The organism is Lutimonas halocynthiae, from assembly GCF_030409835.1.
In the GTDB taxonomy this organism is placed as follows: domain Bacteria; phylum Bacteroidota; class Bacteroidia; order Flavobacteriales; family Flavobacteriaceae; genus Lutimonas; species Lutimonas halocynthiae.
The window spans coordinates 230,686-288,356 of record NZ_JAUFQO010000002.1; the positions used below are offsets into that span (position 1 = coordinate 230,686).

Consider the following 57,671-nt stretch of genomic DNA (forward strand, 5'->3'; position numbering starts at 1 on the left):
ACCTGGTATCCATTCCCCTTCATTTCCAGTAGGTGAGCCATCTCCAAGTGCTTGATTCCAAATCATTTGCCTTAGTAATCCATCACCACCAATTGCGCTTGCAAAAGTTCTAATAAAATTATTCTGGTTTGCATTTGCACTTTCGTTAGGAGGATTCTGCATAAATGCAACCGCATTAGATTGCCCTTGAATGATATAAACATCTCCAGCTACTACTTCATTTCCAGTTCCTTCAGGTAGCGGTATTGCCGTTCTTACATTGCCGACTTTCCCATATACCTTGAAGGAATAATTTGTAAGCTCAGCCTTGATATAGATTTTAATACTAAATGAAGCCGTGTTGCCCCCGTCATAATCCAGAGCTTGAACTTCTGAACTAATTTGATTTACATCATCATTCTTAAAAATTGCGACCTCTATTGCATCGTAATTGGAACTTGAGCCTGATTTATCAACAAATCCTCCAATTACCACCTCTCCAAGATTAGTAGTCAAATCTCTGGCTACTAATTCTTTATCTAATGGAATTGTCTCGATAGATACTTGACCTACCATAATAAATGGCAAGAACAAAATGAATAATGCAAGAATTGTTTTTATTCTTGAGGGTGTCAATTTTATCATAACAATTGATTTTCTAAAACAAATCTGTCAATAAAAAAACTGATTTTTCTTGACTAGTAATGTTGAAAATTAATTTAGCATATTATAAATTTACCAAAAAAAATCGAATAGAGAATCACTCAATTTTGATGTATTCATCCATATTATGTTTAATTTATTCTCTCTATTTTAATTTTTTTTCTTCATCTTGATACAATCCTTAATGGTGGTTCTGCTAATCAAGCTTTTACCCACGATAATTCGGAAGTGGACATCTACTACCTAAATCTATTTTCAATGTAAAAAGTGCCGAATGATAGGGCCTTAAATTGCAAAATCTGTATGATGCTTCAACTCCTGAAATCCAAGAATTGATGCGGGAGAATGTTGACGGATATTTTGATTAGACAAACTTTTTTTTAGCCGCAATTTAATTCCTCGACAGCCTCATCACGTTCAGTCTCTAATCGTTGAATTTCTATTTCCAACATTTGAGTAAGAACTCTAGACTTATCCTCATTTTCATCTATAATTTTTTTATTTTCTTTGAACCAATCTAAAAATTGACTAGCAAGTTCCTCTGTTTTAATGCCTCCTGCCGAAAATAGCTTAACAATGCCTTCTGCCAATTCTAAATCTAAAAGCCTTGTTGCATCCCTCCATTCTTGACTTTCTGTATCTGAAGTGTTCATGAGTTCATCAATTTTGACCCCCATTTCTTCCTCCCATAAGAATAGCTTTTCCTCTAATGCTTCTGCATCTCCTCCCTCTGATTCAAAGCTAACTTTTAGTTGATCTAGTTGTACAGAATAATTCTCCCAAAAATTTATAGTTTCCATTATTAGCGGCTCTGATTCTAAATACTCCAATTCACGAGCCTCTTCTATCATATTGTTATATTCATTTATGATACTAGCCGTATTTGTAGCACATTCCAAAGCTTCTTCGCTAAATTCAATATCACCTATTCCAATTCCTCCTCCTGCGCCATGCCTTCCGTCAATCCCTTCCCCACCGCAGCCAGAGAATAAAAGTAATATAACCAGCGACCTTAGTAATATTTTCAGCATAATAGTTGATTGATTAGCATAAGTAATAATAAAATATATTTATTCCAAATTACATACCAAAAATACCCTCATCATGGTATATGCTAATGTGCGGAAGTAATGGTTCTGCTAATCTCCCTTTTACCCACGATAATTCCGAAGTGAAAATCTACTACCTAAATCTATTTTAAAGCCAAGAAGTAGCGAATAGTGCTGCTGAGAATGGGAAGGCCTATATGAAGCTTCTACTCCAGAATTAAGCAAATTGGTGTATTATTATTTTTGGTTGTGGTGGAATGAAAAACCATTAACTTAAACTACTATATTTCCAGGAAAAAGATATAAAAGCCATTTGTATCAAGCCTTCACAGGTCTTGAGTTTTAATTAAAATATAATAGTATATTCGTTCGTTAAATAAATTTCAAAGCCTAATCTATACTTAAAATGAACTCACCGGTACAACTCAATGAGCGAATCGGCTCTCTAGATTTTATTCGTGGAATTGCAATACTTGGAATTCTTGCAATGAACATTGCTCATTTCAGCTATCCATTTTTTGGTGCATTCAATCCCTATGTGTATGGGTTTGATTCTGAAACAGACTCTCTTGTACGTTTTCTAACTTATGTCTTTTTCGATCAAAAAATGATGGGACTTTTCACTATACTTTTTGGTGCTGGTTTTTACCTTTTTATAGATCGCTTAGACAAGAAGCAACTGGGTTTGAAAGTTATAGATATCTATACCAAGCGTCTATTATGGCTATTTATCTTTGGAGTAATACATGCTTATTTTATATGGCCTGGAGATGTGTTATACCATTATGCTATTTTAGCCTTTTTCCTATTTCCATTCCGAACATGGAAAGTTAAAAATTTAATTTATCTGGTAGTATTCCTTTTAATTATACAGTTGTCAAATAGTTTAATTATTCATAATCGAACAGTAAACCAATATAAAGAATACCGTACCTCCTTGGCCATTCAGGGTGATGAGAGAGTGGCTAAAGATAGTACCATTATTAAAGCATGGGAGAAAAGAGTAATACTGAAAACCAAAGAAGATTATGAAAAAGAGACAGCATTAAGAAAAGGAAATTATATCGATAACTTTAAGGCAAACACAAGCTTTCAGGAAGTACATAAGGGGAAATTGTTTTACTCTTCTATCCTCTTTCGAAACTTAATGATGATGATCATTGGTCTCATTTTTATTAAAACCGGAGTCTTTTCAAATTATAAAATTTGGAGGTATTATTGGCCATTTACCATAGTCGCCATGCTGCTTGGGATTGGCTTATGTGCTACTTATTCCTATTATGACACTTATTTATATACTATGCCTGTAAGACCACTAGCGGGAGTATTGAGTTTACGAGTAGGGCCCATGGTTCTATCCATAGGATATCTACTCTTGTTTAACGGCTTGTTTCAAAAATTCTTTGCTCGTCTAAAGTTCAGACCATTTAGCAGCGTTGGTAAAATGGCATTTACCAATTATATCATGCAGTCTGTTATTTGCGTGATTGTATTCTTCGGATTTGGTTTTAATCATTTTGATCAATACAACCGTACCGAGTTATGGATTATTGTTATAGCAATTTGGGTATTCCAAATCATACTGAGCTTACTATGGCTTAAAAATCATAAATATGGCCCACTTGAGTGGTTATGGAGGCGATTGACCTATGGCAAACAAGTTTAATTTTAAATAAAGCACATGATTTTTAAAACAATGAAATCCAAAATAATAACATTAATTTAACTAAAAATAGTTAAGATAATTACTACTCAGAATTTCCAATTCTTCCATAACTTTAGCTCATGGTAAAGAGACGATTGATTTGTACTGTGAATATGAGGAGCTAAACGATACATATATTAATGGTCTGTCTTTGCAAGAACTATGCGACTACGATAATAATCACCCAGAACTTCAAGAAGAAATACGTGCTAACAATTGGGAGTGGCGGAATGGATAACTAATCACATCCTAATGACCAAGCAGAAGTATCATCCTTTGAACAATCTGACACATTGTTGTCAAGTTGAGATTCATTTACTTATATACAAGTCATTCTCTTAAATTCCATATTTATGAATAATTTTTGCAGGATCAATGCCAATAGGGCTTTTAGAACTCTCTCTTGAAACAATTATGGCATAATCCCACCAATTATTGGTTGCCTTATCAAGATCACTAAAACGATAATACCTGTCATTACCTTTTAATGAATTAACATTATAATTAGCACCAATGCTATAAGAATCATATACTTCAAAGAATAACTCATTATCAACTAACTTGTAGCCTTTTAAAATTATAAAATGACCCCATCCTAGATTTTGAGTGTCATAAAACTTATCAATATGCCATAGCCGATTACTTTGATAACGGATATAATACATATCTAAATTCAGTATTATGATATTTCCTTTTTCAAGCTCATTAATTAGTGAATCAGAACTATCTAACGCTATGATAGAATTATTTACAGAATATTTATTCAAGTAATTAGTAATGTCTTCATTCCACCACCAGCCTCCAGAAGATCTATAAGTATTTCTCGCATCTTCAGGACTTTCTGAAAATTGTTTATTATACCATTTTATAGCCATCGTTACCGTCGTTGGGCCGCAATTAAATAGACTATGTTTGCCCGTCCCCAATTGATCCATATACCAATCATAATCTACATTATTACTAATTCCTTTCTTTAGTTCCCGACCTAAGCCCCAACTTCTTATTTCCGTTAATATTGGCAATTGTATATCTTTATGAGCAGTAACATAGGTTTGCCCATCATATACAGTATGACTTATACCAATTGTTTTAGATTCATTTAAGGCAGGAAGTTTAAAATTCGCATCTTTCTTTTTCGAATCGTTAATGGAAATTATTTCAGATTCAGATTTCCAGTCATACGATAGAATGGCATTATCAGGATTTTTTCTTGAACTTATAAGGTAATAAGAATCTATCCTATCACTAATTTCAAAGTCTGCAATGGGTGGATGGTTTATTATTTCATTATCTTCTGAGCAAGAAAATGTTAAATATAAAACCACATACAACAAAAAAGTATTTCGATACACAGGCGGAATTATTATAAGAATAATAATAACATAAATATAGTATTAATACCCTTGGCAGAAGAATGGTTTAGGACGAAAAGTATTATATAGTTTCCGAAAGCACTTAAATACTTGCCGAAAGCTACAAGAAGAAATACGTGCCAATGTGAAAGAGTGGACACTAAAATTCCATCGCAGGATAAATGATCTAAAGCCAACTGCCCGTCTACTTTTATTTTTAAAATCGCACTTTGGGCCGAATATCTCAGTACCGACACCTCATTAAATGCCTTATATACTTCTTTTTTTCTCTAGGTGTTTGTCGCATCCATTGTAATGGGGCACAAAAATATATCCTGTGAGTTTTTAATTCTTTCTAATAAATTTTCTTCTTTGAACTCATTTAATAAGAAACCGATAGTGCCCCTATTCATAATATAGAAAAACCGAATTAAAATTTTAATTCGGTTTTTTACAAGGAGAAAATTTTTATGATTTTCGCCGAGAATAACTTTCAATTTCGCATGAACCCGACTCATGAATGTTTCCGATCACATCGTAAGTTTTAGAATCATTAGAATTTATGATGTTGATAGTGATGGCACCAGATACTCGACGTGTCTGTCTGTTGATTTCCAGACGCCCTTCTAAATTAATTGACTCCGAATGTACGGTGGTCAACATACCTCCAAATCTCTGAACGATAAAGTCATTATTTTCGGTAGAGCTAAACGAACAGCTGTAAACAAAAATGGTGTTATCAGTTGAAACTTCTAGGTTTCCATATTTTCCTAGAACTCCATTTATGGTAGAGTTATCTTTGATTAAATACGTGACGTCGCCAACTTCAGGGCAGGAAGTAATACTGGTGCCATCAGATTGCGAAATATTCAATTCGAACATTTGTGAACCAATAACATCTGGTGTGGTAACAAAGTCATTTTGTATGGTAATAAAGTCATCATCATTATCATTAGAACAACTGAAGATCAAAATTAAGAACGAAAGTAGGATTGCTTTTTTCATGGTGAGGGAATTAAAAAATTGGTTAAAATTTAATGTTTTGTTGAATTGCACTTAACCAGTTTAGGCTCTTTAACGCCTCTCCTTTTAATTAATGTTAACTGAAATGAATCTCGAAAACTTATTTTGTTTGCTCAATATGAATAGCGATTTCATTTTGAATTATAAGTTCTTCATCAGATGGGATACAACCAAAAAAATGCAATAAATGGTGGGTAGTAATAATTTAAGTTTCCATAATAAAGGGATTTAACCTTTAAGTTATTTAACTATATGTTTTATCCCAAACGAGTTAGGACGAATACTACAAATTATTGTCCAAGTGTAGAGGAATATTTACCGAACTAAGTTCAACGAAACTGATCTAATGCGATAAACTTCAGAAATAAGGAAATTGCTGTATTATTATTTTTGGGAGTGGTGGAATGAAAACCCCCTACCGATTAAGTAAGGGATTATTTTTATTTTTTTGTAAACACTGTAATTGTTCCATCCTCACCTGTTAAAGTAAGTTTATTACCAGAAACAACATAACTATTAATTCCAGAAATAACGTACTTATCATTATCAGATTCCTCGTCAAATGTTATTGTCAATGTACCCATTAGAACGTGATATTTAAAACGATTCGTAATATAACCGACTTTCTCACTAATCATATTTATACCATTCCTATCTATACTGCCAGTTTGGTTTGTTTTGAAAATTGTTGTGGTTTCCCATTTTAAACTAGGGTCCGGTGGTATTTTATTTAGTCCAGAACTTGTCGATGATTGTTGTACCCATGTGCCTGCTACACTTCCAAATTCATCCTCGACACAAGATACAGAAAGCATGACAGCCATAACCATAATTAAAATATACTTCATTTTTCTCATAATATCATTTAAAATAGCTTTCAAAAATAGCTTCTATAGATTGTATTTAATTACGGTTTCTAGTAATCTGATAAAATTTTCCCCAAAGATATATTAAGCAAAATCTTAAACCATGAGAATTATCAACCTATTGGTTTTTACCCTGTTGAGGGTATGGGGTTAGGTAGCCTGAGCCACATTAAAGTGGGCTTATTTTGAGAAGTATTTGTTAAAAAGGTGGTGGGGGATTAGAGTCGTCTGGAGTAATTTCACATAATTTCAAACTATCAACATTCACTTTTGATTTTACCCACTTGCTTGTCCAGTAGTAATATCCATGAGCATTTCCTGTATAACCCTTCTGAATTAGTGTGTCATTTCGAATATGGAGAAAAATCTGATCTTGATCGGGGCCGTTGATATTTTTTTGTTGGATTTCAAGATAGTCCTCGGTATTTGAACCGATACTTATTTCGAAAAAATCACCAAACAACATTATTGAATAACAGTTGTGACTTGGAACAACTGAACCCCATCGGGAAAAAATTTTATTTGGGGCCCTTAGTATTCTCATAAAAACCTTTCTTTCTGGAGGTGAAACATCTATTCTTTCCCAAACACTCATGTCATATTTTTGAAGAAACATTATTGGCTCACCATCTTCCTCCGTTGGTTCGCTATCTTCTTCACTTGGCTCACTATTTTCTTCACTTGATTCGTTGTCTACTTCCAATTCAAATAAAGTGCAGGAAGTTAAATTTAGACTGAATACAAGTAAAATGAATAATGCCTTTTTCATAGTGCAAATTAAATCGAAATCAAATGTAAATATGTTTTAGAAAACTATGATACGGATAACCACAATTCAATAAAAAATACCCTGATGAAGGTACGTGTTAATGTATAGGACCGGCGGTTCCACTAATCGCCCTTTTAACGACAATAATTCTAAAGTGGACATCTACTACCTAAATCTATTTTAAATGCAAAAAGTGTCGAATGGCAGCAGCTTAATTTAAAAAATGAGAATGATGCTTCAACTTGAGAAGTAAGGAAATGGATGCGGGAGAATGTTCATTTATGGGAATGCCCCCTACGAACTAAGCTAGGGCTAAATGAAATGATCACTTAAAGATATGCGAAATATCCGAGTAACTGTTTTCATTTGGGTTGTTTAGTATCTTCAAAACTTCTCTTGTTCGCACTAATCCATAATGCGCTCCATCTTTGTTACTATGCATCATTCCACTATTCACTTTTACTAAGTTATAATATGTTCTCAAGAATTTTACTTCGTCAAATTTTTCTTTCTGCTTGCTATAGAAAAGGCTTGTCTTATCTTCCATAAACAAAAAATTAAATTCAACACTCCATAATGACTCTGAAAACTCTTGATTGTCTAGAAGTCTTGATGAATTTCTTTCCCTAATAGCATAAAAATCCATCAACATCACCAAATGATCTTCTTGAAACAAATCAATATCCCCTGTTGACAACAATTAATTAAAAGTTGAATTATGCAATTCCTCCATTGGATAAGTAGGATACCACTCCATGGATGTTACTATTTCTATGATTGAGTCTATTGTTGCATTTGGCTTATCAATTTGCCTTTCAGTTTTTCTCCAGGCTCTAATACCTTTTTCGCAAGAAGCAATATAATTGTTCAGATTTATAGTATCTCTTGCTAAATCATGATTGAGTCTCTGAATATATACCTCCTTTTTTAAATCATTTTTCCTTTGCTCATTCCAATAGTTGATCTGAATCGCAATCAGTATTCCCAGAACTACTAAAACAACCTCCCCAATAGCATATTTAAAATACTTGAATGATTTGTTGCTAGTAATAAGGTCATGACGGATTTTGCGGAAGAAATGAAGCATCTGTATAAAAGTTAAATTACAAGACTATCACTTTAGATAATTAATTCCATTGACAATGGTCAGTACTTCTATTGATTATGGTCAACTTGAGTCACATGAAATTCCCTTCAGAAATAAGGAAACCGCTGTATTATTATTTTCGGGAGTGGTGGAATGAAAAACCCCATTCGATTATGAACAGGTGTCAAACTCAAGGCACACGTAAACATTAATTCATATCTTTAGTGATATTAACCAGAACAAATGAAAAATCTCCTTCTACTTGCTTTTATACTTTTAGTTAGTACAGTTCAAGCCCAATGGACTAAAGCAGATTTTGAGAAGATTTTTAAAGAATATGATTATAAGAAGAGTCCCTATTTTGAAGAGTATCATTTTCATTTAAAGGGTGATGTTCCTGAGGATTATAAATATAATTGGTGGGAAACTAACAAGCGACCAGAATTAAGAGATAAAAGCATACTCATTTACATTGAAGATACACAAATTATGATTTTGTATGAGGATATAATCGACTTAGAATACTTTATCTCTGATTTTCAACGCATCAAAGGTGAAGTATATAATAGAGGTCTTTGGCAACTAAATCTAAAAATAAGAGTTCGGAAAAGAAATCCATAAAAAACTCCCCACTAATAGCAAGGATTTCCCTTACCAAAAAGTCAATATCAGTTTCTACCTTTGACCTATGGTAGAAATGCAAGGACTTACGATACAAGAATTAGCCGATCTATATCACGCTTAACCTTCAGAAATAAGGAAATGGATGCGGGAGAATGTTGGGAGTGGTTTTATTAGGATTAACTTTTTTAACTGCAGTTTAAAGCTTCAACAGCCTGATCACGTTCTATCTCTAATCGTTGAATTTCTATATCCAACATTTGAGAAAGAGCTATCAACTTATCCTCATTTTCGTCTAAAATTTTTTTATTTTCTTTGAACCAGTCTAAAAATTGACTGGCAAGTTCTTTTGTTTCAATGCCTCCTTCCGAAAATAGTTTAACAATGCCTTCTACCAATTCTAAATCTAAAAGCCTTGTTGCATCTCTCCATTCTTGACTTTCTATATCTGAAGCGTTCACGAGTTCATCAATTTTGACCATCATCTCTTCATTCCATAAGAATAGCTTTTCCTCTAATACTTCTATATCTCCGCCTTCTGATTCAAAGGAAACTTTTAGTTGATCTAGTTTCACAGAATAATTCTCCCAAATATTAAAAGCTTCCATTAGCGGGTCTTCTTCTAAATATGACAATTCACGAGCCTCTTCTATCATATTGTTGTATTCATTTATGATACTATCCGTATTTGTAGCACATTCTAAAACTTCTTCGCTAATTTCAATATCAGAAAAGTCAATACCATAGCCTAGTTCAATATAGCCTAAATCGTCAAAAATTGGGCCGTCATCACCACAACCAGACAATAATAATGTAATAGCTAACAATCCTAGTAATTTCTTAATCATAACAGTTGTTTAATTTATGCGTAGATACATGAATTAAATATTTATTCAAAATTTCAAGGCAAATATACCCTCTACACGGTATAGAACTTCAAGAAGAAATAAGTGCTAATGTCCGGGAGTGGTGGTTCTAATAATCACACTTTTACCCCCGATAAATCTGAAGTGGACACCTACTGCCTAAATCTATTTTAAAGCCAAAAAGTGGCGCATGGCAGCACCTTAAATTGAGAAAATCGAATGATGCTTCACATTCAGAAATACGCAAATTTCTGTATCATTATTTTTGGGAGTGGTGAAATGAGCAGTAATGATACTTCAGTTCCCATAAGGCCACTATTTTTTTAAAATCTTATCTATTGCCACTGCTAAATCGAAATCTTTCTTCGTTAGTCCATCCGCGTCATGAGTATTGAGCGCAATATTCACTTTGTTATATACATTTTTCCAATTTGGATGATGGCCCGACTTTTCAGCGACCAAGGCCACAGCTGTCATAAAAGAAAAGGCCTCAATAAAATTTTTAAAGAGAATTTCACGATGGATAAATTTTCCTTTTAATAGCCAGGCCTGGTCAATGAGGCCCATACTGCTTTGAATTTCTTCTTCGTTTAATTTGGTCATGGTCTTTATGTTTTATGCATTTTTTTAGAATGCTTATTTAGAGCAAGTTAAATTAATAAAAAGGAATATATAACAAATAGATCACTATTAATATCCTGGTCTGTCTTTTAGAGTGAAACAATAGTGCAGAAGTAAGGAAATGGATGCATGAGCTTGTTCATTTGTGGGAATGAAAAATCCAGATGATAGATCAAGTCTATTCAATTCCATTTTGAAAAGGAAAACCACATATTTCGCTAGAGCGAAATCTCCATTTTTATTTGGAGGAATTTAGACGAGTTATTTAGATTGAATTTAAATACATGTACTATTGATAAATACCCATTATCGCTATTTGGTATTTTCAGTTTTATTAGTTATTTCGAGATCCAAAAACACGCTATTTTGTCTATGAAAAAAATCAAACTAAAAAAGTAATTAATGGCTGGAATGTATAATAAATTTAACCGGAATAAAATCATCACCTAAACGTTTTAAACAATTAATAAAGAGTATTATTTTTTTATTTATAGGGATTTATACTTTATGAAGAAGTGATATATATCAGGGAAAGTTTAATTCACAAACTATAGTTTAGTAAAAATAAAAATTGCATTATATGAAAAGAATATCACTGATAATCTTCATTTGGGTTGCCTTATATCAAAACATTTATTCGCAAAACGACTTCCGAAAAGGTTATATAATAACCAATGAAAAAGACACCATAAATGGGCTTGTTGACTACAGAGAAGGTAACACAAAATATAAAACTTGTTATTTCAAGTTAGATGAAAATGAGGATTTAACTAATTATGATTCGAATCAAATACTGGGTTACAGATATATAGATGACAAGGTTTTTGTATCTAAAGAAGTAACAAAAGAAAATAATGCAAAAGGAAACGGTTTCTTTGAAATTTTGACCAGAGGTAATGTTTTGCTTTATAGGTACTTTGGCACATTCTATATTCAGAAAGAAGATGAAAAGCTTCATGAATTAACAAATGAGCCTGTAAAATATTATATTGATGGGAAAGAATATATAAAAAATTCCAATAGACATATTGCAGTTTTATCTTATCTATTATCAGACTGTCCGAGTATTAAAGATAAAATTAGCAAAGTTAAGTATAGCGAAAGACAACTGACAGAACTAATTGAAGCTTACAATAAATGTAGCGGTCAAGCGAGCATTTCATTTAAAGAGGGAAAACCTTGGTTTAAAACTCACTTTGGATTATCTATCGGATATAATTTCTCTAAACTAAATTTTTCTTCGGACCTTAACAACACAGAATATTTAACGAGCGGTTTTGACTATGCTAATTCAATTATGCCGGGTTTATATTTTGATTTTTTATCGCCTCGAATTCATGAAAGGATAGCTGTTCATGTCGGATTAGCATATCTATCTTCAACTTACACATCCAATAGTAAAATAGAATCATATACTAATGAAAGGAATTATATAACAATGGACTTAGAACAACTTAAAATACCGTTAGGTTTTAAGTATGTATTCTCCGAAAAAAATATTACGCCATATATAAATTTAGGTATTTCAAGTACTATCATTTTAGAATCTTCCTTTAGTTGGATTCAAGAACTAGAAAATAATAATGTTGTACAAACTTATGATAGGGAGTCTATTTTTATTGACGATAATCAACTTGGCTTTTGGGGTGGAATTGGTATTAAGAAATCGATTAAGAATAAGTTAAGTGGATTTATTGAAATGCGTTACGAAAGAACGTCTGGTGTTTCAATTAATATCGCTGATTCATCTTTGCACGATAATATAACAAATTTTCAAATTTTAATAGGTTTAAGTTATTAATATGGTCTTTCAAAAATTACTAAAAATCGCATCAATTATAATAATCTTGTTAATCTCTGTAAAGTGTATTGATGATGAAATAATTCAAACAGAATATCCAAGAGTACAAACCTTAGAAGCAAATAGGATAACAGAATCGGGGGCAGTACTTAATGCTGAAATAATTTATCAGGGAAATCAAGAAATAATTGAATATGGTTTTGTTTGGGATCAAGAAGAGAACCCAACAATTGAATCTTCTGAAAAAAGGATTATCGCTGACAAAATAACAACTGGAGGATTTTCAGCTCAAGTTGAAACCACATTGAAAGAGAATAAAATTTATTATGTCAGAGCATATGCAAAAAACAATGAATACTTGGTTTATGGAATAAATACTGCGTTCTTTAGTTTAGGAAGTGAAGCTGCAAATATTGAAGATTTTTACCCAAAAACAGGTAACTGGGGAGATACAATTATTTTAAAAGGAAGACATTTTAGTTATTTATCTAATAATAATCATGTACTATTTAAAGATATTTCTTCAAAAGTTATAAGTAGTTCAGATACCACTATAACCTGCATTGTTCCAGATGGAATTAATGATGAAAATGTTTCTATTTATTTAAATGTTGCAAATCAGCAGGCTGTAGCTAAAAATAAATTTGAACTAACTGTACCTGAAATTCAATCATTTTACCCAATGAAAGCAACTTTTGGGGATACCATTGAGTTTATTGGTAAAAATTTTAGTGCAGTAAATGAGAAGAACATTATAAGTTTTAATGAACATCAGGCCGAAGTAATATCATCTTCAAAAACGAAACTATCAGTCATTGTACCAACATCTGTAAATACCCATCAAAGTAAAGTAAGACTAACTCTAAATTTAAAATCAAGTTCAGCCGAAGAATTGTTTGAGGTACTTGCACCGAAAATATTTAAGGTATCTCCTGAGTCAGGGTCATCCAACACATTAATAAAGATAACAGGTGATAATTTTAATCCAGATAAGATTGGTGATACAATCAGTTTCGAAAAAAATTATGGAGAAGTGGTTGAGGCGAGTAAAAAAGAGATGACTGTAAGAATTCCATTTGGAACCTATACAAATAGATTTATTAAAGTTGGCGTAACAGTTGCCGGTCAAACGACATATGATTCATCTTTGTTTACCTTAGAAGAACCATGGATAAAAAGAGAGAATGTCCAATCTGATGTTGTAAACAGATACAGAGCAACCTCTTTCTCATTATTAAATAATGCTTATGTTGGTTTGGGTTCTCATTCTCGGAATAATTTAAGTAATCTTTCTAATGATTTTTATAAATATGATCCAATCCAGAATTCATGGCTTAAAATTTCAGATTTTCCGGGAACCGGATTGTCGCTAGCCACTAGTTTTACAATTGGTAATTATGCATATGTCGGAACAGGCAGGAGTTCGTCAGGAAATACGAATGAATTTTGGAGATATGACCCGGCATCTGATTCTTGGAAACAAATTGAAAGCTTTCCCTATGCAGTTTCTGCTGCAAAAGGATTTTCAATTGATGGAAGGGGATATGTATTCATAGAGAATTATAGTGATAATTTATGGAGCTATGACCCATCAATTGATAAATGGACTAAAATGCCAGGATTGGATTTCGATATAGGGGGAGGTGATTATACTATTAATAAAGGATTTGTAGTTGAAGGTAAAATTTACATTGCCATGAGCAGAAACCAATCCTATACCCATTTATTCGAATTTGATACAGAAACCCAACAATGGACCAAGAAATCTGGCTTAGATTATTCTGGGGCGTATGGGAATTATATGGGAGCTGGATTTTCTATTGATAATGTTGGTTATATTATGGGTGAAAAAAGTGTTTACGAATACAATTATCTATCAGATTCTTGGAAAGAATTGAGTGATTTCCCTATAGTAGATTATTATTATTATTACCCTACGTCGTTTGTATTAGATGGAAAAGCCTATTATGGTACTGGCAGTTACGAGCCTAGTGCCTATGAACCAAGTTTTTGGGAATATGACCCAAATTATGAATAAGGTGATTAACAATAGTTTGATTATAAAGATTTAGAATATATCAAATGAAATAGTTAGTTTTCAACTTGATTATTTCATGATCTTTAGAACTCAAAATTCCGAGTAAAAGCTGCAATTTTGAATTTACTGTTTTGACATTCAGAATTCGATATTTGGGAAAGGATTACTTGACAGTGATCCATAGAACTCAAAATTCCGAGTAAAAGCTGCAATTTTCAATTGCTTAAGCTTTTTCCATTTCATTTCTTTTTCGAATAAAATTCGAAACGTTCTGAAATGAAAAAAGCTTAGCACAATGTGCTAAGCTTTTACTCTTGTGACCTCGACTGGATTGCCTTAGGCCTTCCAGACAAAGCTCCGCTTTGAAAATCAAAAAGTCGCAAAATCAAAAAAGCAAGCTTTATGATTTAGCTTGCTTTTTGATTTATTCGTGACCTCGACTGGATTCAAACCAGTAACCTCTTGAGCCGTAATCAAGTGCGCTATTCAGTTGCGCCACGAGGCCTTATTGATTAGGGCTGCAAATATATTTCTTTTTTGCAGAATAGAAAATATATATATAAAAAATTAAATACCCATTTGTTCCTTAAAAGATTCGAGGATTGGGAGGGCTTTTTCTTTGTCTTCTTCGAAGATAAAAAGTTCAACTTGCGAGGGGGAACCCCCGTAAAAACCTGACCTCATACCTGATTGGAAGTTGTTTTTAATCATTGAAGGAATTTCTTGTTCATCCAAGTCAATTTGAAGTCGTTGAATTTCAATTAGTGAACCCGTAAAAAATCTGGTGTGTTTTGATTGATCATCCATAGTCATACGTTTTCTTAAAGATACGAAAAAATCTAGTCAAGACTGTTTTTCGTTACAAAATATCGCCAGCCAATCAATGCCATTTGCCATTTTTTAGCCTTGCTCATATCTACTTCTTGCTTACCCATACTTGGTAAAAGAATTTTGTTCGTCTTGGCGAGTAATTTAAATACTTGTTTCTTCATATTGCAAAAATAAAAAATCACCTTGATTAAGGCGATTTTTTATTCTTTTGTTTTGTGTGTGTTTATTTTTTGGTCTTGATCACCACAACGCCATCCTTAGCTTTTTCACCATATTTTTCAACAGCCATTTCACCTTTGTACACATTGATTGTTTCAATGGTCTTAGGGTCGATATCTTCTAAGCTCCCGTTTTCCATTTCTTTTCCATCCACAATCATAAGTGGCTGCTCTCCGTCATCACTGATAAACATCATTTTGTTTTCACTCTTATGAACATCTCCGGATGTCTCCACTATAATGTCTACATCTTCACTGTCCTTGTGAATCTTTTTGACAATAACCGTTTTTTCTCCATCTTGCATTTCGTCAACTTCAATGATTTGAACCGTTCTTACTTTGGTGGAATCACCAGATTCAGAAACCCAAACATTCTTAGAATGAGGTCCGTGTATTTCCTCCGTTACTTTTTGGCCATTTACAATTTTGACATGTGTTTCGTCACCATTGTTAGATACCCAAACATAATTCCCATCAGATTTTTTTGAACCATTAGCGCTCTTTACAACAAAAACATTCTCTTCACCATCTTTATGCGCGGATTTAACAAACACATTGTGTTCTTCCATCCCTTCCAGATTTCCTACAGCTAAGGCACCTTTATCATCAAACTTGATGCTAATTGGTTTGATAGGAGCAGAGCCCATTTGCTCGAGTTGGGTTTTGTTATTTTGCTTGTTTGATACTGATATTTGAATAGCAACGATTTCTTTGTTGTCATTGTATTTCAGTTTCTTGTAACCAAGGGTGATTCCCTTTTTTAGTAGATTAGATTTTAAGGCCTCAAGATCGCTTTTTTGGAAATCTTTAGTGATAACCTCTACTTCTAGTTCTGTACGCCATTCAACTTTTTCTTCTGTTTTTTGTTGGGCAATCACTTTGGTGTTAAAAGTAAATACAAAAGCGATGAGTACAGGTATGATAAAAATAAACTTAAAGTACATCATGTTGTTGGATTTGTCTTTGTGTAACATTTTGATTCTTTTTTTAATTAATGAGTTATAAAAATTACTTGTTAATGCGAGTGAATAGTTCGGAGTAACCGTCTTCAGTAATAAATACTGGTAAGACTCCTTGTTATTGTGAATACTATGCGCTTTCTCGTCTGCTATAAATTCCAGGTTTTTCTGAACTTCTTTGTGATACATCCAGGAAAGCGGATTGACCCAGTTAAAAATGATGAGTAATTGCCCTAACAGGATGTCAAAGCTGTGAAATTGAGAAGCGTGAACTTTTTCATGCGCTATGATCTGATCTAGTTCAGCATCACTAAATCCATCTTTGGGATAAATAATATAGTTAAAGAATGAAAAAGGGCTGGTAGATGCATCGGCTTCTATAAACACGTAACCATTGCGTTTCGTTTTTTGATATTTTAAGATAAAACGTAACAATGAACCTAGCTGCAATAAAAATCTAATTCCAAAAAATAAGACGCCCAATGCGTAAACACCTAAAATTAATGTTTCTAAGTCTAAACCTGGTGAATTTTCAACAGCAGCAACTTCAACGCTTGAAGCAGTCATTTGACTGACCCAAACATTTTCTAAATAAACATATTCCGGTATTATTATTAAAGGGAGTATAAGTGCTGTAATGATGCCTATCAGGAAATATCCTCGAATCATATTAAAGAAGGTTTCCTTTTCAAGAAATAACTTGTAAAAAATAAAGAACAAGCCGAGAATAGCTGAGAACTTGATAAAATATTCCATATTCTTATGATTGCTTTTTTTGATTTTTTTCTATGATAGAGATAATCTCCTTCAATTCACTTACACTGATCTTATCTTCTTTGGCAAAGAAAGACACTACATTTTTATAAGAATCCTCAAAATAATGCTGTATCGTTTTATGCATAAAGGTCTTTTTATATTCCTCCTTGCTTACAACGGGGTAGTATTGGTGGGTCTTACCAAAGGCATTATGACTTATAAAACCTTTCTCTTCCATATTTCTAATAACCGTTGAGATGGTGTTATAATGAGGTTTAGGTTCAGGCAGCTCGGCAACTACTTCCTTTACAAAAGCTTGTTTAAGTTTCCATAAAACCCTCATGATCTCTTCTTCTTTGTTGGTAAGTTTCTCCATATAAAAAATATTGATGTGTCAAATATAAACTAATATTATAGTTGTATAACTAAAAAAATAGTTATTTAACAAAAAATTAATAAAGTCTTGTAAGTACCTTCTGGCAGGGCGATGTGATGATAATGATGTTTGAATGCTCCTTGCCTGGTTAAGTGTGAAATAAAGTAGTATTCATACGCTTACTTTTTTACTACTCTCAAATCTATGACCTATATTAGCGAAAATTTTGTTCTGAATGAATTATCTATTCATACTTGCTGGATTCACCCTTTTAATTATGGGTGGTAACTGGCTGTTAAAGGCAGCTGTTTCTTTGTCTCTTAGATTGAAAATTCCAAAAATAGTCATCGGTATGACAGTGGTTTCTTTTGCCACATCAATGCCAGAGTTGATCGTTAGCTTGAAAGCAGCTATGCATGGGCATGCAGACATAGCGCTAGGTAATGTCATTGGTTCAAATATTGCTAATTTAGGTTTTGTCTTAGCCATCGTTATTATGGTTAGTACGATTAAAGTAGAAAAAAGTTTTTATATAACAGATTGGCCAGTAATGATGTTGTCATCTGTATTGCTATATGTATTTCTGGCTTTTGACGGACAAATACAAAGGTGGGAAGGCTTTGTTATGTTCATAACACTAGTTCTCATTCTGATCTATTTATTCAAATATCAAAAAGTAGCAGTTATTGACGAAATGCCAGAGGACGATGTTGAATACCCTCTTTATAAATCGCTGTTTTTTTTAGTATTAGGAGGCGTTGGACTATGGGCAGGGTCTGGACTACTTATTAAAGGATCCGTAAACCTGGCTACTGAATTTGGTGTGAGCGAAAGGATTATTGGGATAACCATCATTTCTATCGGGACAAGTATTCCTGAACTGGCAGCATCTTTAGTAGCGATTATGCGAAAGGAAAAGGCCATTTCTTTGGGAAACCTATTAGGGTCAAATATGTTTAATATTTTAGCGGTTCTTGGCATTACTTCTATGGTTACGCCGATTTCAGCCAACGATCAAGGCTTGATAGATTTTGATCTCATTTGGATGCTTGTACTGTCTCTAAGTATCTTTCCCCTGGTCTTTACACCTGGAAGGATGAGATTATCCTGGGGAGAAGGATTAATTCTCTTGGGTTCATATGTTATATTTATCAGTATGGTGGTCTAAAAAAAAATGCCCTCTTAAAAAGAAGGCATTTCATATAAATCAATAAATTTTTATCAATTATAATTTAGCAGATTTAACCGTTTGGATAATTCTACCGGCAATCTTATAAGGATCACCATTTGAAGCTGGTCTACGGTCTTCTAACCAACCTTTCCAACCGTTCTCAACAGTAATAATAGGAATACGAATTGAAGCTCCTCTATCAGATACACCATAACTGAAGTCAGAAACATGAGCTGTTTCGTGCAATCCAGTTAATCTTTCATCATTAAATGCTCCATATACGCCAATGTGCTCAGAAGTTACAGGCCTGAAAGCTTCACAAATTTTCTCATAAATTTCTTTAGAACCACATGTTCTTAAAGTAGTGTTAGAGAAGTTTGCATGCATACCAGAACCGTTCCAGTCACCTTTTACTGGTTTAGGGTGCAATTCAATATAGTAACCGTAACTTTCAGTTAGTCTGTTTAATAAGTAACGCGCAATCCAGATCTCATCTCCGGCTTTTTTAGCTCCTTGTGCAAAAAGTTGAAATTCCCATTGTCCAGGTGCAACTTCTTGATTGATTCCTTCGAAGTTAAGTCCTGCAGCGATACAAAGATCAGCATGTTCCTCAACAAATTCTCTACCCCAAGTATATCTACCACCAACTGAGCAGTAATATTTTCCTTGTGGGCCAGGGAATCCACCTCTTGGGAATCCAAGTGGAAGATCAGTTTCAATATCCATTAAGAAATACTCTTGTTCGAATCCAAACCAGAAATCATTATCATCATCGTCAATCTTTGCTCTTGCATTTGAAGGATGTGGTTTACCATCTGCCGTCAAAACTTCTGACATGATTAACCATCCATTATCTCTAACAGGATCAGGATAAATAGCAACAGGTTTTAGTAAGCAATCTGAAGATCCACCTACAGCCTGTTCAGTAGACGATCCATCAAAAGACCATACTTTACAATCCTCTAATTTACCGCTAAAATCTTCTTCGACTTTAGTCTTACTTCTCAACTCCTGAGTAGGTTGGTGTCCGTCTAACCAAATGTACTCTAATTTCGCTTTGCTCATAAATTTCTAGATTAAATAATTTGATGACAAATATAAATATAAATGCACTACATCAAAAATATTGGGGGTAAATATGTATTCATCAGTATAATTTTTATGAATACCCAATTTTTTGAGGGGTACATTTAAAAAATCAGTATTTTTACCCCTTGAAAATTTAATTATTAGTGTATGTCAACATTCAGATCAAGAGCTTTACAGGAGACTTTAAATAGAAAACTTATTCCAATAGTGGAATCAAAGAACCGATCTGAGTATTTTGCCAGTAATGTTTTTAATGGAGAAAGCATGCAGCAGTACCTTACCAAAGAAGCGTTTGAAAGTGTCATGAATTCTGTAAAACACGGCTCAAACATCGATAGGAAGATTGCTGATCAGGTAGCAAATTCTATGAAGAATTGGGCCTTGTCTAAAGGCGTTACGCATTATACACATTGGTTTCAACCTTTAACCGGTGGAACAGCTGAAAAGCACGATGCCTTTTTCGAACTTGGACAAGATGGGAAGGCCTTAGAAAGGTTTGGTGGAAATGAATTGGTTCAACAAGAACCTGATGCATCAAGTTTTCCTAGTGGCGGTATTAGAAATACATTTGAGGCAAGAGGTTATACAGCCTGGGATCCTACCTCTCCGGCTTTTATTTATGGTACCACTTTATGTATACCAACCATCTTTGTTGCTTATACCGGAGAAGCCTTAGACAATAAAACACCTTTATTAAGGGCGCTAAATGCCATAGATAAACAGGCCACTGCAGTTGCCAGGTACTTTGACAAGAATGTATCAAAGGTGAATGCCTTTCTCGGCTGGGAGCAAGAGTATTTTTTGATTGACAAGGCCTTGGTTTTATCAAGACCTGATCTGGTTTTGACCGGGAGAACCCTCTTGGGCCAGACCTCTGCCAAAGGACAGCAATTAGATGACCATTACTTTGGGAGCATCCCGCAAAGGGTAATGAGTTTTATGATAGAACTGGAAACCGAATGTATCAAACTTGGGATTCCTGTAAAAACAAGGCATAATGAAGTGGCTCCAAATCAGTTTGAATTGGCTCCGATTCATGAAGAGGCAAATTTAGCAGTAGATCATAATGCTTTGTTGATGGATATCATTGGCAAAATTGCATCTAAGCATCAACTGAAGGCCTTGTTGCATGAAAAACCATTTAAAGGAATAAACGGTTCCGGAAAACATAATAATTGGTCGTTGAGCACAGATAACGGAGTGAATCTGCTCAGTCCGGGTAAAACGCCAATGAGAAACTTACAGTTTCTTACTTTCTTTATCAACACGATAAAGGCTATTTATAAATATGAGGAGTTGATGAGGGCAGAGGTTGCTTCTGCTAGTAATGATCATAGGTTAGGGTCTAATGAGGCGCCTCCAGCAATCATGTCTGTGTTTATTGGTGAACAGTTAAGCTCAGTATTAAGTGATTTGGAAAATGTTACGGATGGTAAACTTTCTCCTGAGGAAAAAACTGATTTGAAGTTGAATGTGATCGGAAAAATTCCAGAAATCCTTTTGGATAATACAGACAGAAACAGAACTTCTCCCTTTGCATTTACTGGAAATAAGTTTGAATTCAGAGCTGTTGGATCAATGGCGAATTGCGCTAATTCAATGACATTATTAAATACCATTGTCGCAAAACAACTTAAAGACTTTAAAGATGAGGTTGATGCCTTGATCGATAATAAATCCTTTAAAAAGGATGAGGCCATTTTTAATGTGCTAAGAGAGTATATCAAAGAGTCAAAGGACGTTTTGTTTGAAGGGAATGGTTATGGAAAGGAATGGGAGAAAGAAGCTGCCAAAAGGGGTTTAAGTAATAATAAGACTACGCCAGAAGCGATTAAGGTCAAAGTGAGTAAGAAAGCTATGGATCTATATAGTGAGATGGATGTTATGAATGAAACTGAAATCAAGGCACGATATGAGATCGAATTGGATGCTTATTCCTTAAGAGTTCAAATTGAAGGCAGGGTATTAGGTGATATCGCTATGAACCATGTAATTCCAACGGCAGTGAATTATCAAAACATTTTGATCAAAAATGTAAGAGGGCTCAAGGAGGTGTTTGGAAAAGAATTTGAAAGTGTAGCCAAGGAGCAAATGGATTTGATTAAAAGAATTTCAGAACACATTTCAGGTATTACCAGCAAGACCAATGCTATGGTCGATGAAAGAAAAAAAGCCAATAAAACTGATGACGAAGAGAAAAAAGCTGCATTGTATTGTAAAAAGGTAAAACCATTTTTTGAAGAAATCAGATACCATTGTGATAAATTGGAGTTAATGATAGATGATGAATTGTGGCCATTGGTAAAGTATCGTGAAATGCTTTTCACAAGATAGGCGTATTTTCAAACTTCTTTTTTTTGACTTTTTGACACGTAATACAAAGGTGGTATAATTATTGTAACTCCCGTTACACATAAATAGAGGAATTTTAAGACATTTGCAGAACATAAAATAAAGAAGAAAAGCACATGGGAATATTTAATTTATTTGGAGGTAGTACAAGTGTTGCATCAATAGAGCAGTATTTGGAAAATGGAGCAGTAGTGATTGATGTAAGAACTATTGAAGAATTTGAAGAAGGGCATGTTCAAGGGTCAAAGAATATTCCTTTGAATATAATAGGAAGTCGTATAGACGAGATTAAAAACTTAAACAAACCGGTTATTACTTGTTGCAGGAGCGGTGCCAGAAGTGGATCTGCGGCTACAATTTTAAAACAACACGGTGTAGATGCAATCAACGGTGGCCCATGGGGTAGCGTTGTGAATTGCATTAAATAAGTAGTTTTAATTAAAAATAGTTAAGGAAGGAAGTGTGATCACTTCCTTTTTTTATGGAATTTAATTTGAGGATGCCTTAAATGAAGCTGATCTATTTTTTCTTCAAGAGTGATGAGGAATTTTTTATGACCCTCAGAAGCCGAATCAAAGGGGCGGTGTGCCAATGACCTTTGAATTTCATCAATTTCTGCCATCAATTTTCTGGATGATTCACTAATCCATGAATTTCCAAAAAGGTCCCAGATATAATCAACTGCCGTTTCATTGGGATGGATCATGTCACTATTATAAAACCGATAATCGCGCAGGTCATCCATCATAATTTCATAAGCTGGAAAATAAAAAACGCTAGGTTCTCTCTGTAATGCATGAATAGCGGCAAGAAGTAAGGCCTTACTTAAGGAATTTTCGATAAAACCATCTTTGAGATGTCTCACCGGGCTAAGTGTAAAAATAAAGTTTACATCTTTGTTGACCGATCTAACATCCTTTATGATTCCTTTTAAACTGGCCAGAATTTCTTCAGATGTCAATAAACTCTTGGTGAATTTTTTTTGAGAAATCTTATGACAATTCCCTACTGTTTGACCGTTTTCATTATATGTATAGACCCATGCGGTTCCTAAAGTAATAATAACATGAGATGCTTTTTTTAAAGCGGTGTGTGCCTCTTCAATTTGCTGATTGATGGCAATCAAGGTCTTTTCAGGGCTTGAATGATTAAATTTACTGTGATGATTCAGACTGAGCCAGGAGTCGTTATGCTTCAAAAGTGAATCTTGCGCATAATAATTTTCAGCAATACAATCTTGAACTGCTTTTTTTATGGCAAGTGGATGAAAGAGAATGCCATACGGATTGCTAAAGCTGTCAAATTTGAAATGGTCAAATTTCGATTCCATGTGTTCAGAAAAACAAGAACCCAGTAATACAACTTTTGATTTGTGATCAATTTGCTGTGAAGCTGGTCTGCATTTTATTTCTGTTCTGAACTTCATTTTTTTTCTTAATGAATTTGAAACTTCTGTATTTTGATTATAGCACTCAACCCCTAACAACTGTCCCTTTCAGGATCAATGCTAATAAATTAAACAGGCAAATAAAAGTGTTATGGCTCTAACTAAAGACATGTTAATTTTCTAAAAGTTTTTCAGCAGCTTCAATAGCTGGTTTTAAACCTCCTGGGTTTTTACCTCCGGCAGTAGCAAAAAATGCCTGACCACCACCACCTCCTTGGATATGCTTACCCAGTTCACGTATGATAGTCCCGGCATTCAAGCCTTTCGCTTCAACTAGGTTTTTTGAAATATAAATGGTTAGCAATGCTTTGCCATTAAGATTAGAGCCACCTATAAAAAATAAGTCATCAAGTTCATCTGCAATTTCAAAGGCAATACTTTTCATTGAACCAGCATCAGTATCAAGAAGTGCCCCAATAAAGTTTACACCGTTTATTTCCTTTTTATTTTTTATTAAATCGTCTTTAAAAGAAGCAGCTTTTAACTTGTTTAGTTGCTCAATTTCTTTTTTAAGCTTTATGTTTTCTTCCTGTAGAGTAACTACTGACTTTAATATATCTGTCGTGTTTTTTAGGGCAGATTTAACTTTCCCAAAAACTTCATCCTGATCAAAATAATAATCCCTGACCGTGTCTTTGGTAATGGCCTCAATTCTTCTGATTCCCGATGCTATAGCGCTTTCAGTCATGATTTTAAAGTGCCAGATATCCCCAGTGTTTTGAACATGGGTTCCACCGCAAAGTTCAGTTGACTGGCCAAACTTAATAGTTCTTACGGTGTCGCCGTATTTTTCACCAAAAAGCATAATGGCTCCTGATTTTTTAGCTTCATCTAAAGGAACTTGCCTGTTTTCGTCCAGAGCGATATTTTCCTGAATCCTCGCATTGACAAATTGTTCAATACTCTTTAATTCTTCAGGAGTCAATTTTGAGAAATGAGAAAAATCGAATCTCAGGTTCTTATGGTTTACTGAAGACCCTTTTTGTTCCACATGATCGCCAAGCACAGTTCTGAGAGCCTGATGTAATAAGTGAGTCGCCGTATGGTTAGACATGGTTCTAGATCGAAACTCCTGATCAACTACTGCCTTGAACGTTTCAGTCGGATCATCTGGCAGGCTTTTAGCAAAATGAAGGATTAGATTGTTCTCTTTCTTGGTGTCAAGAATATAGATCACATTACCATTGCTCAATTCAAGGTAGCCTTTGTCACCAACCTGGCCACCTCCTTCAGGATAAAATGGCGTCATATTAAAGACCAGCTGATACATATCTCCATCTTTTTTTGAAGTGACTTTTCTGTATCGCGTAATCTTTACGTCGGCCTCCATATGGTCATAGCCAATAAATTCCTGGCCTTTATCTTCTAAAAGAATATTCCAGTCATCCGTATCAACAGCAGCGGCTGCTCTTGAACGGGATTTTTGTTTGGCCATTTCTTCTTCGAATTCCACTTCGTTAAACGTCATTCCTTTTTCACGAAGAATAAGCGAAGTAAGGTCTTTTGGAAATCCATAAGTGTCATATAATTCAAAGGCTTTTTTACCCGAAATATTTTTGTCTTTAGCATTGGCAATGATCGTGTCAAGAAGAATCAAACCTTGGTCTAAGGTCCTTAAAAACGAATGCTCTTCTTCTTTAATCACATTGTGGATGAGGTGCTTTTGAGCCTTAATTTCAGGGAAATTATGTCCCATCTGCTTTTCAAGTACTTCAGCTAATTGATAAATAAAAGGTTCCTTTTTGTTTAGAAAAGTAAAACCGTATCGAATAGCTCTTCTCAAAATTCTTCGAATCACATATCCTGCTCCGGTATTTGAAGGAAGCTGCCCGTCTGCAATAGCGAAAGCTACAGCTCGAACATGGTCAGCAATGACACGAATAGCCACATCCGTTTTTTCATTTTTACCATAAACATTATCAGTGATCGTTTCAATTTCTCTTATGATTGGCATAAAAACATCCGTATCATAATTTGATTGAACTTTCTGAATGACCATACAAAGTCTCTCAAAGCCCATCCCTGTATCAATATGCTTTTCAGGAAGTGCTTCAAGTATTCCGTTTGCCTTACGATTAAATTCTATAAAAACAAGATTCCATATTTCAATCACCAAAGGATGATCCATGTTTATCAGATCCTTTCCTGGTATTTTTTGTTTTTCTTCAGCTGACCTAATATCAATATGAATTTCACTGCTTGGTCCGCAAGGGCCTTGCGCTCCCATTTCCCAGAAATTGTCTTTTTTATTTCCTTTTAAGATTCTGTCCGCTGAAATATGCTCCAGCCAAAAATCATAAGCTTCCTGATCAAACTCAAGATGGTCGTCTTTGTCTCCTTCGAAAACAGTTATATAAATGCTGTCTTTATCGATTTTATAGACTTCAGTCAATAATTCCCAGGCCCAGGCGATAGCTTCCTTTTTAAAATAATCACCAAAACTCCAATTCCCAAGCATTTCAAACATGGTATGGTGATAGGTGTCCATTCCAACTTCTTCAAGGTCGTTGTGTTTCCCAGATACTCTCAAACATTTTTGGGTATCTGCGATCCTTGGTTGTGTAGGTTCTTTTTGTCCTAGAAAATATTCCTTGAATGGATTCATTCCAGCGTTGACAAACATCAGACTCGGGTCGTTTTTATTCACTAATGGAGCCGATTGAACTATTTCATGCTTTTTAGAAGCAAAGAAGTCCAAAAATTGTTTTCTGATTTCTTGTGAAGTCATAAAATATTATTAAAAGCCCTATCTTTGGGTTAACTCAGAGATAAAAAAAAATTGTAAATTTGTTTTTTATGCAGCTGATCTAGGCTTAGTTTAGTTGCAAAAATAGTATAATTATACATTATGGCGAAGGTAAAATATTATTACGATTCTGATACCTTATCCTATAGGAAAATAGAGCTTAGAAAGAGGGATAAATTCAGGAGAATGTTTGTTTTTGTCATGGCTTCTGTCGTGATGGGAGGTCTTCTCGTATTTTTAATGTACCAATTTGTAGAATCTCCAAGGCAAAAAGTGATGAAGCGTGAGTTGGAGAATATGAAACTTCACTATGAATTGCTGGAAAAGAAAATGACTCAGGCTGAAGATGTGCTTGACGGAATCCAAAAAAGAGATAACAATATTTATAGGACTTATTTTGAAGCCAATCCAATTCCGGAGGAGCAAAGAAAAGCTGGTTTTGGGGGAGTGAATCGTTATAAATCAATTGAGGGATTTGATAATTCTCAAATGATCATTGAAGCCACCCGAGATCTGGATATCCTTTCAAAACAACTTTATGTACAATCCAAGTCACTTGACGAGATCATTGATCTCGCTAAGGATAAGGAAGAATTATTAGCTTCAATACCGGCAATACAACCTGTAAGTAAACAAGACCTTACAAGAATGGCTTCGGGCTTTGGTTGGAGACTAGACCCGTTTACCAAAGCAAGAAAAAGGCATAAAGGGATGGACTTTACTTCCCCAAAAGGAACACCGGTTTATGCAACAGGAAACGGGAAAGTTACTCGAGCTGATGCTGGTTCATCAGGCTTTGGAAAACATGTAAGAATTGATCATGGCTTTGGATATGTAACGCTCTATGCACACCTTTCTAAATACAATGTAAAGAGAGGACAAAAGGTGAAAAGAGGTGATCTTATTGGATATGTAGGAAGTACAGGACGGTCACAAGCACCTCATTTACACTATGAAGTTCGATATAATAAACAACAGGTTAATCCTATTAATTTTTATTACGGCGATCTTTCACCAGAAGAGTTTCAGGAAATGTTAAAAATGGCTTCGCAAGAAGGACAATCACTTGACTAATGCAAATAAACTTAGCAGACAAACGATATTATAAAATAGGTGAAGTAGCAAAGGCGTTTGACGTCAATACATCATTGATCAGATTTTGGGAAAATGAATTTGAAGTTCTTAAGCCTAAAAAGAATAAAAAAGGCAACAGGTTATTCACACCTGAAGATTTAGAAAATCTGAAAATGATTTATTTTTTGGTCAAAGAGAAGGGATTTACCCTTGAAGGAGCAAAAAAGAAGCTAAAAGAGAACCCGGAAGGAGTCTTTTCAAAGCACAAAATCATCATGAGGCTCGAAGACATCAAAAACGAACTTATTGAAATTAAAAACCAACTTTAAATAATTAATTATCATGAAAAAATGGCTTCCCTTAATAGTAATTGTTGTCATCATTATTGGAATATTCAGATGGGGTGTTGGCTTGAACAACACTATGGTAGAAAAACAAGAAACTGCCAAAACACAATGGGCTAATGTAGAAAGTGCCTATCAAAGGAGATCAGACCTCATTCCGAATCTTGTAAATACAGTGAAAGGATATGCTGATTTTGAGAAAGAAACCTTAGAAGCTGTAATTCAGGCCAGAGCAAATGCGACAAAAACGACCATTGATCCTTCTAATATTACACCAGAACAAATGGCTGCATTTCAACAGTCACAAGGTTCTTTGTCAGGAGCGCTTAGCAAGTTAATGGTGGTTGTTGAAAAATACCCTGATCTAAAGGCCAATCAGAACTTTTTGGAATTACAGAGTCAACTTGAAGGAACTGAGAACAGGATTAATGTTGAAAGAAATCGCTTTAACGAACAGGCTAAAGATTATAATATTTTTATCAAAAAATTCCCGGCAAGTGTGGTGGCAGGATTTCTAAATTTTGATGCCATGGCCTTGTTCCAGGCAGCAGCAGGAAGCGAACAGGCTCCGACAGTAGATTTTAATTAGTACTGAAATAATAATAAATGGAGCCAAAGCATTGCTTTGGCTTCTTTTTTATCCAAATTGGACTTATGGAAGTAGAAGCATTTTTAAGTGAAGAACAAGAAAAAGAGGTAGTTCAATCTATTAGAGAGGCTGAATCTAATACCTCAGGAGAAATCAGAGTGCATTTTGAAAAAAGCCTTGATCTGGACCCTATCAAAAGAGCTCAGGAGTTATTTTATCATCTGGGGATGGATAAAACCCAGTTTAAAAACGGGGTCTTATTTTATGTAGCTGTTGACGATCATAAGTTTGCCATCATCGGAGACGAAGGAATAGACAAGGTGGTTCCGGATGATTTTTGGGAGAGCATTAAAGATGAGGTAATCAACGAGTTTAAAAAAGGAAACCCCACCCAAGGACTGGTTCTGGGAATTCTTCATGCAGGAGAAAAACTGAAAGAATACTTCCCTTATGGAGATAAGGATGAGAATGAACTTTCTGATGAAATATCCAAGCGCCATTAAGCGCTAATTACTTCTGTAATCCTGAAACATTTTTGTATTTTTGCATTAAATTTAATACGCTTCAATGTCTATATTTCATAAACTCCAAGTGAAGGAGGTAAGAAGGGAAACCGTAGATGCCGTATCAGTGGCATTCGATATTCCTGATGAGTTGAAAAATGAATTCACATTTTTACCCGGTCAATATATTACAATACAGAAAGATCTTCAAGACAGCCTTCTAAGAAGGGCTTATTCAATCTGTTCATCCCCCGAAAGTAATGAACTAAGAGTAGCCATTAAAGAGGTTGAAAAAGGAAGGTTTTCACATTTTGCAAACAATGATTTAAAGCAAGGAGATCATATTGATGTGGCTGGCCCGGAAGGGCGCTTTGTTCTAGAGACGAGCAGTGAGAATCAAAATGATTATTTGGCTGTTGCTGCAGGAAGTGGTATTACACCTGTAATTTCTATGATTAAGTCTGTGCTTCACAATGAGGAGAAGAGTCGATTTGCTTTGATCTATGGTAGCAAGTCAGGTGAAAAGACCATATTTAAAAAAGAGTTGGATGAGTTGGTGGAATCCTCTGGAGGAAGACTAAAAATTCAATATGTATTCAGTCAGATTATAAGCGATAAGGCTTTATTTGGAAGGATCGATTCAACTATGGTCAAAGACTTATTGAAGCATGATTTTTCAAATTGGAATTTCAGCAGTTATTTTCTTTGCGGACCAGAAGAGTTAATTGACGGAACAAAAGAAGTATTACTCAATAATGGAGTAAAGCAAGATGCCATCAATTTTGAATTATTCAGCAGTACTTCTTACAAGAAAGAAGTGACTAAATCTTTAGATGGGAATGCTGAAATAAGCGTGATTGTAGACGGTGAAGAGACCAGTTTTGAAATGAGAATGGACGAGATGATTCTCGATGCTGCACTGGCAAAGGGTCTTGATGCACCATACTCGTGTCAGGGAGGTGTTTGCAGTAGTTGTTTGGCAAGAGTTGTTGAAGGTTCCGCTTTTATGGAAAGAAATACTATCTTAGATGAAGATGAAATTGAAGAAGGTTTGATTCTGACTTGTCAGGCACATCCAACATCTTCAAGCATCAAAATTGATTACGACGACGTTTAATATTTAGTTACAGTTTTAATTATTACCATATGATTAACGAATATGTTAATGCGGTATTATTAGGCTTCGGGTTGGCTTTTATGGTTGGGCCGGTTTTTTTTACTTTGATAGAGACCAGCATAACCAAGGGATTTCGAGCAGCTATTACTTTTGATATTGGCGTTGTACTGGCAGATGTCATGTTTATTACTATTTCTTATTTTGGTAGTGTTACGATATTAAAGAAAATAGAGGATGATCCAAGGATTTTTATGATAGGTGGTATGGTCCTGGTAAGTTATGGGCTGTACACGATATTCTATCAAAAAACTAAAAAGATCGTTACAGACGAAGAATTAGTGGTCGTTGAATCCAATAATTATATTGGACTGTTCTTTAAAGGCTTTTTTTTAAATACCATTAACTTTGGCGTTTTGGCATTTTGGCTCGCCATTGTGATTGCGGTGAGTTCGAATTTTCAAATGAATTCTAGCAGAGTCTTCAATTATTTCACCATTGCGATTTTCACTTTTTTAATGACCGATGTGGTTAAAATTATCGCTGCCAAACAACTTAAAGCAAAATTAACACCCGTGGTATTGAGAAAGATTCGTCACGCATTGGGTATTTTCTTTATAGTATTTGGGATTATTTTAGCAACAAAACGTTATATCCCCGAAAAGACTATGGATAGAATAGATAATGTAATTGATAAGGTAAGGTCCTAGTTGTTCTGAACTTTTAGATTGTATTTGTCAGCTACTTTGTGGAACACTTCTAATTTGTCTTGATTTTTCAAATCCTTGTACATATATCCAATCTTTTTAGCAGCATCTGCTCTATAAGGCGAATTCTGAGCTGTATAGATTGTGTAGGCCCGAATTAAATTGTCAAGACCTGCTTCCTCTTGTTCTTGGGTATATAGGATAAGTCCCAGGCCATAGTAACCTTCAGGATCTTCATTGTAAATTTCTATGAATTTAGTATAATAAGTTACAGCCTCGCTATATTGTTTATTGAGGTTATAGGTAATCGCTATATTAAGTAGTGGTAGCCTTCCTTCAGGATATATCTCAAGAGATTGTTGATAAGATGCAATGGCCTTATCATATTCTGTATTCTTTCGGTAGCTAATTCCTAAATTGTCCCAGGCAAATGCAAAGTTTGGATCTATTTCTACCGCTTTTGTGAATTTTGAGATAGCGTTTTCAATGTCTCCTTCATTGATATAATCCATACCGTCATCATAGGCCAACTGAGCCAAGACGTTATCGGATGAAGCGTGTTTAAACTTTTTATTCTCTGTAAAAGCAAGTTCCTTGAGTGGTTTACAATGTTGTACCAAATAGTTTTCCAACATTTTATAATTCATTTCAACTGAGCCATTTTCTGAGCCAGTCTTGTCAATTTTTACCGCCTCTAAGGATTTATTAATACAATTCTGAATATTTTGGTTCTTGTCATCAGACGTAGATTCTATCTGCGAAATACACTCACAGGCATTGTTAGTGGCTGCTAGTAATTTTTCATCATTATTGTCTTGAGCATACCCAAGGCTAACAGATAATATAATTATGTATTTAAGTATTTTCAAAAGAAGATTGTTTTAATATGCGTTCTAAATAGATTAAATTCCGGTACTTCCAAATCCGCCTTTTCCGCGTTTGGTTTCATCTAAAACGTTCACTTCCTCCCATTTAGTATGTGCATAGCTAGCAATTATCATTTGGGCTATTCTATCTCCGTTGTTAATTGTGAAATTATCCTTAGATAAATTGATGAGAATAACGCCAATTTCTCCTCTGTAATCAGCATCAATAGTGCCGGGAGCATTCAAAACACTAATTCCAAATTTGGCAGCCAATCCACTTCTTGGTCTAATTTGTGCTTCATACCCTGGAGGTAATGCAATAAATAATCCAGTTTTGATAATAGCTCTTTCTAAAGGCGCTAAGACTAAAGCCTCTGAAGTATTTGCCCTGAGGTCCATCCCCGCTGAGGAACTGGTTTCATAAGAGGGAGTTGGATGGCTTGATTGATTAATGATTTTAATGACTACGTTTTCCATATTTGTTTTATTTCAGATTTTTGTGACCAGAAGACGGTTAATATGAATACAATAATGATCGTTATTGATACAAGATAATTTCCTCTGAAATGAATAAATGATAAATAACTTCCTGCAATTGTAATTGACAAGGTTAAAAATATCTTTTTTAAAGAGTAGGGGATACTATAATATTTTTTGCCGTAGAAATAACTCAGTGAGGCTATAAACAGATAAGTGATCAATGTGGCCCAGGCTGAAGCCATATAACCGATAATAGGGATGTAAATAATATTCAGGCCAATAGTGATTAGTGCACCTAGAATTGAAAAATACATGCCGTAGCGGGTTCTATCTGTAAGTTTGAACCATACTGAAAGGTTATAGTAGATGCCGAGAAATAAGTTTGCCAAAAGAATTACAGGTACAATTTCAAGCGCCTGAAAATACTCTGGTTTGCCTAAAAGTAAAATAGCAAACTGATCTATAAAGCCAACAATTATAATCATGAATAAGGCACCAAAAATGATAAACCAATTTAATATTCTTGCATAGGTTAATTTGGCATTAGCCTGTTTTGCATGATTGAAAAAAAATGGTTCAGCTCCCATTTTAAATGCCATGATATACAATGACATAAAAACACCCAATTTATAGCAGGCTGCATAAATTCCCATTTGTTCTTTGCCAAGGTATTTAGAGAGTAGTAGTTTGTCTAGATTCTCATTTGTAACATAAGCCAGACTACTTACCATTATAGGAATACCGTAAGTCAACATTTTATATAATAGCTTTTTATCAAAGGATATTTTGAACTTGAAAACGATTGGGAATAACAGTAAAAACGTTACCAGGCTGGCAATAAAATTCGCTATAAAAATGTACAAGACTAAGGGGTGACTATTGAAGCTACTGGCAATAAAGTCAGGAACATAATTACCATAAGTCAGTGCATTGGGCACGTATAAAAGAAAATATAAATTAAAGACAGCAAAAATAACCACATTAAGCACTTTGTAAAAAGTGAATTTTATTGGTCTGTTGCTTACCCTTAGATACGCAAATGGAATAACCACTAAGGTGTCAAAAGTAGTTACTAGAATCAATATCTGCAGTGGTAAGGGGTTTGAAAAACCTAAATGAGCACTCAAACTTCCACTAAAGATAAAGGCAGCTAACATAAATAATAATGTAGTGACCAGTAAACTCAGAAAAGCAGTTGAAATCACTTTTCCTTTTTCTTTTTCCTTGGTAAAGAACCTGAAGAAGGCAGTTTCCATTCCATAAGTTAGCAAAGCATTTAGATATGCTGCATAGACAAAATAAATGGTGGTTTCAGCATAGCCTTCAGCAACAAGTGTGTTAGTGTGTAACTTTACAAGTATGATTGTAATTGCCCTGGGTAAAACGGCAGCGATCCCGTAAATGATAGTATCTCGAAAAAACCGTTTTAATGTGCTCAATTTGCTAATGAATAAATAATCTCCAAACAAAAATAAAATTTATGGTATACAAACGACTATTTATGTGAAAAATCTTTTGACATAAAAAAAAGCCCTTGCAGATGCAAGGGCTTTTTTTTATGAATTAACTATGAATTAAGCTTCTATAGGATCAATTGAAACATATGATCTATTATCTTTTTTCTTAGTAAATTTTACAATTCCATTCACTTGAGCATGTAAAGTATGGTCTTTTCCCATATATACATTTTCTCCTGGATGATGTTTTGTACCTCTCTGACGAACTAAAATGTTTCCAGCGATTGCGCCTTGACCACCAAAGATTTTAACACCTAATCGTTTCGATTCTGATTCTCTACCGTTCTTAGAACTACCTACACCTTTTTTATGAGCCATGATCTAATATTTTTTCTAGGTTAATTATTTTTTAGGGCTATCTTCCTTTTTTGCAGCTGGTTTTTTAGCTGCAGCTTTTGGAGCCGCCTTTTTTGGAGCTGCCTTAGCAGGTGCCTTTGCTTCTGTTGTTGCTGTTTTTTTAGCAGGAGCTGCTTTTTTAGCTACTACTTTTTTCTCAGCTTTTGGTTCTTCAGTTTTGGCAGCGGCTTTTTTAGCTGGAGCTTTAGTTGAAATACCTTCTATCTGGATTTCAGAAAGATACTGGCGATGGCCATTTTTCTTTTTAAAACCTTTTCTACGTTTCTTTTTGAAAACGATTACTTTATCACCTTTAAGGTGACTTAAGACCTTTGCAGTTACTACTGCATTTTCTATAACCGGGGCGCCGATGGTAACTTTGCCGTCGTCTAGTAAAAGAACTTTGTCAAAAGAAACTTTTGATCCTTCCTTCTCTTCTAAGCGATGAACAAAAACCTTTTGGTCTTTAGCAACTTTAAATTGCTGCCCTGCTATCTCTACAATTGCATACATGGATTTATGTTTTTGCTTTTAATATAATTATTGCCTTTCTCTTTAGGCGGGTGCAAATATACATCTTTTTATTAAATGGGAAAAACTTTTTAAAAGCATTATTTGCTTAAGAATCCGTGTGATAGCTCAATCGAAGAATTATTTTCCTTTATTGGTCAAATAAACTCCAAAAAGTATTAGAAAACCAGCTAGAATCTGGCCTAAGTGAAGTCGTTCTCCATCTATAACGCCCCAAATAATGGCCACTATTGGGATGATATATGTGACTGAGCTTGAAAAAATGGGCGAAGAGATTTGAATTAATTTAGTGAATAAGGTTTTTGCCATGGCTGTTCCAAATACTGAAAGAAGCACTAAATACCATAGCGATGATTCAGCTCCTTTTATATATGAAATTTCGAAAAAATCTGTCCACCACAAGATGATTAATGCCGGGATAAAGATGATAATAAAATTACCCGTTACAATAGTGAGGGCATTTAGATCATCCAGATGTTTTTTAAGAATATTGACATTAAAAGCATACCCAATAGAAGCAATAACTACGAATAATGCATACATGTAATTCTGGCCAGGATTGAGTTCTGCTCCTTTGAGAATGAGAAATAATGCACCAATCAATCCAATGATCACTCCAATGTATTGTTTTCTCAGAAAACTAAAACCGAAAAAAAATGTACCAACAAGCAAGGTATTGAGCGGTGTAAGTGAATTAAGAATCGATACGATTGAACTATCGATACTTTGCACTGCGAAAGAAAAAAGGAAGGCAGGGAAGAAAGTCCCCAGCAAGGCTGTTATAGTTATATAATACCATTGCTTTTTAGTGACTTTAGTAATGTTTTTAAATCCGACTAAAAACAGTGACAGTCCTGTGAATATAATTCTCAGTGCACCAACTTGAATTGGATCAAGATGAATCAGCGCTTTTTTTAATAATATGAAAGAACTGCCCCATACAAGTGATAATATAATGAGAAGTAACCATCTCGCTTGTTTGTTATTCATAATCTTGAACCTTATTTCTGATAGGCTAATCGTTGATGAAAAATTATGCTTATTTTTGCCTTAAACTTATAAAGTTACACTTGTGAAAGTACATATTAAATTTATTTCACTTGCGATATTCATGTTGTTTTTTATATCCTGTGATTCGAAAAAATCTGAAAAACCAAGTAAAATAGAATCCTCTGAGCAGGAGGTGGTGGCAGAAGACCTGCATCAGGTTCAGGTAGCAATTAAGGGAATGACCTGTGAAATTGGTTGCGCAAGATTAATTCAGTCAAAATTGTATAAAGCTGATGGTATAAGCTATGCAAATATATCTTTTGCAGACAGCTCAGGTGTTATAAGTTTTGATCAAAACAGAATAAGTGAAGATGAGATTAAACAAATCATAGAGCGAACGGCAGGTGGTGACATATATTCTGTGGCTTCCATTGAAGAAGTAGAGCTCTCTGATGAGAAACTTGAAACACAATAGCATAAACATTTTTAACTTTGCATTTCAGAGCTAAATGTTCTTACTTTGCAAAATATACTTAACCCTAAAACTATAAAATTATGAAATTAATGAAATTACTTTTTACTGTGATGCTGGTGAGCGCTATCGCATTTTCATGCAAATCAGATAAAAAGGAAGCAGCAGTAGATGCAGTTGAAGAAGCTGCAGAAGATACAGGTGAGGCAGTTGAAGAAGCTGCTGATGCTGTTGAGGAAGGCGCAGAAGCAACAAGTGAAGAGGCTACTGAAGCGGCTGAAACGGCAGGTGAAGCTGTTGATGAAGCTGTTGAAGAAGTAACAGAGTCAGCACCTGCTGAAAAGAAAATCACGGTTGTTTTTCCTAAAGACACAAAACTACAAGGAGAAGTTAAGGAAGCTATCAAGCATTTTGTAGATGGAAACCCTGAATTAGAAGCACATTTTCATTCTGCTTACGGATTTGCGGTTTTTCCAGAAATTACTAAAGCTGGTCTTGGTATAGGAGGAGCAGGTGGAAAAGGTTTGGTTTTTGATGACAAGACTGTCATTGGAGAATCTAAGTTAGCCCAAGCTACTTTTGGATTGCAAGCAGGAGGTCAACAATACATGGAGGTTATTTTCTTTGAAGACCAACCAGCATTAGACAGATTCACTGCTGGAAAAGTTAAATTTTCAGGACAGGCTTCTGCAGTTGCATTAAAAGATGGTGCTTCTGTTGATATTGATTATCAAGATGGTGTTGCAATTTTCACAAAAACGATTGGTGGATTAATGGCTGAGGCTTCTGTTGGAGGACAAAGCTTCAAGTACAAGCCAGGAATTAACTAGAATCTTGGAAACATATAAATTAAAAGAGCACTTAGGTGCTCTTTTTTTATGGTCAAATGTATTTTTTGCATTGAATATTAGCTTTTTAAAAGATAAAGTATTTATTTTGCCTAAGAAGTTAACTAAATCTTAATACAAAATGAAAATAGTAAAATTATTGTTAGTATTTACCTTGGTAAGTACGATTGCCGTTTCTTGTAAAGAATCAAAAAAAGAAGAAGTTCAAGATGATGCAGTTGAAATGACAGAAGATGCAACTGATAGTGGTATGGAAGCTACAGAAGATGCAGCTGCAAGTACTGAAGAAGAATCATCTCATGATGCTGCCGCAGGAGCTGCCGCTACTGGAGCCGCTGGAGCCGCTGCCGCTTCATCAGATGGGGAAGGTAATATGGAAGCTGTAGAAGCAGTTGAGGCAGAAGCTAAAGAACTTGAGCCAGTTGTTGTGCCTGAAGGAGTCATTGCCGAAGAACTTGCTGATACACCTGTTATTTACCCAGGATGTACTGGAACTGTTGAAGAAATCAGAGCTTGTAATAAGGAAAGTTTTATTGCTTACTTGAGAAGCGAATTCAAACATGATAATGTAGCTAGTGAAGCTGGAATTAAAAGAGGTGATTACCAAATAGGAGTAGTAATGCACGTAAATAAAGCTGGGAGAGTTTTTTCTTTAAGAGTTACCGCTCCACATGAAGCCTTACAAAATGAAATGATAAGAGTTGTGAACAGTACACCTAAAGTGGTGCCGGCAACTGAAGCCGGGCAACCAGTAGGTGTTAGCTTAAAGTTCAATGTTGATTTTCGTGTAGAGGCAACTCAATAAAATAGAACATTTTTAATGCATAAAAAAACCTGGATAATCTTCAGGTTTTTTTTGTTTATTTTTATTGATACAGCACTACTTCAGAATTTCTTCATATTTGTTCCGTTATATTGCACCCTTAAATATTTAACTTAAAATTAACAACTATGAAATTGATCAAAGGAATTTTTGTAATAGCAGTTGTAAGTGCTCTTACATTTTCATGTGACCAAGCGAAAAAAGAAGTAGCTACTGACGCAACTGATGCTGTAGAGGCTGTAGAAGCTGCAGGTGAAGCAACAGCTGAGGCTGTAGAAGAAGGTGCTGATGCTGTTGAGCAGGCTGTAGATTCAGTTGCTGCTGATGCAGAAAAAGCTGTAGATTCGGCTAAAGTTATGGCTGACGGTGCTGTAAAAAAATGTGAAGGAAAATGTGCTAAAGATGGTAAATCTTGTGACAAAAGCTGCAAGGCCTAACATCCAATACTTCATAAATTATTAAAAAGCTACCCTTGAGGTAGCTTTTTTTTGCTCCAAATTGAAATTTTATTACGCAATGAATAGTAAAGAAACAGTAGGCTGATAAGATATAAAACACCTACAAGTTGATGCAAGGTTCCGTAAACTAATGGAATACCCGTTTTGATTTTTAGCAGTGTCATGATTCCTAAAAATACCTGAAATACAACTAGTAAGTATGAAACTGTTAGCCATTTAATGGCACCTGTATGAACATGATTTCGTTTTTTATGATAAAAATAGACGGTCAAAATTAAAATAATATAGGCCAGCATTCTATGAATAAATTGAACCAGGGCAGGAGCGAAGGCAAATCGATCATAGTTTGTTAGGTTGTGCAGGGTCCAATTAGAGCTGTCTAATAATACTGCAGGAATAAAGGCGCCATTCATCGAAGGCCAGCTTGAATAATATAAGCCTGCTCTCATACCTGCCATTAAGCCTGCAATAATTAATTGGATCGTTGTTAAAACCAATAGAATCAAAACAAATTTGGTGTGCCCTTTTTTTGGTTTGTTTTCCATCAAATAAACATCGGCAATACATTTTACCATCGCGCCAATTGTGAGAATAGCCAGCATGAAATGCAAAGTTAACTTGTAAGCATTAACCCATGGTCTTTCTACAAGACCGCTCATCACCATAATCCATCCGGCAGAAGCTGTCAAGGCTGTTAAGAAGACTACTAGAGCCAGCCTCTTAATTAAAAAGAAATCAATTTGCTTTCGAATAACAAATATGATAAAAGGAATTAAAAAGATCACTCCAAGAGTTCGAACCCATAGACGATGAAAGAATTCCCAGAAGTAAATGAATTTGAATTGTTTGAGTGTAAAATCAGAATTGATCTTATGAAATTGTGGGGTTTGTTTATAAAGCTCAAAGACTTCTGCCCATTGCTGTTTGTTCATTGGTGGAATAACACCCGTAATGATATCCCAACTTGTTATGGATAATCCAGAACCGGTGAGCCTGGTAATTCCGCCTAGAATCACTTGGCCAATAAGCATGATGAGCCCGGTTAATAACCAGAATCTTATTGTTTTTGTATAGAGGTATTGTTTCTTCAACTAACGATTATTATAAGTTAATTTTTCCATTGCAAAGATTCAATCATTCTGATAATGTCTTTCTGCAGGTAATTTATAGCGGGTTTAATTGAATCATAATTAGGTTGTACATTGAAATATACAGCTCCGGTTATAAAATGACTACTGCTATCAGTCACATGGAACTGAATAGGTGAAGCCGCATTACCTGAGACCTCAAAAATTGAACCATAAACTTTATGCTCTTTATTAGCATATGGAATTGAACTGATTCCATCTGCTTTAATCGTGTGATTGAATGTCAGTTTCTCCGCTTCAAGAAATAATTCTTTTAAGTTATTATCAACGGGGCGGTATGTCATATTAATAGAGGCTTTCAACTTAGCGTAATCAATATTCACCCAGCATTTGTCATTCAACTTGACTTTCGTTTCGTCAGAAGCATCAAATGCATAAGGACAATCGGTATTGATTGGTGTATAAGTGGGGCTGGGATACTCAAGTCTGAGCTGGGCCTTTGGTTTCGGGAGTACTTCTTCTTTACATGAGTTCATGGTCATAGACCATATCAAAGCGAAACAAGTTATTTTAAACAAACGTATTCTCATCATTATTTTTTCTTCATTGGCAGGTTTACTTTAACCTGTTTGATTCTTTTTTTGTCAATAGCCTCGATAATAAAATTGTAATTCTTGAATGAGACCTTGTCATTTTTTTTAGGGAATTTCCCGGTTATTTCTAAAATAAATCCAGCCAAAGTTTCCGCTTCGAATTTATGTTCTTCAAATATAGATTCCTCTATTTGTAAAACCTTATAAAAATCCTTTAAAGTGATTTTTCCTTCAAAAACATAATTCAGATCATCGAGTTTAGAATAAGAAAGATCGTTTTGATCGAATTCATCGGAAATATCTCCAACGATCTCTTCAACAATGTCTTCAAGGGTAATCAGGCCAGAAGTACCACCGTATTCATCTACAACAATGGCCATATGGTTTTTCATATCTTGAAACTCCTTTAACAAATCATCTAGTTTTTTGTTCTCGGGCACAAAAAAAGCTTCTCTAATAATCTTTTTCCATTGAAAAGTTTTTTTATTTATGTGTGGGATTAAATCTTTCGTGTATAGTATACCTATTATATTATCAATATTCTCTTTGTAAACAGGAATCCTGGAATGTCCCTTTTGAATAATTTTTTCAGTAACTTCAATGAATTCCTCATCCGATGCGATAGCAAAAATATCCATTCTTGGACACATGATCTGAGACGTATCAGTGTTTCCAAAATTCACAATTCCTTGTAAAATCTTTTTCTCCTCTTTTGTTGTAGCGCCTTTTGATGTCAATTCCAAAGCTTGAGACAAGACCTCTACAGAAAAATCAGTTTGTTTTTTACTTAATTTTCTTTCGACAATTTTTGTAAGACTCAACAATGGTTTGCTCAAAAAAGAAAGCATCGAATTTAAGAAAATCATGGGCTTTGCCATAAATGAAGCAAAGCCATATGCATTTCTGCTTGCGTAAATTTTAGGTAAAACTTCTCCGAATAACAGAATTAAAAAAGTTACCAGAACGATCTCTATCAAAAACTTCAATAAAGTTGAAGAAAGGTTGCTAAACAGATAGTCACCAACATAAGTGAAAAGCAATATAAATAGTATGTTGACAAAGTTGTTGGCGATTAGAATTGTAGCCAATAATTTCTTGGGTCCTTCTAATAATTGGTTGACTTGCTTCAGATTTAAATTTGACTCATCTTCAAGATCAGCCTTTGTCAACGAAAAAAAAGCAACTTCAGTTCCAGAAATCAATCCGGAAATACAAAGAAGGATAACTAGCGAGACAATACCAATTGTAGTTTGCCATCCTAATTCAATTGCCATAAAAATACTTGAGGGTTCAGGGTCCAATTAATAATGTTTTAATTCATGCTAATTTTAAAACTAAAACGGCAGATCATCTGCTGTTCCTCCGATTGGTTGTGCCCCAGTCGATTTAGTCTCATTTGGTTCTTGACCAGCGGGGCCTGGATTATTCAAATCTTTTTTTGTGGTAAGAAATGTCATTTCTAAAGCGTGGATCTCAGTAGTGTATCTTTTCACACCTTCTTGTTCCCATTGCCTTGTCTTGATTTTTCCTTCAACAAAAACACGATCGCCTTTACTTAAATATTTTTCACAAAGTTCAGCCAATTTATTTCTGACCACAACATTATGCCATTCTGTAGTAGTAACTTTTTCGCCAGTTTGCCTATTGCTAAATGACTCATTCGTAGCAACCGGAAACCTGCCTATACAATTTCCTCCTTCAAAATAATGCATTTTTACCTCGTCGCCTAAATGCCCAATCAACATTACCTTATTTAATGAATTTGCCATAATTATTTATTAGTAATCAAAGATAGTCAAATTGCTAGAATCCATTAATTGGGGCTATGATATTTATCAACAAAATTCTGAAGCAAGACAGGTAAGGCATGCTCTTTCAAATCATGCCAGGCGGTAAGATTATTTAATTTTTCTTCAGGCTCGACGATCCAGAATGAAGCATATAAGGTCTGGTGTGTCAATTTATGAATTATTGGTTTTTGATTGTACTTTTTAAGGGTGAATGGGCCGCTGATTGATAGCTCATCAAAAATAAATTTTTCAAACGCCAGCTCATCAAAAATATCATCTTTAGTTTCATGAACCGGAAACTCAAACAAATTTTGCCAAATGTCTTTATGCTCTCTCTTTCTAATAACTGTTGAATCACCTTCATGATCTACTACTAAATAATTAAAATAGCGTTTCCGGATCTTTAGTTTTTTAATTTTCAAAGGAAGTTGATCTATCATCTTATGTTGCAAAGCATAGCATGACCCATTAAAAATACAAGTCTCACATTTTGGATTTTTTGGCAAACAGACCAGCGCACCAAATTCCATTAAAGCCTGATTGTGGGTCCCAGGATCATGATGATCAAGTAATTTCTCTGCCAATGATTTAAATTCTGTGATGCCCTGCCTTTCATTTATGGCAGTCTTAATTCCAAATATTCTTGACAAGACCCTGTAAACGTTTCCGTCGACTACGGCATGTGGTTTATTAAATGCGATGGAGGCAATTGCTGAGGCAGTATAGTCTCCAATTCCTTTCAATTTTATAAGTTCATCATAAGTCTCAGGAAACTGACCATTATAATCATTGGAAATTATCTTGGCTGTACTGTGAAGATTTCTCGCTCGAGAATAATAACCGAGCCCTTGCCATAATTTTAAAATATGTGTTTCATCGGCCTCCGCAAGAGCAAAAATATCGTTGAATTCGTCAATGAATTTTTCATAGTATGAGGTGCCTTGTGCAACACGCGTCTGTTGCAAAATGATTTCGGATAACCAGATGTAAAATGGATTCCTAGATTTTCTCCAAGGTAAATCACGTTGATTATTTAAATACCACATTATTAATGTGTTAGAAAAGTTTGATTTTTCCCTCATTTTGCAATAGTACAATTTTTTTATCTAATTAAATTTTAATCATTTAGCTTTCCGAAATTGATTTATTGTATTATATTTGCCGACTCAAATGAGGAAATAAATAACGTATAAATAGTTTAAAATGACAAAAGCAGAGATCGTAGCTAACATTTCAGAAAATTCTGGTATTGAAAAAGCAGATGTTTTAAGAGTAGTTGAGGATTTTATGGTAGAGGTTAAAGATTCACTGAACCAGGGGAATAATGTTTATTTAAGAGGATTTGGAAGTTTTATCGTGAAAGAAAGAGCTGAAAAAACAGGAAGAAATATTTCTAAGAATACAACAATAAAAATACCTGCACATAACATTCCAGCTTTCAAACCTGCAAAAGTTTTTGTAGAAAGCGTTAAAAAAAGTGTTGCAGTAAAATAATAAAAATCATATAATTCAGTTTATTATGCCAAGTGGTAAAAAAAGAAAACGCAGCAAAATTTCGACGCACAAGCGTAAGAAAAGAAGCAGACAAAATAGACATAAGAAGAAAAAATAACAAATAGGTGAGCAATCACCTATTTGTTTTAACTTTTCAGTTTAGTAAGTTCATTGACATAAAATTTGCTCAGGCAAATACGAGGTTATCAAGAATAACCAAACACATTTATTAATCAATCTATCTGTATTAAGATTATAATGATCGCTATAGATGGATGTAAATATATAACAGAGTGAAAACAGAATTAATAATTAGATCGAATTCCTCTGATATAGATTTTGCCTTATTAAAAGACGGAAAACTTGTTGAGTTACACAATGAAACTTTGGATAATAATTTCTCAGTTGGAGATATATTTTTATCAAAAGTTAAAAAAACTTTATCGGGACTAAATGCATCATTTGTAAATGTAGGAAGTGAAAAAGATGCCTTCTTACATTATCATGATTTAGGACCACAATTAGCATCTTTAAAAAAATTCACACAGCAAGTAAGTACAGGAAAAAGAAAGGATTACACTTTAAAGAATTTCCAAATCGAGAAAGATATCGATAAACATGGAAAAATTGATGATGCAATAAAATCGGGTCAGAATATGCTAGTGCAGGTTGTTAAAGAACCAATTTCTACCAAAGGCCCACGAATAAGCTCTGAATTATCTATTGCAGGGCGATATTTGGTTTTAGTACCATTCTCTGATCGTGTATCAGTATCCCAGAAAATTACAAATAATAAAGAAAAGGAGCGCTTAAAAAGGCTGGCACAGAGTATTAAACCAAAAGGATTTGGCGTTATACTAAGAACTGTGGCACAAGGAATAAAAGTTGCAGAACTAGATGCTGATTTGCAGTATTCGGTTCAGCGATGGGTCAATATGTGCAAACAAATACCCAATGCACAAGCTCCTCAAAAAGTATTATCTGAATTAAACAGGGCTTCATCAATCCTTAGAGATGTATTTGATGAATCGTTTACTAGTATTATTACGAACGATGTATCCTTGCACCAAGAAATTATTGACTATTTAGAAAGAATTGCACCAGAGAAAAAATCAATTGCTAAGCACTATAAATCAAGAGTGCCAATCTTTGATTATTACGGAATTGAAAAGCAGATTAAATCAGCTTTTGGTAAAACCGTTTCGATGCGTAAAGGAGCTTATTTGGTGATAGAACACACCGAAGCTTTGCATGTTATTGATGTAAATTCAGGTAATAGGTCAAATAAAGCGAATTCTCAGGCAGATACTGCTCTAGAAGTTAATATGATTGCAGCATCGGAGATTGCAAGACAACTCCAGTTGCGAGATATGGGAGGGATAATTGTAGTTGATTTCATAGATATGCACCTTGCAGATCACAGAAAGAAACTTTACGATCATCTCAGAAAAGAGATGAGTAGTTCGCGTACCAAGCATAAAGTGTTACCACCTAGTAAATTTGGACTTATTCAGATTACTCGCCAAAGAGTGAGACCTGAAAGGAACATCAAAACTAAGGAAGATAACCCTAATAAGAATGGAGAAGTAGAGGCACCAATTCTTTTGATAGAAAGAATAGAAACTCAGTTGACTAAGATAATGGAAGAAGATCGATCAGGAATAGCGTTACATACGCATTCATTCGTGGCTTCCCATCTTTCAAAAGGTTTTAATTCAGTTCAAATGAAATGGTTCTTAAAATATAGAAAGTGGATCAAGATTGTTCCACGAGATGCATTTCCATACTTGAAATATCAATTTGTCGATCAGAACGACAAGATAATAAGGTAAGTATATATCATAAAGCCCCGCAAAAGCGGGGCTTTTTTTTTGGCCCTACATCAGTATTTTTGAAATGAATTTCCTGGAATCACTTAGCTGTACTTTTAGAATATAAATTGCCCTTCTAGGCAAACCATGCGAATTAACTTCAACTATGGTCTTATTTGAATTGATATCTCTCAGTTTACGACCATTCAAGTCAAATATTTCGAGTCGACTAATAGTGTCCATTTTATTGGTATTCACCTTAAGAACATTATCCATTAGATTCCATTTTATTTTTGTTAGTTCGGGTTTAGATGTTTCTTCTTGAAGATCACTAAAATCAAGTTCAAACCTGTTCTCTATAGGGCCTGATTCAGTAGATTCAAAATCATAAGGCCCAAGTTTGAGGTCATGCCTTATTCCTAATAATTTATCGGTCAGCATTATCTTAGAGTTTGATATGCTTCCAGCAATATGATCTATGCTTATTTGTAGCTTACCCCTCTCAGAGTTATTCGATATCAATCCTAATTGAATAGTTTCATCACTTTGAAAAGGAGGTAAACCCTGAATACCAAGTCGATGCTGCGCGAGCATGGAATAGAGATTAAGATTATGATCGTTCAAAAATCGGGTTCCATCAAATTTTTTGTCATATCCTGTAGTTGCTCCATTGATAAAGCCGATTAATATCTGGCTAAAGGCCCCTTTACTATCAGTTAGATTGATCCATATTTTATTTTCTTGTTTGTTCTCGTTTCTTACAGGTCTGAAAAATGTTGCACTGTCATTGGCAGTTCTCATGGCATTATTCAAGTGTAAAAGGCCTTCCTTTTGTGCTTCAACAAAAAAACCTTGACAGCTACCTATATATTTTGTTGGTTCCTGACCTTCGCCATGCGCTTTTACCCCTCCGATTCCAACCGTATACATGGCGTAGTCACTTGAGGTATAGTGCTGATCACCAAGAGATCCGTCTGTGACAGCCTTTGTAGCATGTGTCCAGAAATAGAAGGTGCCATGTAGTAAATCTTTATTCATCGGATGATTCAGTAAAGCTTCCGCATTTATGGCTGATGGATAAGGGTTGCCAATAAAATTCCAGGCCCGTTGCTCAGTTGCAGTTTGGCTTTGTTTTAGGATCGGAATCTGTATAGCCCCTGAATTCACTTCTCCTTCAAAAACGACTTCTTGATGCTTTAAAAATGGGACGGTGCTAGGAGCCATGGAAGTATAGCCCCTCCCTACTTCCATTTCTCCTGAAACACCTACCCAAGCATCGTTATTATCGTCAATGTTATCATTGTTTATATCTTCATAATCAAGGGTTGAAAGGATGAAAAATGAGTCTTGAGGAGACTGCTCAAATACAGTTTCTAATCTTGCATTTTTAACTGGGCTAGACCAATAAGTATAGTCTAAAGGATTAAGCGCCGTTGTTGTTTTATGAATTCTGAGTATTCCATTATTTTCAATATTACCTGAGTCTTCTATCATTAGAAGTGAACCTTCATTTTCTACCTCCAGGATGCCATCCAAAAGGAGATTTTTTTTTATCTGTACTTTTTTATTTGCGTTGATAATTAAACTGGCATCACCCAGAATATGCAAGGAGCAGGCCTCTATATTTCCCTGCATATTTGTTGTATAATTAGCTGCAATAATGGCTTGTCTATTGATGTCTGGAATTCCATTTGACCATGCACCTTGATTCCAGGTTGTGGAACCTGAATTATGAAGGCCCAACCGCTCATTAGAACCAGCACTGGCAAAGTCGATTTCATCGATGGAATACGCTATCCAATCATTTTCATTAAAACCTGTATTGGGAGTAGCCGCAGAACAGCCATATTTTCTTACCAAACTAAGGTTACTTCCCCAATCTCCTGATCTACCTACTACATCGGTTCGGTCAGCCCAGCATGATGTTTCTCCTGAGGTCGAAATAATGAGGATGTCATCACCGGTGAAACCACAAACTGCTGATTTTAGCTCAGAACCATCAAGAGCGTAGTCCGGCGCAGTTACATTTAGTGTTGCACAAAATTTTATAGTTTGATTTGGCTCAAGAGCTGGAATAAGCACTTTTCTATAAGGTTTTAATCCGACAGGCTCCTTTGTGTCATCATTTCGATACAGTGCCAGGTAATAGCCGTTTTCTGGGCTTCTTTGGTTAGTAGAATTCGTGATTTCTATCCATTTGTTATTGGCATTGCCTTCATAATATTGAGAGATGATTAATGGATGGTTTGTAGGGCCAGTTCCTTCCCCTTGAATGACAAAACTAAATGGGTTTTCAGAAGGATCATTATTTAAAATTTCTATCCTAGCTATATGAAGAGAAGGGGAGTCTGGTGTGTAAAATAGTTTTAGACTAAGGCTATCTTTTGGCTGTATTGAGAATGTTTTGTGAAAATCATGTGAGAATTTCGAAGCAGACTCACCAGATATTAGAATGTCTTTGATATCTAATTTACTCGTCCCCGTATTTCTTATAGTAAAAGATCTGCTAATCAAAGTGTCTTTTGAAGCAGGCCAGTTCCCAAAATAGGTATTGTTAATTAAAGACGTTTTTTCGCTCCCGTCGGGTATAATTTGTGTTAAACCTGTGACTTCGATTTCCGGAAGGTCTCCTTCACATTGGCTGGCATGAAGATTCAGATTGGCGGTATTCTCAAGGCCGTAGACATCCCATTCATTGAGGTCAAACTGATTATTGGGATTTTGGATTAAACTTTTCCTTCGAAGACAGAGATCCTTTGCAAAGGAATCTGATGTTCCAATTTTGCCTATTAACTCGATGATTTTATCAGCCTTTTGCAAGGCTATCTTATCATCGCCGTTATAATCCATCACTGAATTGTTGGTGCTCAAATCGGCTTCAATACCTAGTATTTCATTTTGATCGTCTATTAGAAACGTTTTATACGGAGCAATCTCACCCGATAGTTGTAGTTCCGAAGCTTCGGTATTGCTACCCGTGAATTTCAAAAGTTTGTATAAACTAAGGTCAACTGTTTCGTTCGTAGGATTGTAAAGTTCAATATAATTGTTTCGATGACTCGAAGAAGATAGTCCTTCAACATATTCTGAAATCATAAGCTCTTTACAAGGTGCAATGGCTTCACCCGTGACTAAGAAATTATCAAGGCCAGCTGTATCAGATCCATTTTGTTTTATGCTGATTCTGAGTTTGAGCTCGGTTACTTGATTGGGAATTGACATCGAAACTGTCAACCATGAATCGGTACTAAAATCATTTTGACCTTCGATAAACACTATTTCTTCTTGACTAATTCCATCAAGCCAGAGTTGGTATTTCATGTCATCGCCATTGTCAAAGCCTATTACCTGAACTTGAAATGAAAGTTGTACGTCTCTTAAAGTCGAAATGTCAATGGTTTTAAAATCCAGATATTCAAAGTCAGATGAACCGCAGTTTCCGTTGAGGTCTTGAATTCCCCAGAATGATTCCCCTTCAGCCGGTAATATACTATCAAGTGTATTGCGATAGTTCCAGGTATCATCTCCATTGGTGCATGGAGGGGTGGATAAGTTTTCAATTGCCCAGTTATCTCCTGAGGTTTCAAAACCTTGTTTATAAACCACAGAAGTTTGCGAATAGATTTGAATCAGATAGAAGAGCAGATAAAGGCATAAATAGTATCTCAGCATGTTTAAGCAGATTAGTCTTGGAAAAAATATTTGATGAGAGTACATTTGGGATGCTATTTATTTTATTACATGCAACAAAAAAAGTCAACATATACACTTGAAGAGGCAAAACGCTCGATGGAACGATATTGCGTTTACCAGGATCGTTGTCATCAGGAGATTGAAAAGAAATTAAGGCAAATGAATATGATTCCGCAGGCATGTGATTTAATATTGTTGCATTTGATGGAACATGATTTTTTGAATGAGGAAAGATTTTCCAGGAGTTTTGCTCGCGGGAAGTTCAGGATTAAACAATGGGGGCGAAGACGCATTGAGATGGAATTGAAACAAAGGGATATTTCTGCCTATAATATTAAAGCAGGTTTGAGCGAGATATCTCAAGAGGAATATGAAAAGGTTTTTGAAGAAGTGAGCAAAAAACGTTTCGACAGTGTTCGTGAACCAAACGTTTTTAAAAAACGTAAAAAAGTAGCAGATTTTCTTTTGAGAAAGGGGTTTGAAAGTAATAAAGTATATGAAGTTTTAAGAGAATTAGAAAAGGAAAATAATTCGTGATATGAAAGAAAATAGCCTGATTGTTTTTAGTATATTTGTTCCCCTAAAATTTTAGATTATGAGTGTACAAAGTCAAGTAATGGAGCAGATGAAAGCAGCTATGAAATCGAAAGATACAGTAGCGCTGGAATCATTGAGAGCATTGAAATCAGCATTCCTAATGGCCAATACCAGTGGCAGCAATGTTGAACTAAGTGAAGAGGACGAAATCAAGATAGTCCAAAAATTAGTGAAGCAAAGAAAAGACAGTGCAGCCATATTTCAAGAACAAGACAGAAATGACCTTGCTGATCCAGAAATAGCTCAAGCTAAGGTTTTAGAACAATTTCTTCCTGCCCAAATGGGAGAGGAAGAATTAAAAACAGCCATTGAAGCCATCATTAGTCAAACTGGAGCAAGCACTATGAAGGATATGGGTAAGGTTATGGGAATGGCCTCAAAACAACTTGGCGGAAAGGCTGATGGAAAAGCAATATCAATGGTTGTTAAACAATTATTGAGTTAAATATTAAAAAACATTACGAATAATATTATGGCCCCGTGCCCGCCTGCCGGCAGGCAGGGCGCAATTGAATAGCGCATCAGACCTGCCTGCCGGCAGGCAGGTTTCGGTTTAAGGATTAAAGATGATATTTACATATGTGCTTTACAGCGAAGAGTTTGACAGAACCTATACTGGAATGACAAAAGATGTTGAGAAGAGGTTAAAGCAACATAATAAAAAAGAGAATAAATCAACAAAAGCATATGTTCCATGGAGATTAGTACATTTGGAACAGTTTAATAGCAGAATAGAAGCACGAAAAAGAGAAAAATATTTAAAATCAGGAATCGGCAGAGAATTTATAAAATCCATTCTTGATGAAAATTGGCCCCGTGGCGCAACTGAATAGCGCATCAGATTTCGGCTCTGAGGGTTACAGGTTTGAATCCTGTCGGGGTCACTTTTAAAACTCCCAATGAGTTTGAAAACCGTGCAAATCCTATGATTTACACGGTTTTATTGTTTTCGGACTTTCATATTAAATGATGTTATTTGATATTAAAAGGTCACAGATCGTCAACATTTTTTAAGACTGTCAACAATGTTGACGATTTAGTGTATTTTTATTTACGATTCTCAGTATTGTGAATTGACTTTCGTCTAAATGAATGTTTAATTTAAAAGACGAAAATAATGCGTACTTCATCAACATTTTCTATCCTATTTTGGATATACAGCACACGTGTCAAGAACAATCAAACTAGTATTTACGCCAGAGTTACGGTAAACGGAAAAAGAGCAAACATTAGCTTAAAACATAAAGTAGATGTTCGAACTTGGGATGCTAAAAGACAAAGGGCTAAAGGTAATGGGGAAATTTCAAGAGCTCTCAACCAATATTTAGACCAGGTTCACTCTCAGCTTTTTCAATGTTTCAAAAACCTTAAGTTAAGCGGAAAACTAATTACCGCCGAGTTAATTAAAGCCCAATATTTAGAAGATGGAGATAACTCTAAGACCCTTCAAGATCTTCTGGAATACCACACAAAAAAGACTGAAACAACCTTAGCTATTGGCACGCTAAGAAATTTTGGGGTAACTCAAGGTTATATAAGTAAGTATGTTAGTAATGTGCTGAACACATCGGATGTTTACTTAAAGGAATTGGATTATAAATTTATTTGCGATTTCGAAAGTTTCCTCCACAGCTATTGGCCAAAAGGTCATCCTAAGGCTATGAGCAATAACACTGTAATGAAACATATTCAAAGGTTTCGGAAAATAGTAACTCTGGGGTATCATATAGAGTGGATGGAAAGAGATCCTTTTTCTCGATGGAAACCTACCTATGAAAAAAGAGAAAGACCCTATTTAACAGATAATGAGCTTTCAAATATCGAAACTTACTATTTTCCTATTGAACGTTTAGAAAGAGTTAGAGACCTGTTTGTATTTAGTTGTTATACGGGTATAGCCTATTCTGATATAATGAACCTCAATAGAGATAATATTTTAAAGGGAATAGATGGTAACGATTGGATATTTACCAATCGACAAAAAACCAAATCACCTGTAAAAGTGCCTCTTCTGCAGAAGGCACAAGAGCTTCTTAATAAGTATAAGAATCACCCAATGACACAAATATCTGGAACATTATTTCCTGTGATTACCAATGAAAAAGTAAATTTATATCTTAAAGAAATTGCAGAAGCGGTTGGATTGAAAAAGAACCTGACTTTTCATATGGCTCGACACACCTTTGCCACAACGGTCACTTTAAGTAATGGAGTGCCTATAGAGACAGTTTCAAAACTTTTAGGGCATTCAAAAATTGCTTCAACACAGATATATGCTCGTGTAATAGAAAGAAAAGTGAGTGAAGATATGCAACTTTTGAAAATGAAACTTGAAACCGATACTGTGTCATTGAACAAAGTAAACTAACACAACTAAGCCTTTAAAATTTATTTAATACTTATCTGACAGCTCTTTTTTGGAATCAAGTTTTTACAAATTATTTATATGGCCAGAAAATGGCCTGCAAGACATAGTTTAAATTTTCTGGAAATCATTTTTCGAAAACTTTAGTGCAGCCATTTTCCAATCGTTGATTTTTGATCCATTTTCAATTTGATAGTTTTTGGATTTTAAGAATGCATGAAATTTGATTCCTTCAATTTCTGGCCATCCATTTTTATTAAAAAAATTAATCACAACCTGTTCATTTTTTGGCTTGGTCAGTTTATATAGTTTTTTATTGTTTTTAGTTTTAAAGAAGGTACCAATTTTTGGCGTGGTTTTGGGACTCTGCTGACCAGATTCTGGTAAGGTAGGATACACGGCTTGTTCAATGCTTGTACCATATTTGGACATGTTGATTCTTGAACCTCTTTTCGGACTGAAGGACGGATGGTACTCCAGATAACCCCAATTATGTAGATCTCGGATATGGTTGTGATAGGTCGTCTTTGATTTGAACTTTGCCATATCCATGATCTCATTTCGGTTGATCATGAACATCTTTTTAAAGAACGATCTGTTCCATTTCTGGAAAAGCGCCATGTATAGGGCAATGTGCCCTTGCCTAATATGCTCATCGTTATTAAAGCTCTCCAATACGGTGTTTAAATGAACGATATAGTTGACCTTATCCATTAGTTCTCAGGCTTGTCATGATTGCATCGTTTTCCCCTGAATTTAACTTGAGGGTTTGATTGTAGCTCACGATTGTCAAATCGTTTCTTTTCTAAAAGAAGAGGTTTTTCTTTTTTTGGATCATTCTGTTCAAAAAGGGAATAGAGCATTGCCGCTGTAGGCTTAGTCTGTGTTTTTTCAATATCTTTCATAATTGCAATCATTCCATTCATTCGTTTTTTGATCAGGATAGAAATTCTATTTTCTAAGGTTTCCATTCGAGGCCCTAAACACTCAGTTGGGGAAATTCCGTTTTCTTTAAAAAAATCCAGCATTAAGAGCAAAGTCATCGATTGAGATTTCGAGAGCATTTTACTAAATCTTCTAAACTCATTAGCCACAGACCTCTTAATTTTTAGTGTCTCAAATACTTCTTTTTCAAATCCTTTATCCATGTTTTTAGTAATTAAAATGCCTGATTACGGCGGTTCTTGAATGTTTTTAGTAATAAATTGTGTTTATAGCTAAATTTCAAAAAGCCTAGAAAACACGCTAAGCCTTATAAACACTAGGTTTATAGTAAAATCGAATAAAAGTAACATAGCGTAGCGTGTTACCCTCTTGCTTTTCATTTTAATCTCGCTTCGCGAGAAAAAAACATCAAACAAATAGGAAACCTATTTGCCTTATTACAATGATAAATTCCAATTAATGGTTGATTGAAAAGTTTAGCTTATAGCGAAAGTCTGTTTATAAAAAAAGCTAAACTTGATATAGAAAGTCAATATCTGTATGATAAAAATACTATTAAATATTGATATAATAATCCGAAAAATAGATTTGTTGGCATTAAAAAACCATGTAATATCAAAACAAATCAAACTGTATTATATAATACCATCGTCAGCAAAACTGAAATATTCTTGGCTTGGAGTAATGATCAAATGATCTAGAAGTTTGATATCTAATAATTCGGAAGCTTGTTTAATTTTAGAGGTCAATCTTTTGTCGGAATCACTTGGTTTTAAGTTTCCAGAGGGGTGATTATGAGCTAAAATGATGGCAGTGGAAAGGGACTTTAGCACAACTGCGAATATGATTCTAATATCTACTAAAGTACCTGTAATTCCACCGGAAGAAATTTCATATATTCCTTTAACTATATTGGAATTATTGAGTAGCATAATTTTAAAGGACTCATGAAGTTCAATCGTATCATTATCCCAGGTTTCAAATAGGATCTTTGCCGCATCAGATGAAGCACTAATTTTAGTAAGATTCGAGGAGGTAACTCTGTTTTTGTAACTAATCTTTATTTCACTAACACAACCCATAAATATTATTTGTTAAATAGTTAAACTTTTTTGATACAAATTCAAAAGGGATGTTAACTTTCCATTTAACCAAATTTTATATTTGGTGTATGGAAATTACATCCCAATTTTGTCATCAAAAAAGTAAACTATGAATAATCTAAGGTACTTTTTAGATAAAGAGTTAACTAAGATCTAAGAAGTCGTTTCAGGAAGAATAATTATAATCAAATTTGGCAATAGACCGATCATTATTTGTTTACAATGTTATTATGATTGAGATTGTTGAGAAGAGTAAAAGCACTTTTTTTGCAAATAATGGATATACATGTCAAAGCCTTTAACCTTTCCTAATAGTAAATCATGTGATGTTGTAAATTCTGGAGTACGATAATACAAGTTATGCTGCTCAACCCAAACCAAATTGCACAAGATTATGGGGAAGCATAACTAGAAAATGGATTAATTGAGATAATCAAATATGGTACTAAGGTTTTGTCAAACCAGATTTCAATTAAAAAAGTGAAAGAAACGGATACATCATATGTTTATTTAAAGGCTCTGGGTACAATTCTCTACGCAATGAAGGGAAAACGCATATTTGATCGCTTTGGTTTTAATCTTCCAGAAGAAAAAAAACATGAGCGAACTCCTACGAAACTATTAACAAAATATAAAGAATGGGAATATAACATTGAAGCGTCAAACTGGATGAACAACTCAACAGGAGAAATGTTGAGTGACTATAAAATATCATCAAATTTAGAGGCTATTCTAAGCGAAAACATTAATATTACTCATAATTAAATGGTTAAACTTCCGTTAAACATTATAGATAGTTACAAAAATTTATACCTTTGCATTTAGAATGAAAAAAGTTTTCCATAAAATAATGTCTTTGTTAATGGCTTTTGTAGTGTTATTTTCTACAATGTCATTCACTGTTAATATGCATTATTGTGGTGATGCTTTGGCAGAAACTGCTATTTTCCATAAAGCAGAAGGCTGTGGAATGGAAATGGACCAACCATCATCCGAAGGTTGTGACATTGCAAAAAAGAATTGTTGTAGTGATGAACAATTAGTAATTAATGGTCAGGACGAACTTCAATTACAAGTTGACAAGATTTCTTTTGAGCAACAAATATTTATAGCTTCATTTGTTTATACTTATCTTAACCTTTTTGAAGGCTTAGAAAATAATGTATCTTCTTACGAAGAATATAGGCCGCCACTCGTCATAAGACAACTCTACAAGATTGACGAGACTTATCTAATTTGATTTTTAAACTTTAGACTATGTTATCCAATAACTTCATGTTGTTAGGATAATTTGCCGTATTCAGTGTTTTCTTAACACTAATGTCTAACTGTTTAATAATCAAAATAATGCTAAATAAAAGCATAAAATTTCTTATAGAAAACAAACTCGTTGCTGTATTAATGCTTGTTCTATTCATAGGATGGGGAACCGTTAATGCTCCTTTTAATTGGAATACTGGATTTTTACCAAGTAACCCAGTTGCCGTTGATGCTATACCAGATATTGGTGAAAATCAACAAATTGTATTTACTAAATGGGATGGTCGTTCACCACAAGATATAGAAGACCAAATAACATACCCATTAACTACATCCTTATTAGGGATTCCTGGAGTAAAAACCATTCGTAGTTCTTCTATGTTTGGCTTTTCAAGTATCTATATTATTTTTGAAGAAGACATAGAATTTTACTGGAGCAGAAGTCGTATTCTCGAAAAACTCAATTCCTTACCAAGTGGTTTACTACCCGAAGGAGTTAATCCTGCTTTAGGTCCAGATGCCACAGGATTAGGGCAAATATTTTGGTACAATTTAGAAGGTCGTGATGAAAACGGTAACGTTACTGGTGGCTGGGATTTACAAGAGTTGCGCAGTATTCAAGACTACTATGTAAAATATGCCCTATCCTCTGCAAGTGGTGTGTCTGAAGTTGCTTCAATAGGTGGTTATGTCCAAGAATACCAAGTGGATGTAAATCCAGAATTAATGCGTCAATACAATATTGGATTACATCATGTTGTAAAAGCCGTCAAGGAGAGTAACAAAGATATTGGTGCACAAACCATTGAAATCAATAATGCAGAATACTTAGTCCGTGGTTTAGGCTATGTGAAGTCTATTGAAGATATAGAAAATGCAGTAGTCACTTCCGAAGATTATACATCAATCAAAATAAAAGATATTGGAAAAGTCTCATTAGGTCCAGCAACTAGACGGGGATTATTGGATAAAGAAGGTGCGGAAGTTGTTGGAGCTGTTGTGGTAGCAAGATATGGGGCTAATCCAATGGAAGTCATCAATAACGTAAAAGAGAAAATTAATGAGTTAAGTGCTGGTTTGCCCTCAAAAGTGTTAGCGGATGGCAGGACATCACAAGTGACAATAGTGCCCTTTTATGATAGAACAGAATTAATTCAAGAAACATTAGGCACACTTAACGAAGCATTGACTTTAGAAATCCTCATAACCATTCTGGTCATTATCATTATGGTCTTTAATCTTCGAGCTTCAGTATTAATTTCTGGCTTATTGCCTGTGGCGGTTTTAATGGTTTTTATCGCAATGAAACTCTTTGGTGTGGATGCAAACATAGTAGCGCTATCTGGTATTGCTATTGCTATTGGTACCATGGTCGATGTAGGGGTGATACTATCAGAAAATATTATAAGGCATTTGGATGAAGATAATGGTTCACAATCTATTAATACAGTAGTTTATAACGCAACAGCTGAGGTGTCTGGTGCAATCGTAACCGCAGTAATGACCACTATTATTAGTTTCATTCCCGTATTTACAATGATTGGTGCAGAAGGAAAACTATTCAGACCATTAGCCTTTACGAAAACTTTCGCGTTAACAGCGTCTATTATTGTGGCCTTATTCTTAATACCACCGTTTGCCGCTATTTTATTCAGAAAGAAAAGCATTAATACCAATTTTAAATATGTTTTAAATGGGGTTTTAATAGCATTAGGTATTGCAGCAATAATTTATGGTTATTGGTTAGGGTTAATATTGGTAGGTTTTGGAATCGTTGCACTTATTAAGCAACAAGAGATACTCTCAGAAAAACAAGCTAATCTTATCAATATAATCATTTCAGTATCGGCTATAGTATTCTTGTTAGCCGAATATTGGAGACCGTTAGGGGTTGACAAAAGTATCTTCTGGAATCTCATTTTTGTAAGTGTAATTTGCTTTGGCTTATTAGGCGTTTTCTCATTATTTATAAAAAACTACACACGTATTTTAAGGTGGTGTTTAGATAACAAACTGTTGTTTTTATCCCTACCAACAGCTATTGTAATAGCAGGGTTTTTCATTATGAAGAACACAGGTAAAGAGTTTATGCCATCATTAAATGAAGGCTCATTTCTCTTAATGCCAACCTCAATGCCACATTCTGGTGTAGAAGAAAATAAGCGTGTATTGCAGCAATTAGATATGGCTGTTGCCAGTATTCCAGAGATTGAAACCGTTGTAGGAAAAGCAGGTCGTACAGAATCCGCTTTAGACCCAGCACCAATGTCAATGTATGAAAATATGATTCAGTATAAACCCGAATATATGCTGAATGGTAACGGAAAACGCCAACACTACAAAGTAAATGATGAAGGCTTATTTGAACTAAAGGATGGTCGTTTTATTTCGAATCCTAATAATTCCGAAAATGTCAGCTTTAGCACAGTTAAAAGGTCTCTATTAATTGAAGATAATGATGGTGAGTACTATCGCAACTGGAGACCAGAAATACAATCACCAGATGATATTTGGAATGAAATAATAAGGGTTACAAAATTACCAGGTGTAACATCCGCACCAAAGCTACAACCCATTGAAACCCGATTAGTGATGCTTCAAACTGGAATGCGTGCACCAATGGGAATTAAGGTAAAAGGCCAAGACTTAAAGCAAATTGAAGCGTTTGGGGTGCGATTAGAAAACATCATTAAGCGTGCCGAAGGTGTTAAAAAGGAAGCCGTATTCGCTGACAGAATTGTTGGTAAACCATATTTACTTATTGATATAGACAGAGATAAAATAGCTCGATATGGTATTTCTATACAGGATGTACAAGACGTGTTAAAAATCGCTGTTGGTGGTATGGTATTAACACAAACAGTTGAAGGTCGTGAGCGATATGGTGTTCGAGTA

The 57,671-nt window shown here is 34.7% G+C and carries 58 protein-coding genes and 2 tRNA genes (2 of these 60 only partly in view); 27 read left to right on the plus strand and 33 right to left on the minus strand.

Annotated features, from left to right (window positions below; translation table 11 throughout):
* Both QWY87_RS03965 and QWY87_RS03970 read right to left on the minus strand, forming a co-directional pair.
* A protein-coding gene (locus QWY87_RS03965; protein ID WP_290288489.1) for a thrombospondin type 3 repeat-containing protein crosses the window boundary here: on the minus strand, nt 1-624 show its start. 2,823 nt of this gene lie to the left of the window's left edge; only the first 624 of its 3,447 coding nucleotides appear in the window; it begins with the start codon at nt 622-624; its stop codon lies beyond the left edge, outside the window.
* A gap of 398 nt (nt 625-1,022) precedes the next feature.
* Nucleotides 1,023-1,673, minus strand: a complete 651-nt coding sequence (locus tag QWY87_RS03970) for a hypothetical protein (protein ID WP_290288492.1) — start codon at nt 1,671-1,673, stop codon at nt 1,023-1,025.
* 424 nt (nt 1,674-2,097) lie between these two features.
* On the opposite strand from QWY87_RS03970, the gene QWY87_RS03975 reads away from it, so the two are divergent.
* Nucleotides 2,098-3,357 carry a DUF418 domain-containing protein gene (locus QWY87_RS03975; protein WP_290288495.1) on the plus strand — a complete coding sequence of 420 codons (1,260 nt, stop codon included), beginning with the start codon at nt 2,098-2,100 and terminating at the stop codon, nt 3,355-3,357.
* Nucleotides 3,358-3,734: 377 nt separating this feature from the next.
* Here the strand turns inward: QWY87_RS03975 and QWY87_RS03980 are convergent, their stop codons facing one another.
* From QWY87_RS03980 to QWY87_RS04005, 6 genes are all read right to left on the minus strand, one after another.
* Entirely contained in the window at nt 3,735-4,748 is a 1,014-nt protein-coding gene (locus QWY87_RS03980; RefSeq protein WP_290288498.1) for a C39 family peptidase, read from the minus strand.
* A 468-nt stretch (nt 4,749-5,216) separates the two neighbouring features.
* The gene (locus QWY87_RS03985) at nt 5,217-5,753 is read right to left on the minus strand and encodes a hypothetical protein (RefSeq protein WP_290288501.1); all 537 of its coding nucleotides are present in this window, start codon (nt 5,751-5,753) and stop codon (nt 5,217-5,219) included.
* 458 nt (nt 5,754-6,211) lie between these two features.
* A complete protein-coding gene (locus QWY87_RS03990) occupies nt 6,212-6,628 on the minus strand; it encodes a hypothetical protein (protein ID WP_290288504.1) in 417 nt (138 codons plus the stop codon).
* A gap of 208 nt (nt 6,629-6,836) precedes the next feature.
* Nucleotides 6,837-7,406, minus strand: a complete 570-nt coding sequence (locus tag QWY87_RS03995) for a hypothetical protein (RefSeq protein WP_290288507.1) — start codon at nt 7,404-7,406, stop codon at nt 6,837-6,839.
* A 325-nt stretch (nt 7,407-7,731) separates the two neighbouring features.
* Entirely contained in the window at nt 7,732-8,106 is a 375-nt protein-coding gene (locus tag QWY87_RS04000; RefSeq protein WP_290288508.1) for a hypothetical protein, read from the minus strand.
* Nucleotides 8,107-8,493 (minus strand): DUF6090 family protein, encoded by a 387-nt coding sequence (locus QWY87_RS04005; RefSeq protein WP_290288510.1) that lies wholly within the window; start codon nt 8,491-8,493, stop codon nt 8,107-8,109.
* Nucleotides 8,494-8,736: 243 nt separating this feature from the next.
* Between QWY87_RS04005 and QWY87_RS04010 the strand changes: the two genes are divergently transcribed.
* Complete coding sequence (locus QWY87_RS04010) at nt 8,737-9,114, plus strand: hypothetical protein (protein WP_290288513.1); 378 nt, start codon at nt 8,737-8,739, stop codon at nt 9,112-9,114.
* 188 nt (nt 9,115-9,302) lie between these two features.
* Here the strand turns inward: QWY87_RS04010 and QWY87_RS04015 are convergent, their stop codons facing one another.
* The gene (locus QWY87_RS04015) at nt 9,303-9,962 is read right to left on the minus strand and encodes a hypothetical protein (RefSeq protein WP_290288515.1); all 660 of its coding nucleotides are present in this window, start codon (nt 9,960-9,962) and stop codon (nt 9,303-9,305) included.
* A gap of 333 nt (nt 9,963-10,295) precedes the next feature.
* Complete coding sequence (locus tag QWY87_RS04020) at nt 10,296-10,583, minus strand: 4a-hydroxytetrahydrobiopterin dehydratase (protein ID WP_290288516.1); 288 nt, start codon at nt 10,581-10,583, stop codon at nt 10,296-10,298.
* A gap of 598 nt (nt 10,584-11,181) precedes the next feature.
* On the opposite strand from QWY87_RS04020, the gene QWY87_RS04025 reads away from it, so the two are divergent.
* Entirely contained in the window at nt 11,182-12,402 is a 1,221-nt protein-coding gene (locus QWY87_RS04025; RefSeq protein ID WP_290288519.1) for an outer membrane beta-barrel protein, read from the plus strand.
* Between the two features lie 46 nt (nt 12,403-12,448).
* A complete protein-coding gene (locus tag QWY87_RS04030) occupies nt 12,449-14,440 on the plus strand; it encodes an IPT/TIG domain-containing protein (protein ID WP_290288521.1) in 1,992 nt (663 codons plus the stop codon).
* A 431-nt stretch (nt 14,441-14,871) separates the two neighbouring features.
* Here the strand turns inward: QWY87_RS04030 and QWY87_RS04035 are convergent.
* The 5 genes from QWY87_RS04035 to QWY87_RS04055 form a co-directional block, all read right to left on the minus strand.
* Nucleotides 14,872-14,945, minus strand: a tRNA-Arg gene (locus tag QWY87_RS04035).
* 62 nt (nt 14,946-15,007) lie between these two features.
* The gene (locus QWY87_RS04040) at nt 15,008-15,247 is read right to left on the minus strand and encodes a putative signal transducing protein (protein WP_290288524.1); all 240 of its coding nucleotides are present in this window, start codon (nt 15,245-15,247) and stop codon (nt 15,008-15,010) included.
* A gap of 32 nt (nt 15,248-15,279) precedes the next feature.
* The gene (locus QWY87_RS04045; RefSeq protein WP_290288527.1) at nt 15,280-15,432 is read right to left on the minus strand and encodes an SsrA-binding protein; all 153 of its coding nucleotides are present in this window, start codon (nt 15,430-15,432) and stop codon (nt 15,280-15,282) included.
* Nucleotides 15,433-15,494: 62 nt separating this feature from the next.
* Nucleotides 15,495-17,204 carry a M56 family metallopeptidase gene (locus tag QWY87_RS04050; RefSeq protein ID WP_290288529.1) on the minus strand — a complete coding sequence of 570 codons (1,710 nt, stop codon included), beginning with the start codon at nt 17,202-17,204 and terminating at the stop codon, nt 15,495-15,497.
* Nucleotides 17,205-17,208: 4 nt separating this feature from the next.
* Complete coding sequence (locus QWY87_RS04055) at nt 17,209-17,580, minus strand: BlaI/MecI/CopY family transcriptional regulator (RefSeq protein WP_290288532.1); 372 nt, start codon at nt 17,578-17,580, stop codon at nt 17,209-17,211.
* Between the two features lie 235 nt (nt 17,581-17,815).
* On the opposite strand from QWY87_RS04055, the gene QWY87_RS04060 reads away from it, so the two are divergent.
* The gene (locus tag QWY87_RS04060; RefSeq protein ID WP_290288535.1) at nt 17,816-18,748 is read left to right on the plus strand and encodes a calcium/sodium antiporter; all 933 of its coding nucleotides are present in this window, start codon (nt 17,816-17,818) and stop codon (nt 18,746-18,748) included.
* A gap of 57 nt (nt 18,749-18,805) precedes the next feature.
* On the opposite strand, the gene QWY87_RS04065 is transcribed toward QWY87_RS04060, so the two are convergent.
* Nucleotides 18,806-19,816, minus strand: coding sequence for a glutamine synthetase beta-grasp domain-containing protein (locus QWY87_RS04065; RefSeq protein WP_290288538.1), 1,011 nt, complete (start codon nt 19,814-19,816; stop codon nt 18,806-18,808).
* Between the two features lie 171 nt (nt 19,817-19,987).
* Between QWY87_RS04065 and QWY87_RS04070 the strand changes: the two genes are divergently transcribed.
* Together QWY87_RS04070 and QWY87_RS04075 are read left to right on the plus strand one after the other, a co-directional pair.
* A complete protein-coding gene (locus QWY87_RS04070; RefSeq protein WP_290288540.1) occupies nt 19,988-22,174 on the plus strand; it encodes a glutamine synthetase III family protein in 2,187 nt (728 codons plus the stop codon).
* Between the two features lie 134 nt (nt 22,175-22,308).
* Nucleotides 22,309-22,620, plus strand: a complete 312-nt coding sequence (locus QWY87_RS04075; RefSeq protein ID WP_290288542.1) for a rhodanese-like domain-containing protein — start codon at nt 22,309-22,311, stop codon at nt 22,618-22,620.
* Nucleotides 22,621-22,658: 38 nt separating this feature from the next.
* On the opposite strand, the gene QWY87_RS04080 is transcribed toward QWY87_RS04075, so the two are convergent.
* Nucleotides 22,659-23,618, minus strand: a complete 960-nt coding sequence (locus QWY87_RS04080; protein ID WP_290288545.1) for a GSCFA domain-containing protein — start codon at nt 23,616-23,618, stop codon at nt 22,659-22,661.
* Nucleotides 23,619-23,751: 133 nt separating this feature from the next.
* Entirely contained in the window at nt 23,752-26,367 is a 2,616-nt protein-coding gene (gene alaS / locus QWY87_RS04085) for an alanine--tRNA ligase (protein ID WP_290288548.1), read from the minus strand.
* A 120-nt stretch (nt 26,368-26,487) separates the two neighbouring features.
* On the opposite strand from alaS, the gene QWY87_RS04090 reads away from it, so the two are divergent.
* The 6 genes from QWY87_RS04090 to QWY87_RS04115 all read left to right on the plus strand — a co-directional run bounded on the left by QWY87_RS04090 (nt 26,488) and on the right by QWY87_RS04115 (nt 30,719).
* Nucleotides 26,488-27,459: a M23 family metallopeptidase gene (locus QWY87_RS04090; RefSeq protein WP_290288550.1), complete on the plus strand. Its 972-nt coding sequence runs from the start codon at nt 26,488-26,490 to the stop codon at nt 27,457-27,459.
* The gene (locus QWY87_RS04095) at nt 27,459-27,788 is read left to right on the plus strand and encodes a MerR family transcriptional regulator (protein ID WP_290288553.1); all 330 of its coding nucleotides are present in this window, start codon (nt 27,459-27,461) and stop codon (nt 27,786-27,788) included. The genes QWY87_RS04090 and QWY87_RS04095 overlap by 1 nt, the downstream gene beginning before the upstream one ends.
* A 13-nt stretch (nt 27,789-27,801) precedes the next feature.
* Nucleotides 27,802-28,392 carry a LemA family protein gene (locus QWY87_RS04100; protein ID WP_290288556.1) on the plus strand — a complete coding sequence of 197 codons (591 nt, stop codon included), beginning with the start codon at nt 27,802-27,804 and terminating at the stop codon, nt 28,390-28,392.
* Nucleotides 28,393-28,457: 65 nt separating this feature from the next.
* The gene (locus tag QWY87_RS04105; protein WP_290288558.1) at nt 28,458-28,895 is read left to right on the plus strand and encodes a TPM domain-containing protein; all 438 of its coding nucleotides are present in this window, start codon (nt 28,458-28,460) and stop codon (nt 28,893-28,895) included.
* A 64-nt stretch (nt 28,896-28,959) separates the two neighbouring features.
* Nucleotides 28,960-30,012, plus strand: coding sequence for a 2Fe-2S iron-sulfur cluster-binding protein (locus tag QWY87_RS04110; protein ID WP_290288560.1), 1,053 nt, complete (start codon nt 28,960-28,962; stop codon nt 30,010-30,012).
* Nucleotides 30,013-30,041: 29 nt separating this feature from the next.
* A complete protein-coding gene (locus QWY87_RS04115) occupies nt 30,042-30,719 on the plus strand; it encodes a LysE family translocator (RefSeq protein WP_290288562.1) in 678 nt (225 codons plus the stop codon).
* On the opposite strand, the gene QWY87_RS04120 is transcribed toward QWY87_RS04115, so the two are convergent.
* The 6 genes from QWY87_RS04120 to QWY87_RS04145 all read right to left on the minus strand — a co-directional run bounded on the left by QWY87_RS04120 (nt 30,716) and on the right by QWY87_RS04145 (nt 35,436).
* Nucleotides 30,716-31,585: a tetratricopeptide repeat protein gene (locus tag QWY87_RS04120; protein WP_290288564.1), complete on the minus strand. Its 870-nt coding sequence runs from the start codon at nt 31,583-31,585 to the stop codon at nt 30,716-30,718. The two genes, QWY87_RS04115 and QWY87_RS04120, sit on opposite strands and share 4 nt — an antisense overlap.
* Before the next feature lie 33 nt (nt 31,586-31,618).
* Complete coding sequence (gene dut, locus QWY87_RS04125) at nt 31,619-32,059, minus strand: dUTP diphosphatase (protein ID WP_290288566.1); 441 nt, start codon at nt 32,057-32,059, stop codon at nt 31,619-31,621.
* A complete protein-coding gene (locus QWY87_RS04130) occupies nt 32,047-33,501 on the minus strand; it encodes a lipopolysaccharide biosynthesis protein (protein WP_290288569.1) in 1,455 nt (484 codons plus the stop codon). Before QWY87_RS04130 ends, dut begins: the two co-directional genes overlap by 13 nt.
* 135 nt (nt 33,502-33,636) lie before the next feature.
* Entirely contained in the window at nt 33,637-33,897 is a 261-nt protein-coding gene (gene rpmA / locus QWY87_RS04135) for a 50S ribosomal protein L27 (RefSeq protein ID WP_290288571.1), read from the minus strand.
* Nucleotides 33,898-33,921: 24 nt separating this feature from the next.
* Entirely contained in the window at nt 33,922-34,428 is a 507-nt protein-coding gene (rplU, locus tag QWY87_RS04140) for a 50S ribosomal protein L21 (RefSeq protein ID WP_290288575.1), read from the minus strand.
* A gap of 138 nt (nt 34,429-34,566) precedes the next feature.
* On the minus strand, nt 34,567-35,436 hold the full coding sequence (locus QWY87_RS04145; protein ID WP_290288579.1) for a DMT family transporter: 870 nt from the start codon (nt 35,434-35,436) through the stop codon (nt 34,567-34,569).
* Nucleotides 35,437-35,518: 82 nt separating this feature from the next.
* On the opposite strand from QWY87_RS04145, the gene QWY87_RS04150 reads away from it, so the two are divergent.
* The 4 genes from QWY87_RS04150 to QWY87_RS04165 all read left to right on the plus strand — a co-directional run bounded on the left by QWY87_RS04150 (nt 35,519) and on the right by QWY87_RS04165 (nt 38,016).
* Nucleotides 35,519-35,911: a heavy-metal-associated domain-containing protein gene (locus QWY87_RS04150; RefSeq protein ID WP_290288583.1), complete on the plus strand. Its 393-nt coding sequence runs from the start codon at nt 35,519-35,521 to the stop codon at nt 35,909-35,911.
* Between the two features lie 80 nt (nt 35,912-35,991).
* A complete protein-coding gene (locus QWY87_RS04155; RefSeq protein ID WP_290288585.1) occupies nt 35,992-36,738 on the plus strand; it encodes a YSC84-related protein in 747 nt (248 codons plus the stop codon).
* A gap of 139 nt (nt 36,739-36,877) precedes the next feature.
* Nucleotides 36,878-37,561 carry an energy transducer TonB gene (locus QWY87_RS04160; RefSeq protein ID WP_290288587.1) on the plus strand — a complete coding sequence of 228 codons (684 nt, stop codon included), beginning with the start codon at nt 36,878-36,880 and terminating at the stop codon, nt 37,559-37,561.
* Between the two features lie 146 nt (nt 37,562-37,707).
* Complete coding sequence (locus QWY87_RS04165) at nt 37,708-38,016, plus strand: hypothetical protein (protein WP_290288590.1); 309 nt, start codon at nt 37,708-37,710, stop codon at nt 38,014-38,016.
* A gap of 29 nt (nt 38,017-38,045) precedes the next feature.
* Here QWY87_RS04165 and QWY87_RS04170 read toward each other — a convergent pair whose 3' ends face one another.
* From QWY87_RS04170 to mutY, 5 genes are read right to left on the minus strand one after another with little or no spacing between them, the layout of a single operon-like run.
* On the minus strand, nt 38,046-39,128 hold the full coding sequence (locus QWY87_RS04170) for a COX15/CtaA family protein (RefSeq protein ID WP_290288593.1): 1,083 nt from the start codon (nt 39,126-39,128) through the stop codon (nt 38,046-38,048).
* A gap of 17 nt (nt 39,129-39,145) precedes the next feature.
* Complete coding sequence (gene gldD / locus QWY87_RS04175; RefSeq protein WP_494337525.1) at nt 39,146-39,715, minus strand: gliding motility lipoprotein GldD; 570 nt, start codon at nt 39,713-39,715, stop codon at nt 39,146-39,148.
* Between the two features lie 2 nt (nt 39,716-39,717).
* Nucleotides 39,718-41,019 carry a gliding motility-associated protein GldE gene (gene gldE, locus QWY87_RS04180; protein ID WP_290288598.1) on the minus strand — a complete coding sequence of 434 codons (1,302 nt, stop codon included), beginning with the start codon at nt 41,017-41,019 and terminating at the stop codon, nt 39,718-39,720.
* A 33-nt stretch (nt 41,020-41,052) separates the two neighbouring features.
* Entirely contained in the window at nt 41,053-41,487 is a 435-nt protein-coding gene (locus tag QWY87_RS04185; protein WP_290288599.1) for a single-stranded DNA-binding protein, read from the minus strand.
* A 44-nt stretch (nt 41,488-41,531) separates the two neighbouring features.
* Complete coding sequence (mutY, locus tag QWY87_RS04190; RefSeq protein WP_290288600.1) at nt 41,532-42,590, minus strand: A/G-specific adenine glycosylase; 1,059 nt, start codon at nt 42,588-42,590, stop codon at nt 41,532-41,534.
* Between the two features lie 121 nt (nt 42,591-42,711).
* On the opposite strand from mutY, the gene QWY87_RS04195 reads away from it, so the two are divergent.
* On the plus strand, nt 42,712-43,002 hold the full coding sequence (locus QWY87_RS04195; RefSeq protein WP_290288601.1) for an HU family DNA-binding protein: 291 nt from the start codon (nt 42,712-42,714) through the stop codon (nt 43,000-43,002).
* 293 nt (nt 43,003-43,295) lie between these two features.
* The gene (locus QWY87_RS04200) at nt 43,296-44,834 is read left to right on the plus strand and encodes a ribonuclease E/G (protein ID WP_290288602.1); all 1,539 of its coding nucleotides are present in this window, start codon (nt 43,296-43,298) and stop codon (nt 44,832-44,834) included.
* 45 nt (nt 44,835-44,879) lie between these two features.
* On the opposite strand, the gene QWY87_RS04205 is transcribed toward QWY87_RS04200, so the two are convergent.
* Nucleotides 44,880-48,485 carry a DUF8693 domain-containing protein gene (locus QWY87_RS04205; RefSeq protein ID WP_290288603.1) on the minus strand — a complete coding sequence of 1,202 codons (3,606 nt, stop codon included), beginning with the start codon at nt 48,483-48,485 and terminating at the stop codon, nt 44,880-44,882.
* Between the two features lie 69 nt (nt 48,486-48,554).
* On the opposite strand from QWY87_RS04205, the gene QWY87_RS04210 reads away from it, so the two are divergent.
* From QWY87_RS04210 to QWY87_RS04230, 5 genes are all read left to right on the plus strand, one after another.
* Nucleotides 48,555-49,043, plus strand: coding sequence for a regulatory protein RecX (locus QWY87_RS04210; protein ID WP_290288604.1), 489 nt, complete (start codon nt 48,555-48,557; stop codon nt 49,041-49,043).
* 58 nt (nt 49,044-49,101) lie between these two features.
* Nucleotides 49,102-49,548, plus strand: a complete 447-nt coding sequence (locus QWY87_RS04215; protein ID WP_290288605.1) for a GatB/YqeY domain-containing protein — start codon at nt 49,102-49,104, stop codon at nt 49,546-49,548.
* Between the two features lie 121 nt (nt 49,549-49,669).
* Nucleotides 49,670-49,936, plus strand: a complete 267-nt coding sequence (locus QWY87_RS04220) for a GIY-YIG nuclease family protein (RefSeq protein WP_290288606.1) — start codon at nt 49,670-49,672, stop codon at nt 49,934-49,936.
* Nucleotides 49,914-49,987 (plus strand) — tRNA-Arg (locus QWY87_RS04225). The genes QWY87_RS04220 and QWY87_RS04225 overlap by 23 nt, the downstream gene beginning before the upstream one ends.
* 233 nt (nt 49,988-50,220) lie before the next feature.
* Nucleotides 50,221-51,471 (plus strand): site-specific integrase, encoded by a 1,251-nt coding sequence (locus tag QWY87_RS04230; RefSeq protein ID WP_290288608.1) that lies wholly within the window; start codon nt 50,221-50,223, stop codon nt 51,469-51,471.
* 108 nt (nt 51,472-51,579) lie between these two features.
* Here the strand turns inward: QWY87_RS04230 and QWY87_RS04235 are convergent, their stop codons facing one another.
* The 3 genes from QWY87_RS04235 to QWY87_RS04245 all read right to left on the minus strand — a co-directional run bounded on the left by QWY87_RS04235 (nt 51,580) and on the right by QWY87_RS04245 (nt 53,495).
* Nucleotides 51,580-52,182 carry a hypothetical protein gene (locus QWY87_RS04235; protein WP_290288610.1) on the minus strand — a complete coding sequence of 201 codons (603 nt, stop codon included), beginning with the start codon at nt 52,180-52,182 and terminating at the stop codon, nt 51,580-51,582.
* Nucleotides 52,182-52,616 (minus strand): BfmA/BtgA family mobilization protein, encoded by a 435-nt coding sequence (locus tag QWY87_RS04240; protein ID WP_290288611.1) that lies wholly within the window; start codon nt 52,614-52,616, stop codon nt 52,182-52,184. Before QWY87_RS04240 ends, QWY87_RS04235 begins: the two co-directional genes overlap by 1 nt.
* A gap of 432 nt (nt 52,617-53,048) precedes the next feature.
* Nucleotides 53,049-53,495, minus strand: a complete 447-nt coding sequence (locus QWY87_RS04245; RefSeq protein ID WP_290288612.1) for a JAB domain-containing protein — start codon at nt 53,493-53,495, stop codon at nt 53,049-53,051.
* Nucleotides 53,496-53,969: 474 nt separating this feature from the next.
* Between QWY87_RS04245 and QWY87_RS04250 the strand changes: the two genes are divergently transcribed.
* The 3 genes from QWY87_RS04250 to QWY87_RS04260 all read left to right on the plus strand — a co-directional run.
* Nucleotides 53,970-54,281 (plus strand): hypothetical protein, encoded by a 312-nt coding sequence (locus QWY87_RS04250; RefSeq protein ID WP_290288614.1) that lies wholly within the window; start codon nt 53,970-53,972, stop codon nt 54,279-54,281.
* Nucleotides 54,282-54,342: 61 nt separating this feature from the next.
* Nucleotides 54,343-54,756, plus strand: coding sequence for an HYC_CC_PP family protein (locus QWY87_RS04255; RefSeq protein WP_290288616.1), 414 nt, complete (start codon nt 54,343-54,345; stop codon nt 54,754-54,756).
* 107 nt (nt 54,757-54,863) lie between these two features.
* Nucleotides 54,864-57,671: the 5' portion of an efflux RND transporter permease subunit gene (locus tag QWY87_RS04260; protein WP_290288764.1), read on the plus strand. It continues 900 nt past the right edge of the window; the window shows 2,808 of its 3,708 coding nt (coding positions 1-2,808); it begins with the start codon at nt 54,864-54,866; its stop codon lies off the right edge, out of view.

Coding starts and splice junctions, on each gene's coding strand:
- QWY87_RS03990 (WP_290288504.1), bottom strand. CDS start 6,628: ATGAGAAAAATGAAGTATATTTTAATTATGGTTATGGCTGTCATGCTT.
- QWY87_RS04010 (WP_290288513.1), top strand. CDS start 8,737: ATGAAAAATCTCCTTCTACTTGCTTTTATACTTTTAGTTAGTACAGTT.
- QWY87_RS04080 (WP_290288545.1), bottom strand. CDS start 23,618: ATGAAGTTCAGAACAGAAATAAAATGCAGACCAGCTTCACAGCAAATT.
- QWY87_RS04215 (WP_290288605.1), top strand. CDS start 49,102: ATGAGTGTACAAAGTCAAGTAATGGAGCAGATGAAAGCAGCTATGAAA.
- QWY87_RS03985 (WP_290288501.1), bottom strand. CDS start 5,753: ATGAAAAAAGCAATCCTACTTTCGTTCTTAATTTTGATCTTCAGTTGT.
- QWY87_RS03975 (WP_290288495.1), top strand. CDS start 2,098: ATGAACTCACCGGTACAACTCAATGAGCGAATCGGCTCTCTAGATTTT.
- QWY87_RS04050 (WP_290288529.1), bottom strand. CDS start 17,204: ATGGAATATTTTATCAAGTTCTCAGCTATTCTCGGCTTGTTCTTTATT.
- QWY87_RS04230 (WP_290288608.1), top strand. CDS start 50,221: ATGCGTACTTCATCAACATTTTCTATCCTATTTTGGATATACAGCACA.
- QWY87_RS04055 (WP_290288532.1), bottom strand. CDS start 17,580: ATGGAGAAACTTACCAACAAAGAAGAAGAGATCATGAGGGTTTTATGG.
- QWY87_RS04090 (WP_290288550.1), top strand. CDS start 26,488: ATGGCGAAGGTAAAATATTATTACGATTCTGATACCTTATCCTATAGG.
- QWY87_RS04185 (WP_290288599.1), bottom strand. CDS start 41,487: ATGGCAAATTCATTAAATAAGGTAATGTTGATTGGGCATTTAGGCGAC.
- rplU (WP_290288575.1), bottom strand. CDS start 34,428: ATGTATGCAATTGTAGAGATAGCAGGGCAGCAATTTAAAGTTGCTAAA.
- QWY87_RS04100 (WP_290288556.1), top strand. CDS start 27,802: ATGAAAAAATGGCTTCCCTTAATAGTAATTGTTGTCATCATTATTGGA.
- QWY87_RS04255 (WP_290288616.1), top strand. CDS start 54,343: ATGAAAAAAGTTTTCCATAAAATAATGTCTTTGTTAATGGCTTTTGTA.
- QWY87_RS04165 (WP_290288590.1), top strand. CDS start 37,708: ATGAAATTGATCAAAGGAATTTTTGTAATAGCAGTTGTAAGTGCTCTT.
- QWY87_RS04045 (WP_290288527.1), bottom strand. CDS start 15,432: ATGAAGAAACAAGTATTTAAATTACTCGCCAAGACGAACAAAATTCTT.
- QWY87_RS03995 (WP_290288507.1), bottom strand. CDS start 7,406: ATGAAAAAGGCATTATTCATTTTACTTGTATTCAGTCTAAATTTAACT.
- QWY87_RS04220 (WP_290288606.1), top strand. CDS start 49,670: ATGATATTTACATATGTGCTTTACAGCGAAGAGTTTGACAGAACCTAT.
- QWY87_RS04245 (WP_290288612.1), bottom strand. CDS start 53,495: ATGGGTTGTGTTAGTGAAATAAAGATTAGTTACAAAAACAGAGTTACC.
- QWY87_RS04070 (WP_290288540.1), top strand. CDS start 19,988: ATGTCAACATTCAGATCAAGAGCTTTACAGGAGACTTTAAATAGAAAA.
- QWY87_RS04025 (WP_290288519.1), top strand. CDS start 11,182: ATGAAAAGAATATCACTGATAATCTTCATTTGGGTTGCCTTATATCAA.
- QWY87_RS04115 (WP_290288562.1), top strand. CDS start 30,042: ATGATTAACGAATATGTTAATGCGGTATTATTAGGCTTCGGGTTGGCT.
- QWY87_RS04195 (WP_290288601.1), top strand. CDS start 42,712: ATGACAAAAGCAGAGATCGTAGCTAACATTTCAGAAAATTCTGGTATT.
- QWY87_RS04065 (WP_290288538.1), bottom strand. CDS start 19,816: ATGAGCAAAGCGAAATTAGAGTACATTTGGTTAGACGGACACCAACCT.
- QWY87_RS04060 (WP_290288535.1), top strand. CDS start 17,816: ATGAATTATCTATTCATACTTGCTGGATTCACCCTTTTAATTATGGGT.
- QWY87_RS04110 (WP_290288560.1), top strand. CDS start 28,960: ATGTCTATATTTCATAAACTCCAAGTGAAGGAGGTAAGAAGGGAAACC.
- QWY87_RS04205 (WP_290288603.1), bottom strand. CDS start 48,485: ATGCTGAGATACTATTTATGCCTTTATCTGCTCTTCTATCTGATTCAA.
- QWY87_RS04040 (WP_290288524.1), bottom strand. CDS start 15,247: ATGGATGATCAATCAAAACACACCAGATTTTTTACGGGTTCACTAATT.
- QWY87_RS04075 (WP_290288542.1), top strand. CDS start 22,309: ATGGGAATATTTAATTTATTTGGAGGTAGTACAAGTGTTGCATCAATA.
- mutY (WP_290288600.1), bottom strand. CDS start 42,590: ATGAGGGAAAAATCAAACTTTTCTAACACATTAATAATGTGGTATTTA.
- QWY87_RS04210 (WP_290288604.1), top strand. CDS start 48,555: ATGCAACAAAAAAAGTCAACATATACACTTGAAGAGGCAAAACGCTCG.
- rpmA (WP_290288571.1), bottom strand. CDS start 33,897: ATGGCTCATAAAAAAGGTGTAGGTAGTTCTAAGAACGGTAGAGAATCA.
- QWY87_RS04155 (WP_290288585.1), top strand. CDS start 35,992: ATGAAATTAATGAAATTACTTTTTACTGTGATGCTGGTGAGCGCTATC.
- QWY87_RS04105 (WP_290288558.1), top strand. CDS start 28,458: ATGGAAGTAGAAGCATTTTTAAGTGAAGAACAAGAAAAAGAGGTAGTT.
- QWY87_RS03970 (WP_290288492.1), bottom strand. CDS start 1,673: ATGCTGAAAATATTACTAAGGTCGCTGGTTATATTACTTTTATTCTCT.
- QWY87_RS04160 (WP_290288587.1), top strand. CDS start 36,878: ATGAAAATAGTAAAATTATTGTTAGTATTTACCTTGGTAAGTACGATT.
- QWY87_RS04005 (WP_290288510.1), bottom strand. CDS start 8,493: ATGCTTCATTTCTTCCGCAAAATCCGTCATGACCTTATTACTAGCAAC.
- dut (WP_290288566.1), bottom strand. CDS start 32,059: ATGGAAAACGTAGTCATTAAAATCATTAATCAATCAAGCCATCCAACT.
- QWY87_RS04095 (WP_290288553.1), top strand. CDS start 27,459: ATGCAAATAAACTTAGCAGACAAACGATATTATAAAATAGGTGAAGTA.
- QWY87_RS04240 (WP_290288611.1), bottom strand. CDS start 52,616: ATGGATAAAGGATTTGAAAAAGAAGTATTTGAGACACTAAAAATTAAG.
- QWY87_RS04015 (WP_290288515.1), bottom strand. CDS start 9,962: ATGATTAAGAAATTACTAGGATTGTTAGCTATTACATTATTATTGTCT.
- QWY87_RS04235 (WP_290288610.1), bottom strand. CDS start 52,182: ATGGATAAGGTCAACTATATCGTTCATTTAAACACCGTATTGGAGAGC.
- gldD (WP_494337525.1), bottom strand. CDS start 39,715: ATGAGAATACGTTTGTTTAAAATAACTTGTTTCGCTTTGATATGGTCT.
- QWY87_RS04145 (WP_290288579.1), bottom strand. CDS start 35,436: ATGAATAACAAACAAGCGAGATGGTTACTTCTCATTATATTATCACTT.
- QWY87_RS04020 (WP_290288516.1), bottom strand. CDS start 10,583: ATGACCAAATTAAACGAAGAAGAAATTCAAAGCAGTATGGGCCTCATT.
- alaS (WP_290288548.1), bottom strand. CDS start 26,367: ATGACTTCACAAGAAATCAGAAAACAATTTTTGGACTTCTTTGCTTCT.